Genomic DNA, 57671 nt, shown 5'->3' on the forward strand with positions numbered 1-57671 from the left:
TAGAGAGACGATATTCGAGCTCGAAACTAGAGAAAAGGCTCTCGGGGCCAAAGTCCAAACTCACCTTGCCGCTATGGGGATTCCTTCATGACATTACCTACCACACAAAAAATTCGAGACGTTAGTGACATTGTCACAAAAGGGACGACACCTACTACTGTTGGGCGGAACTACACCTCAAGCGGCATCAATTTCTTGAAGGTGGAGACATTCACAAGTGACGGTATCTTCATTCCTGGAAAGCAAGGCCACATTGATGAATCTACCCATCAACTACTTAAACGTTCCCAACTTGCTGAAGGTGATATTCTTTTCTCGATCGCTGGTGCTTTAGGACGATCCACGATTGTAGATAAGTCGTGGCTTCCCGCAAATACGAATCAGGCGTTTGCAATCATTCGCCCCTCATCCCGCAATCAGGCAATCAATCCACGATATCTGCTTTGGCAGCTTCGCAGCCCGGCAATTGCAAAACGGATCGCAGAAATCAATGTCCAAGCGGCCCAGGCTAACCTCTCTTTAGAGCAGGTGCGCGAGTTTGATTTACTTTCTTTACCAAGGGCCGAACAAAACGTTATCGCTGCAGCGCTTGATGATGTCGATCAATTAGTTGCCGTTCTTGAACGCCTCGTCTCAAAGAAGCAGGCAATCAAGCAGGGCTTGATGCAGGAGCTCCTCACCGGACGGACGAGACTGCCTGGATTTAACAGGCCTTGGCACGAGAAACTTCTGGGAGATTTGACAAGAATCAAAACGGGAAGCAGAAACAACCAGGACAAGGTCTCTTCTGGAGCTTACCCTTTCTTTGTAAGATCTCAGACTGTCGAAAGAATTGACACCTATTCCTATTCGGGCGAAGCTGTTTTGATTCCTGGGGAAGGTGGAATCGGAGAGATATTCCACTATATAAACGGTCGCCATGAAGTGCATCAAAGGGTCTATAGGATAAGCGATTTCTCAGGAATTTCGGGTAAGTTTGCTTTTTACTACCTCCAGCATTTTTTCAAAGATCACGCATTGCGCAATACCGTAAAAGCCACAGTGGACTCTATCCGGTTGCCGATCATTCAGTCATTTAAGATGGCCATTCCGGGTAGTATTGACGAGCAAACTGCTATCGCGGCGCTGCTCGACGATACCTCGTCCGAAATTGACGCCCTCGAACGTCGTCTCGAGTCCGCCCGTAACATCAAGCAAGGCATGATGCAGGAACTTCTTACTGGACGCACTCGTCTGCCAGTTGAGGAGGTTTCGTAATGAGTCTGGTCGGCCAGCGTGAGCGCTTCACGCAGGATCGGGTTATAGATATCCTCTCCAGTCAGCTCGGGTATGAGTACGCCGGAGACTGGAAAGACCGAGCTAACTCGAACGTTGAGGAGGATCTACTCCGCCAGAATCTTCTCGCCCGTGGTTATGACGAGGAGTTGGTTCGTCGCGCTATCCAGCAGTTCGTTACCGCTGCGTCCTTACCTGCGGGTGGATCACTCTACGACGCCAACCGCCGGGTGTATGGCTTGCTCCGTTACGGGGTGAAGGTCAAGCGCAGCGTCTCGGAGAACTTCGAGACAATTTGGCTTATTGACTGGGACAACCCGGAAGCTAACCACTTTGTGGTGGCTGAAGAAGTCTCGATCAAGGGCAAGCACACCAAACGTCCTGATGTCGTGCTCTACGTCAACGGTATTGCTCTCGGCGTTATTGAGCTCAAGCGCTCCAAGGTCAGCGTTGGGGATGGTATCCGTCAGCACCTGGGCAACCAGAAGGCCGACTTCGTTCGTCCGTTTTTCACCACCGTCCAGCTGCTGTTTGCCGGCAATGATGTCGAGGGGCTGCGTTACGGCGTGATCGAAACCCCGGAAAAGTACTGGCTGGAGTGGAAGGAGCCTAGTGAGGTTAAGAATCATGTTGACCGTGGGTTGCTTCAAATGGCGAACAAGCAGCGCTTCCTCGAGCTGATCCATGACTTCATCGTCTTTGACTCTGGGGTGAAGAAGACGGCTCGACACAACCAGTATTTCGGGGTCAAAGCTGCCCAGGAGCGCATCGCTCGGCGTGAGGGCGGCATTATCTGGCATACCCAAGGATCAGGCAAAAGCCTGACGATGGTGTGGCTGGCGAAGTGGATCCGGGAGAACCAGCGCGAAGCCCGCGTCTTGGTGATCACTGACCGCACGGAGTTGGATGAGCAGATCGAGAAGGTCTTCGCTGGCGTTGATGAGACCATTGAGCGATCAACGTCTGGAGCTGGCATGATTGGCATGCTGAACCGGAACCAGCCGTGGCTAATGTGCTCACTGGTACATAAGTTCCGGGGTGATGACGAGAAAGACCAGGGCGCGACCGAAGACTTCGTCCGTCAGCTCAAGAAGCCCCTGCTTGAGGGGTTCAGCCCGAAGGGTAATCTCTTCGTTTTCGTCGATGAGGCTCACCGCACCCAGAGCGGCAAGCTCCACAGGGCGATGAAGGAACTGCTGCCGAACGCGATGTTCATCGGCTTCACCGGCACACCCCTTCTCAAGAAGGACAAGGCCTCCAGCATTGAGACCTTCGGCTCCTACATCCACACCTACAAATTCGATGAAGCTGTTGAAGATGGCGTGGTTCTGGACCTTCGGTACGAGGCTCGAGACATCGAGCAGAAACTCACGAGTCCGGAGCGGGTCGATGAGTGGTTCCAAATCCACACCCAGGGCATGACCGATCTGACAAAGCACCAGCTGAAGAAACGGTGGGCAACGATCAAGGAGGTCGAGTCCGCTGAGCCGCGCGCTCGGCAGATCGCGGCAGACATTCTGATGGATATGGCTAGGATGCCTCGCCTGATGGATGGCCGAGGCAACGCTATGCTGGTGTGTTCGAGTGTTTACCAGGCCTGCAAGTTCTACGACATCTTCAGCCGCAGCGAACTCGCCGGCAAGGTCGCCATCGTCACGAGCTATGAGCCGAACGCATCCAAGATCTCCAAGGAAGACTCCGGGGCCGGCAAGAATGAGGAGATCGTCAAGTACGACATCTACCGTCGGATGCTCGCCGACTACTTCCAGACCAACCCCGATGATGCTGTCAAGCGGATTGACGAGTTTGAGAAGAGCGTCAAGGAGACGTTTATCAAGAATCCCGGCCAGATGCGGCTACTTATCGTGGTCGATAAACTCCTGACCGGCTTTGATGCACCGAGTGCGACCTATCTTTACATCGATAAGAACATGCAGGATCACGGCCTCTTCCAGGCTATCTGTCGCGTGAACCGGCTCGATGGTGACGATAAAGAGTACGGCTATATCGTCGACTACCGAGATCTGTTCAAGTCCCTGGAGGATGCGGTTTCTGACTACACCTCTGAAGCCTTCGCGGACTACGACGAAGAAGATGTAGAAGGCCTGCTCAAGGATCGTATTGAGCAGGAGCGCCAAGACCTGGATGAAGCTCTGGAGATGGTGCGAGCGCTGTGCGAGCCAGTGTCTCCGCCGAAGGGCACGCTGCAGTACCAGCACTATTTTTGCGCGATGGAGAGCGGCAATGCTGAGCAGCTCAAGGCCAACGAACCTAAGCGTGTCGACCTATACAAGGGTGTGGCGAGCCTGGTTCGGGCCTACGCCAACTTGGCTAACCGGATGAGTGAGGCTGGGTACTCCCAGAGCGAAGCGGAATCTATCAAGCAGCAGGTCAAGCACTTCGTCGATGTCCGCGGCGAGGTGAAGCTCGGCGCTGGCGAGAACGTTGACCTCAAGCAGTTCGAAGCCGGCATGCGCGCGTTGCTCGATACCTACATCCAGGCGGACGCCTCACGAAACCTGGCGACTTTTGACCAGGGCCTCGTCCACCTCATCGTCGAGCACGGGGTCGGAGTCATCGAGAAACTCCCCGAGAGCATCCGCAAGGATCCAGGAGCGGCTGCCGAGACCATTGTCAACAACGTCCGTAAGACGATTGTTGATGAGCAGGCGATGAATCCGAAGTACTACGAGTCGATGTCTAGTCTGCTCGACGCCCTGATTGAGCAGCGCCGGGAGGCTGTTATCGACTACGAGGAGTATCTCCTCAAGCTCGTCGAGTTTACTCAGCGACTGGCCACGGGAGAGTCTGAGCAGAAGTACCCGAAGTGGGCAGATAGTTCTGCCCGCCGCGCCCTGATCGACTTCGCGTGGCCGGAGGGCATCGAAGTCGATGTCGAGCGGGTCTACCGCACGATCCAGCGCAACAAAGACCATGGTTGGACTGGAGATAAGACCAAGCAGAAATCTTTGATGCGTACTCTCGCGCTCAACTTCCCTGGGCTCCTGCAACCTGCTGACATGAAGGAGCTTCTTAACCTATTGGCGATGCATGATGAATTCCGCTAGTTCCTACCTCACTGTCTCCGGGCTTGATGTAGAGCTGGTTTTCAAGGACATCAAGAACATGCACCTGTCGGTCTATCCTCCGATGGGTCGAGTACGGGTGGCAGCGCCGGCTCGCCTAGACGAGGACACGATTCGTCGGGCGATCATCCAGCGTTTACCGTGGATCCGGCGGGAGCGGGAACGGCTGCAGAAGGCGAACCGTCAATCGGAGCGGCAGATGATTTCGGGCGAGAGCCACTATGTGTGGGGTAAGCGCTACCGCCTCGATGTCTCAAAGCACAGCGGAAACCCGAAGGTACTCGTCTCGGGCGACACTCTCTGGCTCTACTCGCCGGAGGGATCGACCCGTGATGATCGGTTCGGCATCCTTGACCGCTGGTACCGGCGGGAGCTCAAGGCAGCACTTCCGTCTCTGGTAGAGAAGTGGGAGTCTGCGATGGGTGTGGAAGCTAACCAGATCACGGTCAAGCGGATGAAGACTAAGTGGGGTTCATGCAACCCTGATAGCCGTAATATCTGGTTTAACCCGGAGCTGGCGAAGAAGAATCCTCGGAGTCTGGAGTACCTAGTGGTTCATGAGCTGGCACACCTGATCGAGCGGAGTCATAACGAGAAGTTCGTAGCCATCATGGATCGGTACCTACCGGACTGGACTGCTCGGCGAGATGAACTGAATGAAGCGCCATTAGCGGCGGAAGACTGGAATGAAACTAGCTGTGATTAAGGAACGAAAAAAATGACCAATTTGGAATTGAAATTGGCGGGGTGGACCGGTCCATCCAGTCCGACTGAACAAGAAAAGCAAGATCGCACCGAAAGGATGATTCGGGAAGCCATTGAAGCTCATCCAGCATTTGATGGAATGTCTTGTAAGATTTATGCGAAGGGATCTTATGCAAATAATACAAATGTAAAAGCCGACAGCGACGTTGATATCGCGTTCGAATGCCAAGATCTCTTCTACTGGGATGAACACACCTCGGGGGCTCATCCAGCAAGTAACGGTATCTACGAAGGAATTTGGACGCCCGAAAAGCTCCGTCACGAACTGACAATTGCCTTGAGAGCTAGGTTCAGCACCACAGTGGATACAAGCGGATCAACCGCCATTCAAATTAATTCCAATTCTGCCCGCGTTGAGGCGGACGTCGTGCCTTGTTTTTCTTATCGATATTATTTTTCGCCGACTTCCTACCGCGAGGGCGCCAAAATATTTAAAACTGATGGTAATTCAATTGTAAACTACTCAGCTTTGCAGCTGGAAAACGGACGAAATAAAAACAACAGGACCAATTACAGATTCAAAAAATCAGTCCGCATTATCAAGCGTCTAGAAAATGCAATGGCCGAGGAAGGGTATCATCAGGCGGTCCCGTCATTCTTTATCGAATGTCTTGTCTATAACTGTCCGGATACGGTGTTTCAGCGCCTAACCTGGATCGAGACTGTAAAAGGCATTCTCGCGCATATTTATACATCCCTCGAAGGTGCGGAACCCACCGATTCAGAGAATCGCTGGTTGGAGGTTAATGGTGCGAAGTATCTCTTTCATGGATCGCAAAAATGGAGTCGCGAGGATGGACGAAATTTTGCCTACGCGGGGTGGAACTACCTTGGTCTGGGAGGGGCTTAAATGGCGCGGCCAATTGGTTTAGTTCGAGCCGTCGTTATCATTGTCTCCAGTGCGTATGCCGTTCTGATTTTCGTCTTGGGATTCGACCTACCACCGTGGTGGAGGGTCTTGGTATCCATGTTTCCGATCTTGGCTGCGGGATTTGTAATGGCCTGGGATCTATGGATTTGGCGTTGGCCAGGGATAATAAGGCTCTTGCGACGACCTGATCTCCGTGGGTTATGGAGAGTTACGCTCACTCCTCATGAGGATTCTGCGATTCCAGAAGGCGGCAACTGGGGCCCAGTGGTGGCCTATTTAGAGGTCAGGCAAACTTTCTGGTCTATTCACCTTAAGCTGTATACATTGCAGAGCTCCAGTAGAAGTACTGCATTCAGCTGGATAAACACACCCGAGAATGAGGTCGATTGCCTGAGCTACATTTATGATGGCATGCCAAAAATCTCTGAGACGTCTTTCATTACGAGGAACGTTGGCGTCGGTACGCTAGCGCCGACATCACTTAAGCCAACTCAAATTGAAGGGCGATACTTTACTGATAGGCCAACGAAGGGAGATCTGGTTATGGAATTTGTGGACCGTACGAGCGGCTATCCGTCCTTCAACGCAGCGGACCATTACGCAGACTCAATCCGTGCCAGTCAGGGAGCCGTACAAGAATCAACGAGCAGTCATTGATTTCTCAAATCCAGATTGAGAATTGTCGTCGATGGCTCAATCTGACACTAAGCTTAAGCAGGACCTGAATGCTCTCGTTGGAGACGATGAGGCTGAAAAGGTACTCTACCAGGGAAGATTGCGCTGGCCATCACTTAGAGTGTATCGAGAGAGCTGGAGACTACTCCCGAAATTGCCGCGAGTAATAGGGAAATTTTCGGCACTAGCTAGAAACTCCGGATGAACTAACAGAGCCAATGGAGTACCCATTCGTAAGCGGATTTAGGCGATGGGTTGATCGGCAAACTCAGCTCATTAAACAAAGTACTATAAGTTATACTTATTTTAAGAGTAAAACTATTTAGGAGCTTAGATGGCAAAGAAAAAGCAGGAGCAACGATCGATCGTTAAAGTAGTCTATTTTGACCAGGATACAGCGTCTGACTACTTAGATATCGTTGCAGGAGGCAGTCTCGAATCAACCAAAGAGAACATTGGCACGAGGACTGTCGAAACCCATGCCAGCGTAGAAGCTAAACTCAGTGCAAAGCTTAGTTGGCTTCCCTTTATCGGCGGTGCAGGCGAACTGGGAGCCGGGGCTGAAGCCTCTCTAGCCGGCGGAAGTATTTTAAGCAAGACGCTGACAAACACGATCTTGACTGACTACCTGGAATCTTCTAGTGGCGATCTAAGAATTTCAAAACTGAATGGGTTTCGGGTTTATGCCGCCGAGAATTCCATGGCTTTCATGAAGATGTTTACGCCATACATGATCGCAGCTCGCGCAGAAGACGCTGACTTCAATATGGCATTGATGGATGAAGCGCTGGAGAAGGCGAAGGGTTATTACGAGCTAATCGGCGAAGATGCGACTCAACGCAAGATTGTCTTGCGCTTCAACATCCGCGCCTTCCGGAACAGTTACGGACTCTCGGATCTATCACGAATGAACTTAGTTTTTCATGGCATTGAAGTCGGTCATACTACGGAACTGAGTTTGAATATTGAGTCAGAACTAGCTCAAAACTCTCCCCAAGATCTTAAACTTGCTAGCTTCATCGAAGAATCTCACTCTGATTCATCCGGAGCCTCCGGCGATAACAAGCTGCCGGTTTACGACATCATCCTGGCCGGTGTAGAGAGCGGTGCGTAATGGCGACCCATGACATGAAGGCCTATATTTACTATGGACCTTCATCCTGGTTTAAAGCAGAGACAGCAGGGCTGGAGGCGGAATCGTTACTAGATATCGTTTACGAGCGCGACAACCTCAATAGACAGTTCAGCATCGTGGATAAACGCGCCTCCAGCCCTTCGGAGACAGAGCCTGAAAATGTCGAGGAAGGCCCGGAGCATGTTTTGGCAGAATCTGGAGACTACGCCAGTCTGACAGAAGCAACGATCTCAAATTTTGCAGGGTTAGTGCGGTCAATTGGTCCGAAGAATATCTATTTGAATAATCCTCCTGAGCTCGTTAGATCGCACCTTGAACGAGTGGCCGAGGTTGAGGAAGTTTCTTACGAGCTAGGCAGTTTTGATGCGCAAGTGCTGCAAGAGTTCAACGCTGATTTCCAAGACCACCTCGTAGGCCAAGACTCGGTTAAGAGCGAACTTCTTGCGGCGATGTATCAGTTGACGCGTCAGAATGTAGATGGACCCGTTGTCGTGATGTTTTATGGGCCATCAGGGGTAGGTAAAACCGAGACTGCGAAGTTTATCAGTCGCCTCACGGGAGGATTGCTTTTCCGAAAGCAATTTTCAATGCTGCACAGCGAAAAGTTTGCCTCTTATGTTTTCGGAGGAAGTCACCAAGAACCCTCGCTCGCACTGGACCTGATGGAGAGAGAATCAAGTGTAATTCTCTTCGATGAGTTTGATAAAGCAAGTTCAGTTTTCCATAGCGCCTTCTATGAGCTGTTTGACGAGGGTGTGTTGGAAGACAAGAACTATAGAGTCGAGGTTGGCAGGCCGCTAATTATTTGTACGTCGAATTACGGTTCAGAGAGTGCAGTGAAAAAGGCGCTAGGCGAAGCGCTTTACTCAAGGTTCGATGCCTTTATCGAGTTCCATCCGTTAAGCGGTTTCGAGGTGGAGAAAATTATCGACCGGTTGGTCGATGTGAAGTTTAAAGAGCTGACTCATAAAGAGGCATCCATCCTCAATGCTGATGAACTCAAAATTAATCTTAAGAGCCACTCGAAGCAGCTCGGTAATATTCGAAAACTGAGTAGCGTGATTGATCAGATTATTGGTCATAAATTAGCAATGGCTCTTCTGGAGACAGCGGAAAGTATGAATCCATAGTCGCCGTAGCTCTGGGCATTCTTGTTACGCCCATTTAATCTAAAACCGCCTCATTGCGTCCGCCAGTTGTGACTTAATGGGCCCGGCGTTGGCCAATTTTCAAGCATGACGGTATCAGGAACTTTACAGAGGTAGGCTGCCGTCCTGGAGCATCTCGCGTCCGCTTGACAACACCTCGTATATGTTGCGTGATGCTTGGCGTACCACCAAGTGCTTACACATACGAGTACGAAAGTTATTAGAGAAAGCCAGGTTTTCAGACCTGGCTTATTCTGTTTCTTGAGATATTTCCACCCCTATAGCTAGGTTCTGGCTTATAGGCCATTTTTCTGCCCTAGTTTCAGGCGTTTATGAGCTAGGGTTGAGTTATGCCGAACGAGTTGCTGGGGATTGAGTTTTATCAAGCGATAGAGATTCGAAAGCTCGTTGATGATCTATTTTACGAGTACCACACCCAGTTAGCTGAGGGTCCAGCCCGGCGCCACATCGCTCGCTTTAAGGAAGATCATGCCGCAGCGCTCGCGGTTTATGTTGCAGGCGAAGTGTGTGAGGTTGTAGCGGAATCCGCGGATTCTGATGCTACATATATTTACAACGAGAATTGGGGCGATGTGGATGAGGATCTTAAAACGCTCGACCCAGTGGAGCTTCGGAACCACCTCATGCAACCGAACGGTGAGACACATTTGCACAAGGGTAGGTCGACGGCGTGGATCTGCTCGGAGTACGCTTTAACGACCGTGCTACACCGGTTATTCCCGTCGGATAGTATATCGAGCCCTAGTGGAAACTTACTGAGAGGTGATTCTGGGCGGACGTGGGTCATAAACCCCTGCAGTGGTTATGACAATTTCGTTATTGGAAGCCCTAGGTGGGCCACCGCCGCATCATTAATTGAGGGAGAGCCATCCATCCAATCGGAGCCAATTGCGACGGCGATCTCCGCGCCGTATGTAGATGAGATTTGGGTGTTTGAAGGTTTCAGAGGTTTTACCTCGGTGTTTGTGGGCAAAGGCAGTAAATCCTCTCGCCCCGGTCGAGGATTTTGCAGGAATGATGGTGAACACTCCTTGGGGCAAAGTGTTGTCTCTACAAGTTTCCCGTCGGAAGATCGGTGTGCTTGGCTGCGAATCCTCGCCGAGGCGCGTCAGGTGAGGATTAGTGGGTGTACCGTGCTCGATGCAGTTGACTTCCTACAGGGGCGCGTGCACTTGCTGTGTGATCATAAGGTTCCGCTGTGGGATTGGCTCTCTATCAAAGGACTACTCAGGAAAGTGGAGCCCGAGTGGGATGTTCAAGTCTTTGAAAATTGGCATCTGGCTGGTTCCAAAAGGGCCCTGGAAGATGCTTTACGTATTATCAGAGACTCCCTGTGAGAAAACTCTGAACACTTGGTCTTTCACCCGGTAGTTACTTGCCTTGACTGGGTACTGTAAACGCTGCCCATTTTATGGAGCGTAAAGTTCGAGACACGGGGTTTTCTCGGAGTTTTGATCAGGGTCTTTTCGCCTTTTTGGGTGCCGAGGTAGGCCTACAGTTTTGTGTCGGCGATTTTCCGGCCTCTCAGAAACAAAGCACTTTGGCGTTCATGAGCAAACCGGGCGTGATTCCCACTTATGGGCACACGGGTTTGACCGTGAAATGCTCAGTTCCCGCTCGCTTCTGTCACGTCCTAATCCTTTGATTCCCTGCATGACAGAAAACGACCACGTACTCAGCCACGGTGATCGGCGGTCGGCCTCGCGAAGCGATGTCATGGTGCTACGCGCACAGCGGTTGGCGATCAATTCATCCGACGACCTGGAAAAGTTTGCATCAGAAATTGGGCGGGTTAGCGCGGTCCTCCGCGAGCCCACAGGCTCCGCCGGGGGAGTGATTGCGTTGGCGGTTGGCGTGGGGATCATCGGCGGGGCCGTGAAGCACATCAAAGAACTCTGGGAGGTCGAGCAGATGGGTGAGTCAGTTGCTCTCATTGCCGCTGAGACCGAACGCGACCTGATTGAGGCCCTCGTCGACCTTGATGAGGTCATCCGCACTCGTGGCGTCGGCACGGCCTATGAGCAGAAAACTGTTCGCAAACCCAGCGTCCTTAAGGCCTCTGAGAAGGCATCTTGAGGCCATGATTACCAAGCTTTCTGTCGTACCGGATGCCAGAAGCAGACTCGCCGAGATCGATGAGGCGGAGGCGCTACGCTTCGACGTGCGACGGAAGTTGGGCGAGGACACGTAAAACCCCTCGCTTGCGCCGTCAGCTAGACTCTTAAACCGTGTTGCGAACCATGTTGAAATCCAAGATCCACCGAGCCACCGTCACTCAGGCCGATCTGCACTACGTCGGCTCTTGCACGATCGACGCTGACCTCATGGAGGCTGCTGACATTTTAGAGGGGGAGCAGATCGACGTCGTTGACATCAACAACGGCAACAGACTGACCACCTACGCCATCACGGGCGACCGGGGCACGGGCGTGATTGGCATCAACGGCGCCGCCGCCCGCCTGATCAGCCCCGGCGACCTCGTCATCATCATCGGGTATGCGCATTACGAGGAGCAGGAGCTTAAGGACTACAGCCCGCGGGTCATCTTCGTCGATGAGAACAACAAGCAGGTTGAGCTCGGCGAGGACCCAGCCCACGCGCCGGCGGGTTCCGGTCTCATCAACCCGCGCCACCCGGACTAAGCTCGCGAACCCGGCGGTACGCCGCGAAATGTGAGACGCTATCTCACGATGTCTACACAGCAGGTTAAAGGTAACGTCGCCGAAGTCTTCTCCCTCTTCCTCCGCCTCGGGCTGATCTCCTTCGGAGGGCCGACGGCGCACCTCGGCTGCTTCCGCGACTAGTTCGTGTTCAGGCACAAGTGGATGAGCGGGAAGACCTACGCCGACTTGGTCGCCCTTTGCCAATTCCTGCCCTGGCCCGCCTCAAGCCAGGTAGGCATGGCGGTCGGGCTACAATGCGCTGGCTACCTCGGCATGTTCGCGGTGTGGTTCGCGTTCACCATGCCGTCGGTAATCGCGCTTGTACTCTTCGCCCTTGGGGTCGCGGTCATGGGGGACATCTCCGACGCTGGGTTGCTGGCGGGCCTGAAAACCGCGGCGGTCGCCGTCGTTGCGCACGCGGTTCTCGGCATGACACAGTCGCTGATCACCGACAAGATCCGCGCGGGGCTCGCAGGGCTTCGGGCGACTCCCGATGCAGACGATGACGTTGGGTTTAGCTCGCGGGTGCCGAAGAGCGTGGCGTTCGCCTCGTTCCTCGGCGCGTCCGCCCAAGGGGTGCACTGGGCTATCGGGGCCGTGGTGGGCATCCTCGCCGCCGCGCTGTACGACTCTGTCTTCATCGCCGGTGTGACCCCGCGGCCACGATGGCTGTGGCTGCGGCATCGTTTACCGCGCTGCAGGCGTGGAAACTGCCGGCGTGGGCGGTCGTGATCGCCGCCGTCATCGGTTTGATCGCGCTGTAGCTCAATAGAGCAACCTAGCACTTTCCCGGAAGCGGTGTATCCTAGGTCACGTACAGTTAAAATTTTCATTAAGGCAAAGGAAGTGTCATGACTGACATTAAGAACGTTTCCGTCATCGGTGCAGGCGTCCTGGGCGCCCAGATCGCATTCGTCATCGCCCACGCTGGGTTTAAGGTCACCGCATGGGACATCAATGACGACGCGGTTGAGGCCGCCAAGGGACGTTTTAACTCCATTGGCAAGTCCATGATCGCTGACCTCGACACCGCTAGCGAGGAAAGCGTTGCCAAGGCTCACGAGAACCTCTCGCTGACCACGGACATGGAAGCAGCCGTCGCTGAGGCGGACATTATTATTGAGGCAGTTCCGGAGAAGCTCGACCTGAAGCGCTCCACTTGGGAGAAATTGGGCAAGGCAGCACCGTCGCACACCATCTTCTGCACCAACACCTCGTCGCTGCTCGGCAGCGAGATTGCGGACGCCACCGGCGACCCGAAGCGCTTCATCAACACCCACTTCGCCAACCGCGTATGGCTCAAGAACATCGTTGAGATCATGCCGAACCCGGAGACGGACCTGAAGTACCGCGACATTGTCGAGGAGTTCGCCCACGAGGCTGACCTCGCACCCGTCGTGCTGAAGAAGGAGCAGCGCGCTTACCTCCTCAACACCATGATGGTTCCGTTCCTGCAGGGAGCGCAGTACCTCTACGTCAACGATGTCGCTGACGTCGACCAGATTGATAAGGACTGGCGCATCGCCATGGGCACCGATATGGGCCCGTTCGAGATCATGGACATAATCGGCATGCGCTCCATCGTTAACGTTGCTGAGGGTTCCGGCGAGGACCAGCCGGAGTGGAAGAAGAAGTTCACCGAGATCGGCAAGCAGATGATCGAGGAAGGTCGCTCCGGCCAGGGCGACGGCGAGGGCTTCTACAAGTACGACGACAACGGCAACAAGATCGAGAAGTAACCAGCCCGCGGTAGGGGCGCCGACATGCTGATTTGTCGGATAGCGGGGGCGTGTTCTATCTTTTAGGAGTCGCAAACGACAGAAAGAACGCGCCCCGTTCGTCTAGCGGCCTAGGACGTCGGCCTCTCACGCCGGTAACACGGGTTCAAATCCCGTACGGGGTACAATTAGCGCTCGGGAAACCGCACGCTGTTAAACGAGGTAGTTAGTGATTGCTCACTGACTACCTCGTTTGCGTTTTCCCACTCGATGTCCACTTTGGGCTTAAAGGCCATAAGGGGATGCGGAAAATCCTCCAGGATTTCGTCCGCATCCCCTTTTGACCCTTACGCCTCAATATCAGGGAAATCCCCGATGCGGGAAACCTGATATCTGGGCAAGATGGTAATCACACAAGCACACGAGAGGACAACAATGAACAACGGCAACAATGACTACAAGGCACAGTTTGATCACTACCTGAACAAGACCCACGAGTTAGTGGGCCGTCGCCTTACCCGCTCGAGCACTGACTCCATGGTGGCAGGTGTGCTCGGCGGCATCGGTCAGACCTACGGCATCAACCCATCACTCCTTCGCGTACTGTTCGTACTGTCCATGTTCCTACCCGGACCGCAGTTCATTGCGTACCTCGCAGCGTGGCTGATTATTCCTAAGCGCTAACGCGGCTCATTCTGAATAGTTAAAGCATCTTCAGGGGTCTGATTCCGATTTTGGATCGGGGTTAGGCCCTTGAGTTTTTTGGTCTGTCCCAGGACATGGGTGGAATTGTGTGATTTGTGCACATCGTGCCGGATTTTCCGGCGTACCCCCGACTGTTGCCGCGGACTACATGTGGTCGAAACCCTGTACGGAAACATCAGGTGCCCCGTGGCGTCTTTTGAAATGTGATCTGGAGTTAGGGCTGTGGCTAGTTTCTGGGTGGGGAAGCCCTGGTTAAGGGTTTCATTCAGGGGCGCTGCCGCGATCTATTGGGAGTAGTACACTCGTGGCATGCCCTAGCACAGAGAAGCAGGCAAGCGGAATGAGCAGGGAAGATGAGAAGGTCCCTGACATTCTGCGAACGTGTTTCGTTCTGCTTAGGACGCACTGTCAATTTTCCCCATAACTTTGGCCCTTTTATGCGCTTCAAAGTGGGAGCCTGACGTGGCCTGGCGCGGGGATACAAATGGGTTGACGCCCAGAGAGGTTGTAACGTGAAGCAATTCAGCAATTTCGATCATGTGACCGTCATGGGGGCTGGTGTCCTCGGTTCCCAGATTGCGATGCAGGCAGCATTTCACGGCAAGGAAGTGATCGTCTACGATGCCTTCCCTGAGGCCCTCGAAAAGTTGCCCGAGCGGTGGGAGTGGATGCACGTTCACTACAAGCAGGACTTAGGCTCTGCCTACAGTAACCGTAGGTTCGAAGATGCGGTCGCGAGAATCTCTACCTCCAGTGACCTAGAGGAAGCACTCCAGGATGCAGACATCGTTATCGAGGCTGTGCCTGAAAACCTTGAGCTGAAGAAGAAGGTGTGGAAGCAGATCGGAGAAGTTGCTCCGGAAAAGACGCTGTTCGCTACTAACACGTCGTCCTTGCTTCCTTCTTCCTTTGCTGAGGCTAGTGGTCATCCGGAGAAGCTGGTGGCCATTCACTATGCGAATATGATTTGGAAGAACAATCTCGCAGAGATCATGGGCTCCGATCAGACATCCAAGGAAGCTATTGATGGCGCACGCAAGTACGCCTATGAGACGGGAATGGTTGTGAGCCTGATTCACAAGGAGCAACCAGGTTACTTCATCAACTCCCTGTTGATCCCATTCCTGCATGCCGCCGGCAAGCTCTACATCAATGAGGTCGGTGACCCTGAAGATATCGATCGTAGCTGGGTCCTTGGAACTAGCCAGCAAACTGGCCCATTCGCTGCCTTCGATACTGTCGGATTCCGCGTTGCTGCAAACATTGCTTCTGCTGACGAGGATCCAGATGTCCGCCGATTCGGCGAGTTCCTTCAGAAGGCAATTGATGAAGGATACACGGGCCGCGAGAGCCGACAGGGCTTCTACTACTACGACGAGAATGGCAACAAACTCGATGCAGTAAAGAAGTGGAATCGCTACTCTTAAAGCCACATAACTACCGCCCAGCTGAAACAGGGGACGCCCTCAGCGTTGTGGTCCACGGCTCTAGGTGATGACCAGTTGTTCAGCGAGGACTGAGCAGCTCCATCACGGAACTTCCGTGGAAGGTGGTGCTCTACACCGCAATAAAGCTACCGCGCGGATCGGGTATCCCCGCTTGGAGAGCAGTCTTTGACGGCCTGCGTTGTGGTTACTTGCGTAGAGCCACGGCTAGAGTGAGGCGTCCGCTTTTCAGCTCAGGCGTTGTGCCTGTCCGTGGGGCTGGAGACGTACTTCTGCTTTCATTCCGAAGAGCTCGTACGGTAGGTGAGAAGCCCTCACCGCGAACTTTGAGGGCTATGGTGACCGCGTCTAGGTTAGCCCTTACTTGGGTGTGTTTTTTGCTGCGGCTATTGCTGCGTCGATCTGTTCCGCGAATGCGTCCTTGACCTCTTGGTTGTCCTCCGGTACTGGAAGCGTGAGATCGTTGAAGTTCCGGTAGTTCATCAGCGCGGCCGCGTACGTGAGCCATTGATGGTCCTTCTCCGGCCACACGCTGAACACTGTGTCCCAGACCGTCATCGGAATCTCGCCGGCGAGTGGGTCCTTCTTCCAGTAGTCCGGGTCCGTCACTGCGAGTGCGTCGGGATTGGTCGCGATGTCCTCTTCCGTATCGAGCTCGCCCGCTATCTGCGTGTACTCCGCTAGGTATGTTTGACGCATCTCGTTCCACGCCTGCTGATTCGCCGATTCGTTCATCTGACCCCACGTCAGACCGTCCACGACCGGAGTCTTGTTCTCGGCTATCCACCGATCGCGGAAGTGATTCGCCAGCTCCTGCTGACGAACCTCGAAGTGTGCCAGAATCCGCTGGTGAAATTCCTCGATCTGCTGCTCGCTTGCCTGCTGCCTGGCTGCTTCTAGTGTCTGCTTGACCTCTGCCAGCGTGATCATCATAAGTACCAAACTCCTCTACAGCTGCGTTCTTGCTAAACGAGAATAGTGAAAACTGGGTGACAGTGCGGAGGAACGAGGGTTTTATATCCAAGCATTTTCCAGAGTTTCACGCGTCTTGCTCGAGTTGTGATCGCGCATCTACTGCTCAACGCTGAGTTGAGGGAAAAATACGCCTTTGGATCGTGAACGCCAGATCGTCGGTCCCTCACTGATATGAGGCTGGACCGAGAGGACCGTGCAGAATACCCGTTAAGGCTGACGCTATGGTAGCTGAAGCACCATGACTCTTCCATTTGTGAGCTGCGCGGGGTTGTTGGGTTTTGCCCTAGGTGGTGAGCGCGTGTGTCGGATATGGGGTTTGGATTGATGCTGCCTAAGCGCGCCCAACGCCCTCGCTAGCAAAACTTTTGCAGCTGACGAGGGCGTTTTCGGTTGAGGATTTTTCGAAGGCGGCTGGGAGCCTAATGATCCTTCTGTGCTGTGCCATCATGGCCCGCCAAGAGGGTGGCAAAGTCAGTGACGTTGGTGTTGACAGTGGTATTGGTGCTCTCGCGCCTTGGTGTTGCGGAATCATCCGATTCTCCAAAGTCGGGACCGAATCCCACCACAGCATCCGATACGTCCACAATTTGCTGGGCTAGCTCGCGTGCAGCGCGGGTGATGCGTGAGTCTATGTCAGATTTTTGGCCAAAGTCGTCGGTGGCGGCGAATATTGCCGTAGGCATGGTGATGGCTCGGAGGTAGTTGAACAGTGGGCGCAGTGCATAGTCCAGAACCAATGAATGCCGTGCCGTGCCGGCCGTGGCAGCTATGAGTACCGGCACGCCGGTGAGTGCGTGATTGTCTAATGCGTCGAAGAACATTTTGAAAATGCCTGAATAGGAGGCTTTAAATACGGGTGTTGCGGCAATCAGCGCATCCGCCTCCGCCACCTGCTCGAGGTCAGCCCTAAGGCGTTCGTTGTAGATCCCCGTGGACATTGCGGTGGCTAAATCCATGACGATGTCAGCTACGTCGACGTAGGAGATGTCGAGTCCCTCGCCGCGCTTGGACACTTGGGCGCTCACTGCCTCAGCAATGCGCTCTGCAAGCATGCGGGTGGTTGAGGGGTTGGACATACCGCCATTGACAACTACAAGTTTCTTCACCGTTTAGCTCCGTTCCTCTTGTGTAGATGGTGTCCCTGAATCCTGTGCTGGGCGAATCTTGAGATGTGGTGAGTCCGCACCTTCGGCCACGAGGGAGCCATGTGTAGGAGGATCTGATGGCACGTGCGATGGGCGGCGAAGCTCGAATTCCTTCCGTAGTACAGGCACGATCTCTGTTCCCAAGATTTCTACCTGCTCGAGCGCCATCTCCAGTGGTAAGCCGGCATGGTCAACAAGGAAGAGCTGGCGCTGGTAGTCGCCCACTGCGTCCGCGTAGCTTAAGTATCGTTCAATGATCTGTTCTGGGGTGCCTACGGTCAGCGGAGTGATGCGCTCGAATTCTTCGAGTGATGGACCATGGCCGTACACTGGCGCGTTATCGAAGTAGGGGCGGAAGGTCTCCTTCGCTTTCTTCTCCGTCTCCGCGGCGAAGAACTGTCCGCCAAGGCCAACGATCGCTTGGTCGGCAGAACCATGGCCGTAGTGCTCAAAGCGTTGGCGGTAGAGGTTGACCATGGCGGTGGTGTGTTCGATGTTCCAGAAGATGTGGTTGTGGAAGAAACCATCACCGTAGAACGCTGCTTGTTCTGCGATCTCGGTAGAGCGGATGGAACCGTGCCACACGAATGGCGCTACGCCGTCGAGGGGTCGGGGAGTGGAGGTGAATTGCTGCAGCGGGGTGCGGAATTGGCCTGACCATGTAACGTTTTCTTCTCGCCACAGCGTACGTAGCAGGTGGTAATTTTCGATTGCTAGAGGGATGCCTTGGCGTATGTCTTTGCCAAACCATGGGTAGACGGGGCCGGTGTTTCCGCGACCCAGGATGAGGTCCACGCGCCCATCAGCTAGGTGTTGCAGGTAGGCGTAATCCTCCGCAATGCGCACAGGGTCAGTAGTGGTAATGAGCGTAGTGGACGTTGACAGCTGAATGTTTTCTGTCTGCGCAGCAACATGTGCCAGTAGAACTGGTGGGTTAGCTGGAGCAGCAAAAGGCGGGTTGTGGTGTTGACCTGTTGCAAAGACGTCTAAGCCAACCTCTTCAGCCTTGTTGGCTAGGGCTACGGTAGCTTTAATCCGCTCATGTTCTGTTGGGGATTTGCCGTTAGTTGGGTTGGTAGTGACGTCGCCGATTGTAAAGATTCCGAATTGCATTTTCTTGATCCTAATCACTTGTTGTTGATACGTCAACAATAAGTGGTGTTTAATGGAGTTAGCTGATAGCAGCGGAAATCCGTATCGCTCAGCCGGCGGATCACACCACCATGGTGACGATAAGCGCTGGGTAAGGGACTGGAAGCAGCCTAGGTCTCGGGAAAAATCGAATGCTGCACGGCGCATGACTCGTTGGTAGTGGCAGCACCACCGTGCGCACGAAGTCACCAAGGGCAGCGGTGATCTCAAAAGCTGTGCGTCTTAGAGATTCGATTGCTCCACCGTTGCAGTGCAGCCTGTTGGAAAATTAGAGCCAAGAAATGAAGGTGGTAGACAGTGGCTGAGTCACGGAGTTCATCGAAGGCTGGCAAGCGCCCGGAGCATGGCCCGTACCTTGATAAGTTTTTCCCTGAGGTCTACAAAGCCATGCTCGCGCCGGGGCAATTATTGGAGAAAATTTACCCAGAAGTGGACCTTGAGCCCGAACTGATCGAGTTGGTTCTGACCCGTGTGAGCCAGATGAACCGATGTGCAACATGTCTTTCTATTCATGTTCCAGCTGCACGAAAAGCAGGCGTACCACAGCGAAAGCTGGATCTTTTGCCGGCATGGCGAGAGGCTCGCGGGGTGTTTGATGACCGGGAGCAAGCAGCATTAGAGCTAGCGGAGACGTTAACGGAGCTTCCTCAAGGTGAAAGAAATTCACAGGCGGCTATCACAGCGTGCGAGGTTTTTGCAGAAGAGCAGGTAGCGGCGCTGGAATGGGCGATCGTCAGCATTAATGCATTTAATAGGCTTTCGGTAGCTTCGGGCCACCCGCCTCTGAATTATTAAATGTGGGGGCCCTTGAGCGGCAGGGGCAGATGGTCAAGGGCAACTCAAAGACTTCCGTACATAAGAAGGCAACGTTAATTCTCAAGAAGTGCTAGAGGCGAAAATATGAGCAATCAAGAAAAAGATCCGCAGGAAATTCTGTGTCAGTCAGGGCGGTCACCCGAACACGAAGAAGAGGGCACAGCCGTAGAAATCATCTCCTCGCGCGATGTCCCCCTAGGTGGTCCTCGTGCGATGACCGTGCACCGCACATTACCGCAGAAAAAACGCTCTTTGATTGGTGCTTGGTGCTTTGTCGATCACTATGGGCCAGACGATGTGTCATTGACGGGCGGAATGGATGTCGCTCCGCATCCCCACACTGGTTTGCAAACTGTGAGCTGGCTGTTTCAGGGTGAGATTGAGCATATTGATTCCGGTGACAACCGAGGACTCGTTCGCCCGGCAGAACTCAACGTCATGACATCTGGTGCAGGTATTTGCCACTCAGAAGTCTCCACCCCAGACACCAGAGTCTTGCACGGTGTGCAGTTGTGGTTGGCGCTTCCCAGCGGTGCTCGTTACACGGCACCGCGCCAGTTCGAGCACTATGAACCTGAGATTCACCGGATTCCGGGCGGCGAAATCATAGTTTTCCTAGGGGACCTAGCTGGGCAGAGTTCTCCAGTGACAACGTTCACTCCAGTAGTAGGGGCTGAGATTCGGATCGATGCGCATCGTACGATCGAACTGGAAGTAAATGAATCCTTCGAACACGGCGTGCTCGTTGATTCCGGCACCGTCTCTGTCGCAGGTGTCACGGTTGCACCTACGTACCTCGCTTACACAGGTGTTGGTGAGCACACACTCACGTTGAGCAACGAAGGTGACACCCCGGCGCGCCTCTTACTCATCGGGGGGACCCCCTTTGGGGAGGAAATTGTGATGTGGTGGAATTTCGTTGGACGTAACGATGATGAGATCCGGCAGTTTCGCCAGTCATGGGAAAATCGCACCGAGCAGTTCGGGCACGTCCGTGGCTATGTAGGCCACGGAGGCCCTGGCAAGAATGTTGACGGTATGAGTTGGCTTCCTGCGCCACGCTTGCCAAACGCCAGGATTAAACCTCGGCGTAACCCGGATTCTGTGGCCAATTCGCGCTGACGTCCCGTGCTCATTTCGCGATCTTTCCCGTTTCGCTCCCTCATGGTTTAGGTCGAGGTAGCTGGGTGAGGGGACGTGTACGTCTGGCTATTCTTTGACGTCGGAAGGCGTTTGCTTTAGCGAACGGGAGCGTTGGACAAGATCATCGATCATGCGGTTGTAGTCATCTATGGCCCGAGCGGAGCGCGGAGGTACGCGCACAATCTTTTCTGAATCGAGGCCGGCTTGGAGTTCGCGCACTCGTGCCACTTCCACGTTGAGTGCTATGCCCAGCAGCATGAAGGCATTGGCGAGCCAGATGCCGATCAAGGCTGTGACGAGGCCGCCGAGCGCGCCGTACAAGCCTACTTGTCCAAAGGATGAGGCATAGATCTGGGTGAGTACGCCAACAATGAAGACACCGCTAAGCGCGAATACGCTACCTGGGGTGATCCAGCGGAACTTGCCGTAGTTGGCATTTGGGGCAACGTGGTACAGTACCGCAACTAGCGTTAGTGCCACCACAATGATGACTGGCCAGCGCAGGTATCCCCAAACGGGAAGGATGCGGTCCACAAAGAAGTACGCGGCTTCCTCTAGCTCCAGTGGTTCCGCAAAACGGTCGACGAGGGGAGTGACAATGTCACCGCGGAGGAAGTATGCCCCGGCCAGGATCACTAGTCCCACAAGGAGCATGAACGTCAATCCCCACATTGTGCCCCAGGTGCGCAGCAAGGTGCGCCCCTCGATTCGGCCGTAGAGCTCGTTGGAGGTTCGAGAAAACGCGCGTACATAGGCGGAGGACGAGAACAGAGCAAAGAGGATGGACAGGATCAACATGATCGCTGATTGCTGCGTTGAGCCGATGACAATGTTGACTACGCTGCGTGCTGTGTCGCCGTACTGCTCGGGGATGTAGGAGGTAATGAACTCGTCAGTGAGGGTGGTGACCTGGTCCCGATTTTGATCCAGCAACAGGGATGAGATCGCGTAGAAGGACAACAGGGTCGGTAGTGCGGTAAGGAGAGTAAAGAAACTCAAGATCGCAGCCTTGTCTAGAAGGCCGTTGAAAAAGAATTCCCAGTACAACCGGCGAGCGATAAACGGGGTTGCTCCTTTGGGGAGCTGTTTGTGCCTCCTCATCACACTCCGGCGGTAATCAAGCCAGCTTAGGGTGTTAATCGGCTCACCGCCGCCGAGCGGGACAATGGGGCGAATCTTGCGGAAATTAATGAACTTCCGATTTTTGGCCGTAGTGGAGGCTTTGTCGCTCACGTCGTGGTTACTGTTTTCCCTAGTCACTGGTAAAAAATTACCTTTTAGTTCAAGGAAAAACATATTGACATGCCCAAAGTTGGCCGTCAACGGTTCAGATAGGTGTATTTCTAAGCTTGTTTACTGCCTGGTCTTGTGCTGTCCGGTGTGACCGTGCCCAGCATGACACCACCCTCACGGTGTTCAGCGTAGGAGCGACTGCGGCCGGGGTAGCCCATGCTTAGGCGCAGCAGGTTTTGAATCAATCGGGGTCGGGTGCCGTCTCAACGGGCTCTGAAGTTTTAAATTCAGAAGGTTAGTTTCTCTAGATGTTTGAGGCTTTATTCCTAGGTGATCGGTGACCCTTATAGTATGGGGGCGTGTTATAACCGAGGTGGCCAACGTGGTTTTCAGGACTATTTATTTGGCAGTTTTGCGCCAGTTTTGGTGCAAGCGTTATCTGAGCGCTTGACGCGGAAGTTTGTCTGCGCTGCGCGTCGCCTCCATCGAAAGGATCTCCATGGTTGGAAATACTGAGTTTCTGAGCCCGCGTCTGATGGCGGCTATCAATACTGCGTCGGTGGCGCACCGTGACCATTTCCGCAAAGGGTCGGGTATCCCGTATGTTGCCCACCTGTACGGTGTCATGTACCTGCTCTCGCAGGTTACGGATGATGAGGACGTCCTGATTGCTGGTCTTTTACATGACGTGCTCGAGGATGTCCCGCAGGTCTACTCCCGCGAACAGATGGAGAAAGATTTTGGCTCCAGGGTGGTGGAAATTGTATTAGGTGTGACCAAAGATGATTCCTTAAGCCAGTGGCAGCAGCGTGCCGACGCCTACATCGCGCGTCTGCGCGACGCAGCCTCGGATGAATCGGTCATGGTCAGTTGTGCAGACAAGCTGCACAACCTGAAATCCATTGTGGATGACTACTCACGTATTGGAGATCAACTGTGGGAGAGGTTTAACTCTGGCAAGGAGGGGCAGCAGTGGTGGTACCGCCAGATTCATGAGGTGGTAGCGCAGCGCCTACCTGGCTTCCCGCTTAACCAGGAGCTGGGAAAGCTCATCCAACAGCTGGAGAGTTACTGATGCACGCAGTTAAAGGCTGTCACTGAGAATCTGGGCGGATTCGCACAGCTGCTTCGCCCACAGCTGGCCAGGCGAGGGCTTCAGTCGTTCAGCAGGTCCGGAGATGGATAACACGGCGGTGAACAGCCCATCAGCATCAAATACGGGTGCGGAAACAGACGCTAAGCCAACCTCGCGTTCAGAGACGGACTCAGCCCATCCTTTGTCGCGTACTTGGGCTAAGTCGTTTTCGGTAATTTTGTCTGTGTTAGATAACACGGACTCGCGCAATTGCGGGGATGAGTAAGCGAGGAAGACTTTAGCTGCTGAACCGGCGGTAAGCGGTAGGCGGGTGCCCACGGGCACGGTGTTCTGCAGGCCAATAGCAGGTTCTTGGGCTGCAATGCACACACGGGTGGAACCCGCGAGCTGATAGAGCTGTACGGATTCGTTCGTAGCGTCCATGAGGGCAATCATGATGGGAGAAGAGACATCAATCAGCTTGGTTGAGCTGTTCGCGCCCAGCGATGTGAGAACCGCACCGATGGTCCATCGGCCGTCTGACGTGCGCGTCAGGATGTGATGGGTCTCTAGTGCGGTGGCTAGTCGGTGTGCGGTTGCGCGGGGGAGTCCAGTTTCTTCGCTGAGCTCTGACAGTGAGCGCGGCCTATCGGCTACGGTCAGCATGATGTTGACGGCGCGGTCTAGTACTTTAATTCCGCTTGTAGCAGTTGGATCTGTGCTAATCTGTCCCATGAGACGATATTATCATTCCAAAGAGTGAGATTCACGTATCGAAACAAGTTCGTGAATACATCTTGAAAAATAACGAGGTGAATAATCCATGAGCAGCTCCGTGGACAACCAGGGTAAGAAGCTGACCTTGGCGGAAAAAGTATGGCGTGACCACGTGGTATCCAAGGGAGAAAATGGTGAGCCAGACCTGATCTTCATTGACCTCCAGCTCCTCCATGAGGTTACCAGCCCGCAAGCGTTTGACGGCCTCCGCCTCTCCGGCCGCACGTTGCGCCACCCAGAACTGCACTTGGCTACAGAAGACCACAACGTGCCAACTGAGGGTATTTTCGCAGGCAATTTGCTCGAGATCAAGGACCAAACGTCCCGCACCCAGGTGGAAACCCTGCGTAAAAACTGTGAAGAGTTCGGTGTTCGTCTGCACCCAATGGGTGACATCAATCAGGGCATTGTTCACCAGGTTGGACCTCAATTGGGTGTCACACAGCCCGGCATGACCATCGTGTGCGGTGACTCCCACACCTCCACCCACGGCGCTTTCGGCGCCATGGCGTTCGGTATCGGCACCTCTGAGGTTGAGCACGTTATGGCTACCCAGACACTTTCGCTGAAGCCGTTCAAGACCATGGCTATCAACGTATCCGGAGAGCTTCAGCCAGGAGTGTCCGCAAAGGACCTGATTCTCGCGATCATCGCCAAGATCGGCACCGGCGGTGGTCAGGGCCACGTGATCGAGTACCGTGGTGAAGCGATCGAAAAGCTCTCCATGGAAGCTCGCATGACCATTTGCAACATGTCCATTGAGGCGGGCGCGCGCGCCGGCATGATTGCCCCAGACCAAACCACTTTCGATTACATCAAGGGCCGTGAGATGGCCCCAACCGGTGCTGATTGGGATGCGGCTGTTGAATACTGGAAGACGTTACCTACTGACGAGGGCGCTGAGTTCGACACCGTTGTTGAGATCGATGGTTCCGCACTGACCCCATTCGTCACGTGGGGTACCAACCCAGGTCAAGGCCTTCCACTGTCCGCGTCCGTTCCGTCCCCTGAGGATTTCACAAACGATAATGACAAGGCTGCGGCAGAGAAGGCTCTCAAGTACATGGACTTGAAGCCAGGAACCCCGTTGCGTGACATCAAGATCGACACCGTCTTCTTGGGCTCCTGCACCAATGCCCGAATTGAGGACCTGCGCACGGCTGCAGAAGTGATCAAGGGTAGGAAGGTTGCTGATTCTGTGCGGATGATGGTTGTTCCATCCACCGCGATGGTCAAGAAGCAGGCGGAAGAAGAAGGCTTGGACCAGATCTTCATTGAGGCTGGCGCTGATTGGCGCACCGCCGGTTGCTCAATGTGCTTGGGAATGAACCCAGACCAGCTCAAGCCAGGTGAGCGCTCCGCATCCACCTCCAACCGAAACTTCGAAGGCCGTCAGGGGCCAGGCGGCCGCACCCACCTGGTCTCCCCAGAGGTAGCGGCAGCTACTGCAGTCAAGGGCACCCTCGCGTCTCCTGCGGATCTGTAAGAGACAGCAACGCTAAGTAAAGGATTTAGGAGTAGAAAAATGGAAAAGTTTGTCACTCACACCGGCGTTGGTGTCCCTCTGACTCGGTCCAATGTAGACACTGACCAGATCATCCCAGCTGTTTACCTGAAGCGCGTTACCCGCACGGGCTTTGAGGATGGTTTGTTCTCCAACTGGCGCAACAATGAGGAGGACTTCGTCCTCAACCAGGAGGCATACGCCTCCGGTTCTGTGCTGGTGGCTGGCCCAGACTTTGGCACCGGCTCATCCCGTGAGCACGCTGTATGGGCGCTGATGGACTACGGCTTCCGCGTAGTGCTGGCGTCTCGCTTTGCGGATATCTTCCGCGGTAACTCCGGCAAGGCCGGTCTGCTGGCTGCCCAGATGGAGCAGTCTGATATCGAGCTGCTGTGGAAGCAGCTGGAGCAGGAGCCAGGCAAGGAAGTTACCGTTGATCTGGCGAATCGTACTGTCACGTGTGGCGAGGCGGTCTACAGCTTCGACGTAGATGACTACACACGCTGGCGCCTGATGGAGGGCCTCGATGACATCGGACTGACCCTCCGCAAGGAAGACGCTATTGAGGAGTACGAAGCTCATCGCCCAAGCTTTAAGCCACAGGTCAAGATTTAGGAGATCTACCTGATGCGGTACGTAGTACGTGAAGTACTGCGTACCGCTTTTCTCATCCCAACCTGAAGTGTTCTAGGGGGTGTATTGGAGGCGAAAGGGCAAGGTGGAGCGGTAACTGTGGAGATGACAACGTAGACGCGGACTTCCTGTGTCTCATCCGTGGTGATTTACGGCCGCATGCTTAGAGCTCGCCGTATTGGATGTGTAGTGCGCACATCTCTTTGGGGGTAGCTCACTAAGCAGAGATCAGCGCACTCTGATATATATGGCTGCAAATGTTTGTTGCGGTCCCCACAGGAGTTCACTCCCGCGTACCCGTCTTTCGGTGTACGTGTGCACCTAGTGCCGGTTAGGGCGTGGGGATGGATCGTTGTTTATAAAGGGACGTGCTTGATGAAACATGTGGGTGGAAGTCGGTCTGAACCCGCCATGGCGCCTCCTCCATGGCTCTATCTAATAATTCCATTTGTTGTGGCTGCAATCGCAGCTGTTGTCGTAATCGCCTTCTATGACCTCCTGCCAGACCCTTTGCCGACTCACTGGAATGCTCAGGGGGTTGCTGATGGCTTTGCCGACAAGACAATTGCTACAGCACTTGGTGCCAACGTCGGTCTGCCGATCTTCTTGGGACTTGTGTCTTTGGGATGCATCGGGCTCATGCGAGTTCAGGCGGGGGATAAGCCGATCCGTCCATCCAAGGAAGATATTGAAAACCGCAACGGGATGATTGCTACCCTGTCCAAGACTCAATACACCTTAGCTAAATTCATGGCGTTGCTGGCTACCCTCATAACTGCTGATTTAATGCTTTCAATGTTCGGGATCCTCAGGTCAAAGCTCGCCGTAGTGAGCATCATTGCAGGATTCGTCTTAGCCATGGTCTGGCTAGCAGTCGAACTGAAGCGAAACAATGATGAGGTTTCGCGCTCGTACCCCAATGAAATTTCGAACCATATGAAGTGGGGCATGTTCTATTTCAACCCAGAGGATGACCGTACGATGATTCATCACATGGGTGGGAGCACGGTGAATTTCGCGCGCCCTGGCGGCTGGGCCGTTATCGGTGGGCTAACGCTCCCGATCGTGATGATTGCTATCCTTGCCGCCGTGGCGGGCTGACCGGTGTAATTGCAGCCCCGGTCGAGCTCAGGATCCCCGCGGGAGTGATTATCGTGTGATGGGGCATACAGCTCGCTCATTGTAGTGCTGCATGAAAAGTGGCCACGCTGATAGTAATCAGCGTGGCCACTAGTGGGTGAAATTTTTACTTCACTGGCAGCGGGCTAGCTAAGTAATCCGCGCCGGTGAGCTGTCCTTCGTGGAAGGTGAGAACCCACACGCTCGCCTTCTTGGCTGGGATTTCTTCCAGTGGGAGAGTGCCCTCGGTGGACAGGTGGGCGATCATGTCTGGAATGGCGATGCCCTGGCTGCACACCACGTGGGTGCCTGGGGTGTTCACCAGCTCCTTGAAGGCGGCCTTGGCGCCTTTCATGTTCTGGATCCAGGCGTCGTCGCCAAGTTTCGGGTTCACCTGAATGTCGAGCCCAAGTGCCTCAGAAAGTGGCTTCACAGTTTGCTGACAGCGGGCGGGCTCAGCGGAGTGAATGGACGTGGGGTGGAAGGCTTTGAGGAGAGGTACCAGGTAGTCCGCTTGGCGGCGTCCCTTGCTGTCTAGTGGACGCAGGTTGTCATTGCCGGCCCAGTTCTGGCGGCGGTAAGCGCGGCCGTGGCGAACGTAAAGAATGCGGGTGGTGGTTGGCCAGTGGAAACGCTTCTCTGCCTTTTCCAGGACGCTGCGGTCAACGTCGTAGGATAGCTTCTCTTTCGCTTGGGCCAGGGGCATCCACTCGATTGAGTCCACTTCTTTATTTGGAACGAATTCGCCACCTAGCACTTCTGCGGTCCAGTAGTACACCACCTTGGTGCGGTCGCCCACTGGGTAGTTCACGCGGCCGAGGAGCTTGCCTAGACGGACGTCGTAGCCGGTTTCCTCTTTAATTTCTCGAACGGCGGTGGTCACGAGTGACTCGCCCGCATCAATCTTTCCCTTTGCTAGGGAGTAGTCATCGTAGTGAGGGCGGTGAATGACCGCTACCTCAAGGGACTGAGGATCCGTGGCGTCTCCGCGGTACAGTACTGCTCCCGCCGCGAGGGTAGAGCGCTTAAATTCTTTGGTGGGCTGGCTCATGACCACTTGGTGACGGCCAGTGATGTTCAGTGCCGACTGCTCGTCCTTGTCCACTTCGTGTGGCTTAGAGCCCATAGTGATCTCGCTTTCCATTGGAATTGCTTACAGCGTCGCACGAATCAGTGCGCCCCTACGTCGATGTACCAGTGTAGTACGTCTTTTCCACCCTGCTGGGCTAGCCGGTGGGTGAGTCTTAAGCGATAAGGCGGTGATTGCGACATGAGGGCACGGTGCTGCCACCTCATCGTTGTGGCTTCTGGGTTTGCTATTTTCCCGTTGCTGGCGAGCGAACTATACTTGTTTAATTACGGAATTGATAGGACATTCGGCGGGTTTGCGTGGAATGTGACGGTAGTTGTGGCCTGGAGGGATCTTTAGTGAAAGTAAGCGTGATGGGTGCTGGTTCATGGGGCACCACACTCGCTAAAGTCTTCGCGGACGCAGGCTGCAATGTTTCTCTGTGGGCACGCCGTGAGGAAGTGGCGGAGGCCATCAACTCCACACGCCATAATCCGGATTACTTGTCCGATATTGAGTTGCCTATCAACATTGAGTCTTCTCACGATCACGCCGCAGTACTGGAAGGCTCTGAGATCGTGGTGCTGGCGGTGCCGTCCCAAACTCTGCGACGAAACTTGCAGCAGTGGAAACCGCACATTCACCCCTCTGCAACGTTGCTCAGCCTAGCTAAGGGCATTGAGGCTGATACTTACCTGCGGATGAGTCAGGTCATCGATGACGTTACTGGTGCTGGTGACCGCATTGCGGTGCTGTCTGGGCCTAACCTAGCCCGCGAGATTGCAGAGGAGCAGCCAGCTGCCACGGTCATCGCCTGTGAGAACGAGAACCGTGCCAAGACTGTGCAGGCGGCTCTCGCAACCAGCTACTTGCGCCCTTACACCAACACGGATGTGATTGGGTGTGAGATCGGCGGGGCGTGTAAGAACGTGATTGCACTCGCTACCGGTATGAGTTTCGGTGTGGGCCTGGGTGAGAACACTAACGCTATGGTGATTACTCGCGGTCTCGCAGAGATCATCCGCTTGGGTGAAGCACTAGGTGCAGATGCTAGGACGTTCGCAGGTCTCGCCGGCCTGGGGGACTTGGTTGCAACCTGCTCATCGCCACTGTCGCGTAACCGTTCCTTCGGCGCCCGCCTCGGGCAGGGAGGCACCATCGAGCAGGCTAAGGCCGCTACCAATGGTCAGGTGGCAGAGGGCGTGATGAGTTCAAAGTCCGTTTTCGCCCTCGCCCAGAAACATGGGGTGGAAATGCCCATCACTCAAGCGGTCTTTGCTGTGTGCCACAAGGGTATGAGTGTGCAGGATATGATTTCACGGCTCATGGGCCGTTCTAAGAAAGCTGAGTGGCCGAGTTTGTAGCCACATTTTTAGGTGGTAGCCGCGGAAGCCGTGATGAGTTTCCGCGGTTTTTCGTTCTGTCGCTGAAACCAAAGGGGCAAAAAGGGTAAGGTTTTGGGCGTGACTGAACCAAATTCCCGCATCAAGATTGCTGTTGTATACGGTGGCCGTAGCTCTGAGCACGGTGTTTCCTGCGTTTCGGCTGGCGCTATTATGTCCCACTTGGCCCCAGAGTGCTATGAGGTTTTCCCAATTGGCATTACCCAGCAGGGAGTGTGGACCGTGGGTGAGTCTGATACTGAGAAGTTGAAGACCCGCGACCGCAAGATGCCCGAGGTGGAGCTGACGAGGGAAGTGGCGCTTTCTCTCAACCCTGCATCCCAGGGCGAGTTCCGTTTCGTAGAAGACGGCACGGTTCACGCTGTGGTGGACGTGGTGTTCCCGGTTCTTCATGGTCGTTTTGGTGAGGACGGAACCATCCAAGGCATGTTCGAACTCTCTGGTGTTCCCTACGTGGGAACCGGTGTTTTGAGCTCAGCATGTGGCATGGATAAGGAGTACACCAAGAAGCTACTCGCGGCTGAAGGCCTGCCGGTGGGTAAGGAAGTTATCCTGCGTGGATCTGAATCCCTGACAGACGCAGATAAGGAACTGCTAGGTCTCCCGGTCTATGTCAAGCCTGCACGTGGTGGTTCATCCATTGGTATTTCTCGTGTGGCTGATTGGGCTGACCTGGATGATGCTCTCCACGTGGCGCGCCAGGAAGACACCAAGGTGATTGTGGAGTCTGAGATCGTAGGCCCTGAGGTGGAGTGTGGCGTACTGCAGAAGGAAGACGGCACTTTGATCGCCTCGTGGCCAGCACAGTTGAAGGACACCGATGAAGGCGATGAGGGCTTTTACGGTTTTGACACCAAGTACCTCGATGACGTGGTCTCCGCCGAAATTCCGGCACCGCTCGATGATGAGACTTTGGAGCTTGTCCGCTCTTTGTCCCTTGAGGCGTTCCAAGCACTCAACTGTGAAGGCTTGTCGCGAGTGGACTTCTTCATTACCGCCAACGGTCCAGTGATCAATGAGATCAACACCATGCCAGGTTTCACCCCCATTTCCATGTACCCACAGGTGCTGGAAGCAACCGGCGTACCGTATGGGCAGCTTCTCGACGAGCTCATCGCCCGCGCGCTCAAGGTGAGGCAATCAGCTACTCAGTAACGAGTCTCAAATACCGTAAATGGCCCCCTCACGGGGGCCATTGTGCTTATCAAGTGCCTATTACTTCGACGACGAGTCTTCGTCCGTACGCTCCTTGATCACGTTAGTTAAGGTTGTCAACGCTGCCTGCGCCGGCTCCTGCGGGGTGCTCACCGCAATGTTTGCGCTACGCCCCAGCGCAAACCACGTGCTGGCAGTAGTTCCGTTTCCCAAGGTGGTGTCTTCAAACCACGGAACGTCATTGATGGACTGCAACTGCGCGCCGGGCTGGTAGTTACTAGGGAAGCCAACGCCGCACCGGATCACGATCGGCTCGTAACCATCTGCTACCCAGGCGGCCATGGAGTTGTCTGCCAATTGCTTGCTACGTGCGCCATCGTAGCGGGTATACGTTGGCTGAGTAGACAACTCATTGGGCAGGTGAGCCATGAGATCCGAACAGCGACGATCCTCGCCTTTGGCGAGGCCTACAAGTGGGGTCTCGAAGGTGTCGGCTTCCTTGTTGTCTAGGGTGCTCAGGGCGTCGGAAAGCTCCGCAGCGGGAAACTCATCGCCGCCTAGGCCCTCCTCATCAGTGGTTACAGCCACAACAGGGAAACGGTTGACCACATACCACGTCTGCATAGTGGACTGTGGCGTGGTGTCCATAACCTTAAGCCACGAGGTGCCGTCAACGTCATTGACTATGGATAGATCACTGTACTGCAGCGGCAGATGCACGCCGCACCGCAGAGTGAATCGTTGGGTGGAACTGGATTGCCACGCGGCGACACCCGGCGGAACAGGATCAGCTATCTCAGCACGGGGCTTTCCCCCAAGTTCCTCCGGAAGATTCTCGATCAGCTCCGCGCACTCAGGCGACTGCGCGTCAGGGGAATCAATCGCACCCATGGCCACCGGCTGATGCGCAGCGTTGCTAAAGGTAGCCTTGGCCCCAATCAGCACACCCACCACCAAGATGAGTCCAAGCACCAGTGCAATCAGAATGGGAGTATGACGAAACTCGCCGTTACTACCCGGCACAGGGGCAGAAGAGGCGGCATCGGAATACGACTGAGTATGAGCATTGGCGTGGTTTCGCATAAACACTCAGTCTACTGGGTTCTCAAGTACCTTCTCAGCGCCACATGCCCGTGGCGCAGGCTTTCTCCACGCATGCCGATTGTCAATCGGGGGAGGGGACCCACTTTGTCGCGCGTTTATGTGCGCGAGTTGTGCGCTCAATACTAGGCTTTCAAAACGATGAGAACCCCAAAGAACCCAACTCTTGCAGAAGTAGGCGAAAAAGCCGCCATCAACGTCATCACCTCACACGCACCCAGCGCGTTCAATGGTGACGACGCGGCAGTACTCAGGCACCCCGCACCCAACACGCGCACGGTAGTGTCCACGGACCTCCTTGTCCAAGAACGCCACTTCAAACTCGATTGGTCCACTCCAGCAGAGATCGGCCGAAAAGCCATAACCCAGAACTTTGCGGACATAGAGGCAATGGGAGCGCGTCCCATCGCAGCACTCCTTGGGCTATCCGCCCCCAGCTACACCCGCTTGGACTTCGTTAGCGAACTAGCCAAAGGCATCGCTCAGCGAGTATCCGACTACGGAGCTGAATTGGTAGGCGGCGACATCACTGATGGCGAGTCGATCGTCATCTCCATCACCGCCATTGGAAAGCTCGGCGGATCCATTCCCGCGCTCACACTTGACCGAGCCAAACCCGGCCAGAAAGTAGTCGCATCGGGTGAAATCGGCGCGTCCGCCGCAGGTCTAGCACTCCTCACACGCTTCGGCCGCGACGCAGTACCACAGGAATTCCATCCCCTGATGCAATCCCACTGCCAAGCCACTAAGCCCGAAGGCCGCGGCTTTGTCGCCCGCTCCGCAGGAGTAACCGCCATGACGGATAACTCAGACGGCCTCATTACTGACCTCACAACATTGGCTAACAGGTCCAACGTCAGCATCGACCTCGACCCACAGCTGATAGCCCCTACACCCCTGATGATCCGCGCCGCACAATCACTGGAAGCCGATCCATGGGAATGGGTGCTCTCCGGCGGTGAAGACCACACCTTAGTAGGCACTACCAACGGGGAACCACCAACCGGATTCCGCGTAATCGGCACCGTAGGCAAGCCAACCGCACACCAACCGGTCACCGTAGGACATCAACCACCACGCTACGTGCGCGGGTGGGACAGCTACTAAACAAGCAGAAAGACACACCATGGACTACCACGGCTCACCTCTCCCAGTGCACCACTCCTGGGAGAAGCCCCTAGCGCCCGTAGCTGAAGAAATCCACGCGATGGGAGACTTCCTTCGCGCCGAAACCCGCGCTGGCCGCGGATACCTCCCCGCCGGAAGCGACATCCTACGCGCCTTCACCTACCCCTTTGACGAGGTCCGCGTCCTCATCATCGGCCAAGACCCGTACCCAACACCCGGACACGCAATGGGCCTCTCCTTTTCCACCCAACCTGGCGTACGCCCATTGCCACGCAGTCTCGCAAACATCTTCCAAGAACTAGCAGATGACCTATCAATCCCACAGCCAACCGATGGCGACCTCACCCCATGGTCACGTCAAGGCGTAGCCCTATTCAACCGCGTCCTATCGGTCCAACCTGGCAACGCTGGATCCCACCGCGGAAAAGGCTGGGAACATATCACCGAAGTAGCCATCCGTGCCCTTGCTGAACGAGACCAGCCATTAGTAGCCATCCTCTGGGGAAAAGACGCCCAAAGCACCTCCGCCTTTCTAGGCGATACCCCAATCATCGCCTCACCTCATCCATCTCCACTATCCGCCCGCCGCGGATTCTTCGGCTCTAAACCCTTTAGCCGCGCTAACGAAATCCTTACCACCCTCGGCTCACAGGAAATTGACTGGCGGTTGTAAGATCTAAAGCTATGCCACACGCGACGACCCTCACCGGCGCCGACCTGCTCAGCTGGGCAGAGTCGGCTACTAAGGAAATTGTGGCGCGCCGGGCTGAAATCAACGCGCTTAACGTGTTCCCTGTGCCGGATGCTGACACAGGTTCCAACATGGCGCACACTATGGAAGCAGCGCTCGCGCAGGCGCGTTCTCAGGCTACAAAGCAGCTCAGCGTGGAATCGCTAGCCGACGCCAGCGAGGATGACATGGCATCTCTGCGCGCCCGTGATGTTGCCACTGCACTCTCTGTGGGGGCCGTACGCGGTGCTCGCGGAAATTCCGGTGTTGTGCTCAGCCAGGTGCTGCGCGGGCTCGCGCAGGCGGCCCATGACGGTACGATCACCGGAAAGAGTGTTACTACGGCTCTTAGCGCAGCGTTAGCTTTTGTCACCCGAGCTATCAGCGACCCCGTTGAGGGAACAGTGATTACCGTGCTCCGTGCTGCAAGCATAGCTGCAGCACAAAGCGGCACGGAGGATTTAGCAACTGTCACTAGGAATGCTACCCACGCAGCGCGCATCGCTTTGGCTAAGACTCCATCGCAGTTGCCTGCTCTCCGAGAGGCTGGAGTAGTAGACGCCGGTGGCCAGGGTCTCGTTATCCTGCTGGAGACCTTGCTGGCAGAAATTACGGGGGAAGATGCAAAAATTCCGTCCATGAGGATGGAAGACCACTCAGCGCATAAAGCCGCCGAGCAGGCTTTCCCTCAGACCGCTAAAGAAACCGGTAGTGCAGCGGACAGTGAGCAGAGCTCTACGACGTCAGTGACCGTGTCCAGCACGGCTCCGGATCATGTTGATCAAACGAGCTTTGCTTCCAATGAGTTTTCCATCCCCGGTGTGGGCGACTTTGCTCTGGGTAAGCCCAAGACTGCCGTGCTAGAGAAGGCGGAAAACTTCCCAACATCTGAGTGCGACGTCCCCGATGAGCAGGTAGCCGAAGGTGATGGCCCCTACCTAGAAGTCATGTACTACATCGAGGACGCGGATATAGATGCCCTAGAACGGGCTATTTCGCCCCTGGGGGATTGCCTGGTGATAGCTAGGCTTAGTGATACTAACGCCACCGTGCATATTCATTCCTGCCAATCAGGTGCAGTGATTGAGAAGTCCTTTGGATTTGGCACCGTGACAGACCTCCGAATCGAGGTACTACCAGATTCCAGTGGGGCGAAAGCTCCCCACAGTGGTCAGAAGAGACTGGTTATCGCGGTAACACCGCCGGGGAATCTAGCGGAACTGTACAGAGAAGCTGGTGCCGTAGTTATTACCCGTGCCAGTGAAGCAGAAGATGTCGTGCAACAGATTGTATCTGAAGCCCGACAATCGGGAGCGCAGGAGATTATTCTTCTTCCCAATGGGTTACTGGACAAAGAGGAATTGGCCAGTGCGGAAAGGCTATCACTCGCTTTCGAACAGTCCATCACGCTATTACCCACAATGAATCTGGTGCGCGGACTTGCAGCTATAGCCATGCATGATCCATCACAACCTCTGGCTGTGGATACGTACGCTATGGCAGAGGCCGTCGCTGCGATGCGAGTGGCGCAAATTGTCTACGCCAAGAAGGCGAGGCTGACTCAAGCCGGCCCTTGTTCCAAGGACGATTTCCTCGCCCAGTCAGGTGAAGAGACCATCGTGGTGGGCGAGGACATCATGGCAACTGTCATTGCTGCGTGCCGTCGGCTGCTGGACTCCACGGGGGAGCGCGTAACTCTGCTCGTAGATGCTGACCTCATATCAGAGATCACACAGGAGAAGGTTCGCGCTGGAATGCCTCCGCATCGCGATGTCGACGTGGTTGTGTATCCTGCAGACAACCTTCGTTGTCTTGTGGAAATTGGAGTGGAATAGTCCATGTTGGGTTGGCATGATCACCGCAAACTCTCATCCATCCTGCCCAGCAAAGAAGCCAGCGCTATCAAACGAGCCTTTGGCTTTACGGAGGTGGAGCAGCTACTAGGCTTCTATCCCCGCAAATATGCAGCGCATGGTGTGGGGATATCCTTTTCCGGTGTGATGGAAGATGAGATGGTCACCATTATTGGAGAGGTGGTCTATTGCAACTCCAGCTACACCAAAAACGGCATTTTGCTTCACAAAGTGGGCATCAGGTCACAGCAAGGTACCATTCAGGCGTCTTTCTTCCGTGCACGTCATATTCCTAACGTGCTGAGAGAAGGAACTCTGGCAATGTTCACCGGCAAGTTGCAGTCTTTCAACGGAAGTTGGCAGCTCCAACATCCGGACTTCATCGTGCTACCACGCGCTGCCGCCGTTCCGGGCAAGCGGGCCAAGGGGACCATGGGCACTCTGAGCGCTTACGGTGATGCGGACGCTATCGTGGAGATCCTGGCTCAGATGGCCTTTATTCCCATTTACCCTGCCAAGAAAGGAATGCCCACGTGGCGCACTCTTGGGGCAGTACATGAGGTATTGCGCAAGACTCCAGAAATACCTGACCCACTGGGGCCGTATGCGCCGGAAGATTTGCCTTCTTTTGATCAGGCTATGAGGGGGATTCACCAACCGGAGGCCTGTGGCCCAGATCCTTACATCGACCGCATGCGCTACAACGAGGCTATTGAGATTGCCTCCGTCATGGCGCTGCGTCGTAGTGATGCAGAAACAAATAAAGCGTATGCGATAGAGCCACGAACTGGCGGCATGCGGCAGCAGTTGTTGGAGAACCTTCCTTTCGCACTCACCTCAGGCCAGGAAGAGGTGCTCGCAGAAATTGCTCATGACATTGCTCAACCGCGGCCAATGTCACGGCTGCTTCAGGGTGAAGTTGGCTCCGGCAAAACTATCGTGAGCGTTCTAGCTATGATGCAAGTAGTAGATGCCGACAAACAGTGTGCCTTGCTTGCACCTACTGAGGTTTTGGCGACACAGCACGCGCGCAGCATTCAAGACACCTTAGAAGCCGCGGGCGTTGAGGCAACAGTTGTGCTGCTCACTGGGTCGCTGAATACCCAACAGCGACAGCACGCCCTGCTGAGCATCGTCTCTGGGGAAGCAGACATCGTGGTAGGAACCCACGCCATCATTCAGGAGGGCGTGGAATTCTACGATCTTGGTTTATCGATCGTGGATGAGCAACACCGCTTTGGAGTAGAGCAGCGAAACTACTTGCGATCAATGGGCAAGGAAGGCACCACTCCACACCTGTTGGTGATGACCGCTACCCCAATTCCTCGTACTATCGCAATGACGGCCTTTGGCGATCTTTCGCAGTCGACTCTGAAACAACTCCCCGGAGGACGTAAACCAATTCAAAGCTTTGTAGTCAGTGAGCTCAAGCCGGAATGGTTGATGCGCTGCTTCGCTCGAATCAATGAAGAAATCGATCAAGGCAGGCAAGCCTACATTGTCTGTCACAATATTCACGGGGCTGGTGGCGTTGAGGAGACTTACGAAGCCTTAAGCCACGGTGTGTTTGCCCATCAGCGGGTAGCTATGCTGCACGGTAAGATGAGGCCAGAAGAAAAAGATCACATCATGCGAGAATTTGGTGATGGGAACATCAACATTCTGATATCAACCACTGTGATCGAAGTGGGAATTGACGTGCCCAACGCCACCGTGATGATGATCCGCAACTCGGAGAATTTTGGCGTATCCCAGCTCCACCAGCTTCGTGGACGAGTGGGCCGTGGCGGTAACGCCTCGATTTGTTTCTTCCACGTAGCACCCGATGCGAGCGAACAGTCGGTCCAAAGGATCCAAGCGGTAGCAGACACTAACGACGGGTTCGAACTGGCCGAAATTGATTTGGAGTACCGTCAGGAAGGCGACGTGCTTGGCGCTGCTCAGTCCGGTGTTTCCAAGAGAATCAAGCTTTTAAGCTTGTCTCGTGATAGGGATGTTATTACGCGGGCGCACCAGGACGCCCGAACTATAGCTTCCCACGATCGTGAGTTGGCGCGTAGTGTGGTCGCTGACATAGACGAAGCCTCCCAAGATTACCTAGACAAAAGCTAGCGCTCATTAAATGAATCCAGCGATCGAACAACTAGAATGTGAATCTATGAGAATATGTGCGCCATTTGCGGGTACCGTTCGCTACCACGTTCCTAACGGTTCCACCGTAGGTAAAGGGCAACGAGTGGCAAGCATCGAGGCCACAAAAGTGGAAACAAACATCACGGCCCCAATTGGTGGCACGGTGACACTGATTACTGAAGACTTCTCTCACGTTGTCGGTGGAGATTCCATTTTCGCCATTAACAAGTAAAACACCTTCGAAATTAAAGGAAATACACTACATGGGCCTAACTCGCATCATTTCCGGTGACGCACGAGGACGGAAGATCAAGGTCCCGCCAGAGGGGACCCGTCCCACTAGCGACCGAGCGCGTGAGGGACTCTTTTCCTCTCTCCAGGTTCGTTTTGGTTTTCAGGATGCCCACGTGCTCGATCTCTTCGCTGGATCCGGAGCCCTTGGCCTCGAGGCCGCCTCGCGCGGAGCTGAAACCGTAGTCTTGGTGGAGTCCAATCCACAGGCGGTTGAGATCATTCGCCACAATGCGGGTGTAGTCAAGCATCCCGACGTGCGCATTGAGTCGATGAAGGCATCCACCTACGTGGCAAACGCTCCACGAGAGTTTTTTGACATAGTTTTGGCCGACCCACCCTACGAACTGGAAACCGAGGCAGTGGAGGAGATGCTGGAAAAGCTCAAGCCATGCCTGGTTGATGGTGCGGCGGTAGTGGTGGAACGCCACCGTGATACCCCAGAAGCGCAGTGGCCCAAGGGATATGTCCCCACTACCCAAAAACTAAAGAAGCGCACCTTCGGTATCGCTCGCATGGACATGGCTGTATTCCACCGCGACGAAGCCGAATAAACGATACGCTTAAAGCAAATAAGCCACAATCAGAAAGTACTTGAAGGCAATGTCAAAGGTAGTAGTACCAGGTTCTTTTGACCCAATCACCATGGGCCATATGGATATCATCACGCGTGCATCCGCACTCTACGACGATGTGATTGTGTTAGTAACCGGCAACCCGCAGAAGAAGTCCGGCTGGTTCACGATTGATGAGCGCATGGAGCTTATTAAGGAGGCTGTCGCTCACCTAGAAAACGTTGTTGTGGACTCGTGGGCCGGGCTGTTGGTGGATTACACCACACAGCATAATGTGGATCTCTTGGTTAAAGGCCTGCGTACATCCTTGGACTACGAGTACGAATTGCCTATGGCACAGATGAACCGGAAACTTACTGGCATTGACACTGCTTTCTTCATGACAGACCCTAAGTACGGTTACATTTCCTCCACCCTGAGTAAGGAAGTAACCCGATTTGGTGGGCACGTGGGGGACATGCTCCCACCTAACGTCACCAAGGCTATGCAGGAACGTCGCCACGAGGTATAGCCCACCCCGTTCAGCAGCTGACTCCTCTGAGGATCCACTTACCCTCAGAGGAGTTTTCCTCTTTCTGGACCTCAACGGCAGCAATAAGGAGTACGTTAAGATACGGTTAGTCGAAAAATCGAATGGAAAGAATACCCAGTGGGACTTGCACTTATCGTACTTGTCATCGTTTTAATTGGTTCATTCTTGCAGCGCGTCTCAGGAATGGGGCTCGGACTGGTAGCCGGACCAATACTTAGCCTCATGCTTGGGCCGGTCGAAGGAATCTTGGTAGTTAACGTACTGGCGCTTATCAACGCCGTACTCACTACGTACAGCGTCCGCGAAAATGTGGACTGGAAAAAATTCGCTACCATCTCCTCCGTCATGGTTATTGGCGCTATCCCTGGTGCGATGCTTATCAAGGTGGTCTCCGGCTCGCTCCTGATGGTTATCGTCGGGGTACTTTTGCTCCTGGCTTTGGCGGTAGTAACTTTCGGTCAAAATCGCATTCCACGGGTGGACGGTACAGGACCAGCAGTGGCCTCCGGCATCATTGGTGGTTTCATGAATACCTTGGCGGGAATCGCTGGACCTGCCATTACGGTTTACGCGCAAGCTTCTCGTTGGGACCAGCGCGTTTACGCCGCAACACTGCAACCGATGTTTATCGTTTCCGCCAGCGTGTCAATTTTGGTCAAGATGGTTGGTGGAGTTGGCGATCTAGGATCCCTGTCCCCGTGGGTGTGGGTATTCGGAGTGCTTGCGATGATCGTAGGCATCTATCTTGGCGCTCGCGTTGGTGACCGTGTATCCAAGCCACAGGCGCGCAAACTAGCGCTCTTCCTAGCTACCGCCGGCGGCGTCTCAGCCCTTGTACGCGGTCTCATAGGCATGATCGGCTAAGTAAAGATTTAAATTCCCGCTCTCCTGAGGGAGTGCGGGACTTTTGCGTTGGCCACGTATTCGTTCCGCTAGCGCAGTACCCAGGTGCCTTCGGAATTGAGTTCGAACGTCATTGGTTGCGCTGCTGAATGCAAAGCTAGGTAATCTTGTGACGCCGAGCTTTGGCAAAAGTCGACTGACTTCCGTGGGAATTGCACCCAGCTAGTAGCGCCGTCTTCGCTTTTGAGGAAAATCATATTGTCAGAGTCCGCCATGGGGCGATTGCCCATCGGGGAAGAATCAACACCCAATTGAGCATGTACGTCGTCTGCAGCAGCGTTGGGGCATATCAGCGCAGTTTTGGACCACTTGTTGCCAAAGACATCTTGGATGGTGAGCTCTGCGGTGTGCGCGTCAGACGCTCGTTGCTCGAGTTCGTCAATGAAATCTGATCTGCCACCAACAGAACATGAACTCAATACGCCAGCGCTGAGTACACCGAGCATACCTAGTGTTGTACACCTGATAAGACGCATAAGAGCAATTTTACAAGCAAAAAGGCTCGGTCACTTCGGTGAAGTGGCCGAGCCTTAACAATGACCCTTGTGGTTTTTACAACAAGCTTGAAAGGAATGCCTGAGTTCGAGGCTCCTGCGGGTTATCGATGACCTGCTTACCCGTTCCTCGTTCGACGACAACGCCGTCAGCCATGAAGCAGACCTGATCCGCTACTTCGCGAGCGAAGCCCATTTCGTGTGTCACGACCATCATGGTCATGCCTTGCTCAGCTAGATCTCGCATGACTCGTAGAACTTCACCAACAAGCTCTGGATCCAATGCGGAAGTTGGCTCGTCAAAAAGCATGAGCTTCGGCTTCATGGCAACCGCACGTGCGATTGCTACTCGTTGCTGCTGCCCGCCAGAAAGCTGCGCTGGATAAGCATCCGCCTTGTGTGCCAGACCAACCTGTTCCAGAAGTTCCATTGCTTCCGCTTTAGCGGTATCCGGATTGACGCCTTTAACGTGAATAGGAGCTTCAATAATGTTTTCTAAGGCAGTGCGATGGGGGAAAAGGTTGAAGTTTTGGAAAACCATGCCGATATCGGAACGCTGCTTAGCTGCATCCTTTTCAGAAATCTCGTACAGCGTACCGTTCTTTTCCCTGTAACCGATCAGGTCACCGTCGACGTAAAGACGACCAGCGGTTACCTTCTCCAGGTGGTTTACACAGCGCAGGAAGGTGGATTTGCCGGAGCCTGAAGGTCCAATCAAACACGTCACCGTGCCCTTAGGAACCTGGATATCGATGCCCTTAAGAACCTGCAGGGATCCAAAAGACTTGCACACTTGCTGCGCGTCAATCATTGGTAGTTCGCTCATTGTGAATCCTTACTTTCCCTTCGGCGCACGGCCACGAGGCTTCTTTGGCGGCGTATGTGGCTCAACTACCTCGACATTGTGAGGAAGCGAGCCTTCGGCATCAGCTAGTGCAGCAAGCTGTCGTGCGGTCAGCTCACGCTTTGCACCCTTGTCGAAGTACTTTTCCAGATAGTGCTGTCCGATCATCAGGATAGTGGTGATGACCAAGTACCAGAATGCGGCAACCAGCAGCATAGGAACCGGCTGGAACAAGGCGTTAGCGATGTCCATGGAACGGCCATAGAGCTCACCGGTGTACGGAATAGCAACGACCAAGGAAGTAGTCTTGAGCAAAGAGATGAACTCGTTGCCTGTTGGCGGGATAATGATGCGCATTGCCTGGGGAAGAATCGTGCGACGAATGGTCTGCCACCAGCTCATGCCGAGTGCCTTGGAAGCTTCAGTTTGTCCCTCAGGCACGGCCTGGATACCGGAGCGGACGATTTCCGCCATATAGGCTGCTTCATTGAGGCCCAAGCCGACAACGGCAAGCATGAAAGTGTTACGCAGGAGAGTTTGCAGGTCGATTTCGTAGAAACCGAGATCCAACGACTGGAAGATCGTGCCAGCCAAACCCCAGAATACGAGCTGAACATACACTGGAGTGCCACGGAAAATCCAGAGGTAGGTCCATGCCAGTCCCCGGAGAACAGGGTTAGGGGACATGCGCAGAACTGCGACAGCAGAGCCCAAGACCACACCGATCAGCATTGCGCCAATAGTGATCAGGATAGTTTTGAAAGCTGCATCGCCTACGCGCTTATCAAAGAGGTATTGCCAGAACGTTTCCCAGCGGAATGCGGGATTTTGGCTTGCTGAATAAATGAACCATGCGGCGAGCGCAAGCAGAATCACTGCAGTAGCCCAACGCCATGGGTGAGGCAACGGTTTAGCCTCAATAGGCTTGAGAGTTTGGGTGTTACTCATAAGTAGAGGATTCTTTCAAATTCCAAAGAGCTTTCCCTCACGACACTCGGAAAGAATCCAGAGGAGGGAGGAAAAGCTCTTAGCGCGGAGTGTTTAATCGATGGCCTGGCCATTGATCTTGGATTCGGTCACGGCACCGTCAGTCAGGCCCCACATGTCCAAGATCTTCTCGTAATCACCGGAATCGATGAGAGCTTGCAGTGCGGCAGCCGCTGCATCCGCGAGCTCAGAATCCTTCTTTACGGCCCAACCGTACTGGGCAACGTCAGTGATTTCACCGGTCAGCTCGATCTGCCCATTGGAACGCTCAACAGCCCAAGCAGCAACTGGGGAGTCGGCAGAGTAGGCATCTGCTCGGCCCAGAATTGCCGCGTTAGCAGCCTCGTCGGAGGTGTCGAAGGCGAGAACCTTGATGGCTTCCTTACCTTCCTCTTCACACTGCGCGGAGCGGGAAGTGACATCTTCGGTTTCAGAAACGGTGGTTCGCTGAACTGCGACAGTTAGGCCACAAGCATCATCAGGGTTGACGGACTTTCCAGTTTGCTGGGCCCACTGGATACCGGCGCCAAAGTAGTTGACGAAGTCAAAGCTCTTACGACGTTCCTCATTGTCGGTGAAACCAGACGCTCCCATGTCAATGGTGCCACCCTCAACGTTAGGAAGGATCAGTGCAAAGTCCTGTTCACGAACTTCAAGCTCCAAACCCATCACTGCTGCCGCTGCGCGAGCTAGGTCGATATCGAAGCCGATGATATTGCCTTCAGCATCCTTGAACTCAGCTGGAGCGAACGGAGGGTTGGTGCCAATAACCAAGGTGCCCTTTTCCGCGATGTCAGCAGGGACCATAGCTGCGATTTCCTCGTTCTTTTCTGGAAGAACTTCCTCCCAGTTTTCTGGGAGTCCACCCTCGCCGGAGAGGGCTGCGCCCTCTGCATTGGTGGAGCCAGCAGATGCAGGATCAGCGGTTTCAGTGTTTTCCACACAGCCGGTAAGGAGGGCTGCAGATGCCAGGATCGCGATGAAACCTGCGCGACGTGGCTTTGAGAAAGTCTTCTTAAGGGTCATGTGCATAAACTTAGCATGAATTCTGTTTTTTAGGATTTCTGTACAGCGTAAAAAGCAGTATTTCTTTTAAGCCTTAACCTCGAGTGATTCGAAAATTTCGAGGATGAGTAAAAATGAGGCGAGCGAAAATAATATGCGGGTGTGTGCAAATTCACCTGGAGGGCGAAGTCGTGCATAAACAAAGCCACTCAGCGCACGTTGGCCGAGTGGCAGTAGTTAACGTGAGTAGTTAGGCGGGGTTGTGGAGGTTATTCTCTCGGTGATGATCATCGTGATCCTCAATCTCGCCTGAATCGGTGAACCGCTCTAGGATCATTACTCCTCCCGCAATAACGCCGCCGATCGCCATGACTAGCAGAAGCCAGGAAAGGTTGTTGCCAGGGGCGAGGAGATTGGCCTCGTCATCCTGCCATGGCCACAACGCCCGGAGGGATCCGAGCATGAAACCTGCCATGGCCATCATGGTCAACGTGTGGTGATTGCTCAGCAAGTAATCCAAGCCGCGGATGAATAGGGTGAGCCCCGTCAGTGCGCCGAGGATAAACACGCCCATGACGGCAGGATCGCGATCAGATACCGCTCCCATGATGGGCCCGTACAGGCCCATAGCCAGCAGCATGAATGAACCTGAGATGCCTGGCAGCACCAAGGCGCATACCGCGATAGCAGCGGCACCAAATACGATCAGGAGTGACGGATCCTGCTTCTCTACCGACGTGACGCCAGTGAGCAAGAAGACCAGTACGGCAGCAACAAGGAAAATGGCGATTGCTGGAATCTTCTTGGTGGAGAAATCCTTCTTATCCACCATCTTTAGTGGGACGATGAGCGAAATTGCGACCATTCCCAGGAAGAGTGCGCGGGCAGTTTCGGGTGAGTTCTCCACGAAATTGTGCATCAAGCCGGAGAGAGTGAGAACTGCTGCAACCATGCCGATTCCAACGGTGGCGATGAATACCCATTCAACCTTTGAGGCGTGCTGCTTAAGATTCTTTCTATCGCTGAAAACAGCCTTTACGGTTCGGATGAGATTGGTGCCGTTGCGCAAGGCACGTCCGTAAATTCCGGTGACGAGTGCGACGGTGCCGCCGGAGACGCCCGGAACGAGCTCCGCCATACCAATAAGCCAACCAACGATGAGATTAACGATATGGTTTAACGGGCTTCTCTTAGCTGGTTTCTGGCTGTTAGTGGAAGCAGTCATAAGTTTGAGGAGGATCCTTCTTACTGTGTGGATTCTTTTAAAAGCCTGCAGAAAGGGTATTCGTGCAGGTGGTCGGGTGACACTTTACAGATATTAAGGGCATCCGAAGTCTCGACTCTCGGCTTAACCGCAGGAAACGATGGTTTTTGTGAGCAAGACCATGGCGCCACGTGGTCAGCCCGACGTGTCAACGGGTTACCTTCGGCCAAAAAATGCCCAACTATCTGCAGATTAGGAGTTTAAGATTCTGGTGAGCTACTATTTAGCCCTAGCGCCCCTGTAGCCCAATTGGCAGAGGCAACGGATTCAAAACCCGTCCAGTGTGAGTTCGAGTCTCACCAGGGGCACAAAATAGCCGGTTTACAGCAAATATGTTGTGAACCGGCTTTTTCATACTCTTGGAAAGCTAGTTTCTAGGCTCATGACTGATGTCTGTGGAGTCCGGTAAAGTGGTGCGGGTGACTGAAGCTACTCAAACCAAACGTCTCATGCTCGTTGATGGCCACTCAATGGCCTTTCGTGCTTTCTATGCGCTTCCGGCGGAGAACTTCTCCACCTCCGGTGGGCAGGCTACTAACGCTGTGTATGGATTCTTGTCCATGCTGTCTACGCTGCTCAATGATGAGCAGCCGGACCATGTGGCAGTAGCTTTTGACGTAGGCCGCACCACCTTCCGCACCGAGATGTTCCCGGAGTACAAAGCACAACGTGAAGCGGCGCCACCGGAGTTCAAAGGGCAGATTCCGCTTATTAAAGAAGTGGTCAAGGCCCTAGGCATTGAAACTTTAGAGGCAGAGAATTACGAAGCGGACGACATCATCGCCACGCTGGCGGTAGCGGCGAAACCCCTAGGGTTTGAAACGCTGATCGTTACCGGTGACCGAGATTCCTTCCAGTTGGTTAATGACACCACAACGGTTCTGTATCCGATGCGTGGTGTTTCCGTGCTTCACCGCTTTACTCCAGAAGCAGTATTTGAGAAATACGGTCTTACTCCTCAGCAATATCCAGACTTTGCGGCTCTGCGAGGAGACCCTTCGGACAACCTTCCGTCGGTTCCTAAAGTGGGAGAGAAGACGGCCACTAAGTGGATAGTAGAGTACGGCAGTCTGGATGAACTGATTGCGAACGCTGACAAGATCAAGGGCAAAGTTGGCGAAAGCTTCCGAGAGCGTATTGATCAGGTGAAAATGAACCGTACCTTGACTGAGATGGTTAAGGACATGGCGCTGCCTCTTGGGCCTGACCAATTGGATCTCAAGCCCGTGGATGCGAATGAGATCACGGCTAAGTTTGACGATCTTGAATTCGGTGTGCAGCTACGTGAGAAGGTGCTCAAGGCTGTCCATGCCGATACCAACGCTGTAGTCGAAGAACGCGAGGAAGTCACAGTAGTGACGGACGGCGTTGCTACGTGGCTAAAGTCCCATGGTGATGAACCACTGGCTCTTTATGTTGAAGGGCGCGGAACGCCTGCAACTGGGGACGCAACCGCCATTGCTTTGGTGAATATGGATCGCGATGCGATTGCGGTGGATCTGGCCGATATCTCCGCTTCCGAGGAGCAGGTCCTAGCGGAATGGCTATCTAGCGAATCGCCTAAGTTCCTTCATGAAGCCAAGGCTGCTTACCACATGCTGGCAGGCCGAGGATTCGAGCTCAACGGTGTCGTTCATGACACCGCCATCGCCGCCTACCTCCTGCGCCCAGGTCAGCGCACCTACGATCTCAAGGACGTCTACCAGCGTCATCTTCAACGCCAGCTCCATGCTGAGCCTACTGGGCAGCTGTCCTTGCTGGATGTAGAGGACTCATCCCATCTAATAGAGAATGCGGTTGCGATCCTAGAACTTTCTGAAGCTCTCACAGCGCAGCTGCAGGAGATTAACGCTTACGAACTGTATGTGGACATGGAAATCCCGCTCCTAAGTGTGCTCGCGCGCATGGAGGCAGTAGGCATTGCAGTAGACGTTGATACTCTCAATGATCAGTTGGAAACTTTCAAGGCGCAGGTGGAAGAGCAGGTAGCGGAAGCCCGCAAGCTCGCCGGCGATGATTCCCTCAACTTGTCCTCGCCAAAGCAACTGCAAGTAGTTTTGTTTGAAACACTGGGCCTTCCAAAGACGAAGAAGACAAAGACTGGTTACTCCACAGCGGCGAAAGAGATCGAGGCTCTTGCCGTTAATCATCCTCATCCGTTCCTAGATCGTTTGCTGGCTCACCGTGAGTACCAGAAGATGAAGACAACGCTTGAGGGGCTCATCAAAGCAGTTGGTGACGACGGGAGAATTCACACCACGTTTAATCAGACCGTGGCATCTACCGGCCGTCTTTCCTCGACTGAGCCTAATCTTCAGAACATTCCGGTGCGCACTCCAGCAGGACGAAAGATTCGCTCGGCCTTCGTGGTGGGCGAGGGATATGAGACGTTGCTTACTGCGGACTACTCGCAGATTGAAATGCGCGTGATGGCACACCTATCTGAGGATCCTGGCCTTATCGAGGCTTACCAACAAGGAGAGGACCTCCACAATTACGTTGGTTCAAGAGTCTTTGAGGTTCCTGTGGATCAGGTGACGCCCGAGCTGCGTCGTCGAGTCAAGGCTATGTCCTACGGTTTGGTTTACGGCTTATCGGCGTTCGGTTTGTCTCAGCAGCTGAATATTCCACCAGGGGAAGCGAAGCAGATCATGGAGAGCTATTTCGAACGTTTTGGTGGAGTAAAGAACTATCTATCTGATGTGGTAGATCAAGCCCGCAAGGACGGCTACACTGCAACGCTGTTTGGTCGTCGCCGCTACCTTCCTGAGCTCACTAGCGACAATCGCGTGGCTCGCGAGAACGCAGAACGTGCAGCATTGAATGCTCCTATCCAAGGTACTGCTGCCGACATTATTAAAGTGGCTATGCTTCGCGTGGATCGTGAGCTGAAGATGGCGGGGGTCAAGTCTAGAGTCCTGCTTCAGGTACACGATGAACTTGTGGTGGAAGTCGCACGAGGTGAACTTGATCAAGTCCGCGCGATTGTGGAAAAGGAAATGGACTCCGCCATCACGCTGCGTGTGCCGCTCGAAGTCTCCGCTGGCGAAGGAGCTAATTGGGACGACGCCGCGCACTAGTTCCGCGTGTGAATAACTGATTTCCCCGGCCATCCCAACAGATGTTGCACCAGCAGGTCTAGGCCATCTTGGGGTGTTTGCTGGGGAATGTCGAAACTGCGGATGCTCACCCATGCGGTGCCGAGTAAGTTCCACGCTCGGCACTGCAGTCGAGATGAAGGCGGAAACCGCTTCGCCATTCCAAGCTGAGTTTTTTGAACGTCTAATTCTTGTGGGTGCTGAAAATGATGGTGCCTGGGAAGATATTTCCCCGGAGAGGGGACCACTGGCCCCAATTCTGGGTTAGTTGCTCTGGCCACTCTGGTTCAAGGCATCCCGTGACTACCAATCCTGCACGACTAATGGCGTTTAGGTGATCAGCAATAGTGTGCTGGAATTCTGCGTACGTAATGGTGCCATCTTCATCCTTCTCTACGTAGTCCCGTTCAAAGTAGGGGATTGACGCCTGGAGTCCTGCTTCGCCTGGATCATCGGGAAATACCCATCGCATGGGGTGGTTGGTGGAGTAGATGAAACGGCCACCGGGCTTGAGTACCCGCGTCACTTCGGTGAATAGGGCGGTGAGGTCTTTTACGAAAGGGATGGCCCCGAAGGCTGAAAATACGGTATCGAAGGCTTCTGATGCATAGGGGAGCTGCAGAGCATTGGCTTGTGCTAAGGAAACAGCGCGAGAGGATTGCTCCAACATGCCACGTGATATGTCCATAGCAGTGATGAAGGCGGTCGGAAACTCTTGTGCTAGCCAATCGGAGCATGGTGCACTTCCACAGCCCACCTCGAGGACTGCGGTGTCGGAGATGTCGCCCAGAAGCTGGGCATCTTGCTCACTCAGCATCTCTGGGCACCAATAGAATCCTTTCAAATAGGACTGGTGGCGCTCGTGGTAGTCATGGGCGTCAGCATCCCAATGGGTTCGATTGGCCAGTGTGGAGGCTGAATCTAGTAGTTGGTTGCGAACAGCCTCGGGGGCCTGGCCTGAATGAGAGTTTTCTTTATGCGACACGCGGTCGATTCTATTTGCTCTACCAGCGTTTTTAGCGTATTGTATGTCGAGCGTGTCTATGCAGCTACCACATCATGCCTTCTGTAGGAGAGGTGAGAGGTGGTAGACGCGGGATCAAATAAGGCTCATGAGCAGTGATAATGCTGCTCGGTACCTGTTTGAGAGAGGCGCTCAAAGATATCCAACTACTATTCCTACTTATTCGGAGCATTTAATGCCAACCAATAACGTCCCTCAGGTAGCCATCAACGACATCGGCTCCAAAGAGGAAATCCTCGCAGCTGTTGAAGCTTCCATCAAGTACTTCAACGACGGCGACATCGTCGAGGGCACCGTGGTTAAGGTTGACCACGACGAGGTTCTGCTCGACATCGGTTACAAGACCGAGGGTGTAATCCCATCCCGCGAGCTCTCCATCAAGCACGACATCGACCCAGACGAGGTCGTAGAGGTCGGCGACAAGGTTGACGCACTCGTTCTCACCAAGGAGGACAAGGAAGGCCGTCTAATCCTGTCCAAGAAGCGTGCTCAGTACGAGCGTGCTTGGGGCGCTATCGAGGAGCTCAAGGAGAAGGACGAGGCTGTCACCGGCACCGTCATCGAGGTTGTCAAGGGTGGTCTCATCCTGGACATCGGTCTCCGTGGCTTCCTGCCAGCATCCCTCGTTGAGATGCGTCGCGTTCGTGACCTTGACCCATACATCGGTCAGGAGATCGAGGCTAAGATCATCGAGCTGGACAAGCAGCGCAACAACGTTGTTCTGTCCCGTCGCGCATGGCTCGAGCAGACCCAGTCTGAGGTTCGCTCCGAGTTCCTGCACCAGCTCCAGAAGGGCCAGGTCCGCAAGGGCGTTGTATCCTCCATCGTTAACTTCGGCGCATTCGTCGATCTCGGCGGTGTTGACGGCCTGGTTCACGTTTCCGAGCTGTCTTGGAAGCACATCGACCACCCATCTGAGGTTGTCACCGTTGGCGACGAAGTCACCGTTGAGGTTCTCGACGTTGATCTCGACCGCGAGCGCGTTTCCCTGTCCCTGAAGGCTACCCAGGAAGACCCATGGCGCGTATTTGCACGCACCCACGCTGTTGGTCAGATCGTTCCTGGCAAGGTCACCAAGCTTGTTCCATTCGGCGCATTCGTCCGCGTTGAAGAGGGCATTGAGGGCCTGGTTCACATCTCTGAGCTGGCACAGCGCCACGTTGAGGTCCCAGACCAGGTTGTCAACGTTGGTTCTGAGGTAATGGTCAAGGTTATTGACATCGACCTCGAGCGCCGTCGTATCTCCCTGTCCCTGAAGCAGGCTGACGAGGACTACACCGAAGAGTTCGACCCATCCAAGTACGGCATGGCTGACTCCTACGACGAGCAGGGCAACTACATCTTCCCTGAGGGCTTCGACCCAGAGACCAACGAGTGGCTCGAGGGCTTCGACGAGCAGCGTCAGGAGTGGGAGGCACGCTACGCAGAGTCCGAGCGTCGCTTCCAGCTCCACACCGCTCAGATCGAGCGCAACCGCGCAGCTGCTGCTGAGGCAGCAGCGGCAGGTGAAGAGTCCGCTTCTAACTACTCCTCCGAGTCCGCTGAGGCAGCTCCGGCCGCAGCATCCGAAGAGGCAGAGGCTGGTTCCCTGGCTTCCGACGAGCAGCTCGCTGCTCTTCGTGAGAAGCTTGCTGGCAACTAATTCTTAGTGGGGCTTAAACCCCGAATGAATTAAGCTAGAAAAGAATCGCTAGCACGGCGCATTAAGCGCGGTGCTAGCGATTCTTCACGTTTATACCCACTAAGCGGGCAGCCATTCCGCTTTTAAGTTGCTACCCTTGACCGTATGAAACGTATCGGACTCACAGGTGGCATTGGTTCCGGGAAATCAACAGTAGCTGCGATTCTGGCAGAACACGGCTTTCCCATTATCGACGCAGACAAGATCGCACGTGAGGTTGTCGAGCCCGGTCAACCGGCGCTCGCAGAGCTCGCCCTCACATTCGGTGAAGACATTCTCAATGAAGACGGTTCGTTGAACCGTCAAGCTCTTGCGAACGTCGCTTTTGTCAACGAGGAAAACCGCCAAGCACTCAATAACATTACGCACCCACGAATCAACGCGCGCACTGAGGAGTTGTTCGCGGAAGCAGAATCCGCGGGTAAGGAAGCCGCCGTGTGGGACATGCCGCTGCTGGTCGATCAGGGATACCAAGACCGTGTAGACATCGTCATCGTTGTGGACGTCGACGCCGAAACTCGGTTAAAGCGGTTGGTAGAATCCCGTGGCCTAGATGAGGCCGATGCGCGCAGGCGCATCGCCAGCCAAATTGATGATGAGACGCGTCGGAAAGCAGCGGACTTTATCGTGGACAACAACGGCGAACGCGCCGCACTCGAACCCCAAGTCAAAGAGATCATTAAGAATCTTCGCGGGATGTAGAAGCGTATGGTCCGTGGCTGCGGGGCTGTAGTTACTCTGCATCCCGTTCGCTGTGGGCGTCCACTATAGTGGCGCGAGTTCGAATACAATGGCGAACATGGCTTTTGCTGCTGAACATCCAGAACTCCCAGAATCAGAATTCCGCCCAGTAGGTGAGATTGAGCGCACCACTGGTGTCTTCGAAGTTATATCGGAATACCAGCCGGCGGGTGACCAGCCTGCCGCTATCGCGGAATTGGATGAGAGACTCAACAGGGGAGAACAAGACATCGTTCTCATGGGTGCCACCGGTACTGGTAAGTCAGCCACTGCCGCGTGGCTGATTGAGAAACAGCAGCGACCAACGCTGGTGATGGCGCCCAATAAGACGCTAGCTGCGCAGCTGGCCAATGAGCTTAGGCAGCTGTTGCCCAACAACGCGGTCGAGTACTTCGTTTCTTATTACGACTACTACCAGCCAGAGGCCTACATAGCGCAGACGGATACGTACATTGAGAAAGACTCATCCATTAATGATGACGTCGAGCGCCTGCGCCACCGTGCTACCTCCTCGTTGCTTTCTAGGCGCGATGTGGTGGTAGTTTCGTCCGTTTCGTGCATCTACGGCCTTGGTACGCCACAGTCTTACCTGGACCGTTCTGTCGTCCTACGCGTGAACGAAGAGGTAGAGCGCGACCGCTTCCTGCGTCTGCTAGTGGATATCCAATACGATCGCAATGATGTGGGCTTCACACGCGGCGCATTCCGCGTAAAAGGCGATGTGGTGGACATTATCCCCGCTTACGAAGAGCTTGCTGTGCGAGTTGAGTTCTTTGGTGATGAAATTGACGCTCTGTACTACATACATCCGCTCACGGGTGATGTGGTTAAGCAAGTAGACGAGATCCGAATCTTCCCTGCAACGCACTATGTTGCAGGGCCGGAACGAATGGAAAAAGCAGTCCGAGACATCAAGGCAGAACTCGCAGAGCGCTTGGATGATCTGGAGAATCGTGGCAAACTGCTTGAAGCTCAGCGTCTTCGTATGCGCACGGAATATGACCTGGAAATGATTGAACAGGTTGGTTTCTGTTCAGGTATTGAGAACTACTCGAGGCATCTGGATGGTCGACCAGCGGGCTCTGCACCAGCTACGCTGTTGGACTATTTTCCAGAGGACTTCCTCACCATCATCGACGAGTCCCACGTCACCGTGCCGCAGATTGGTGGCATGTTCGAAGGCGATATGTCGCGTAAACGCAACCTCGTGGAATTTGGATTCCGCTTGCCTTCGGCGTTGGATAACCGTCCGCTGACGTGGGAAGAATTTGAGCAGCGCGTGGGGCAGACGGTGTACCTTTCCGCAACACCTGGCAAATTTGAGCTGGCGGCCTCTGAAGGAGAATTCGTTGAACAGGTGATTCGACCTACTGGCTTGGTTGACCCTAAGGTCACCGTCAAGCCAACGAAGGGGCAGATTGATGACCTGATCCATGAAATTAAGGAGCGTACGAACAAGCAAGAGCGCATCTTGGTGACTACTCTGACCAAGAAGATGGCAGAGGACCTAACGGACTATCTCCTCGAAAACGGGATCAAGGTTCGATACCTGCACTCAGACATTGATACCCTGCAGCGCGTCGAACTCCTGCGACAGCTGCGTTTAGGCGAATTCGACGTACTGGTAGGCATTAACCTCCTGCGAGAGGGCTTGGACCTGCCTGAAGTGTCCTTGGTTGCCATCCTTGATGCGGATAAGGAAGGCTTCCTGCGTTCTACTACCTCCCTGATCCAAACCATAGGCCGTGCTGCCCGTAACGTCTCGGGCGAGGTCATCATGTACGCGGACAAGATTACTGACTCAATGGCGTACGCCATTGAGGAGACAGAGCGTCGACGTGAGAAGCAAATCGCCTATAACACTGAGCATGGTATCGATCCGCAACCGTTACGTAAGAAGATTGCTGACATCCTTGACCAAGTCAATGAAGGCAAGGAGGATGAATCGTCTTCTGGCGCAGGAGATGCGGCAGTGGCTTCCAGAACTGACACCTCGAATTTGGATGTCAAGGGTGTGGAGAAGCTTATTGACGACCTTACGAAACAAATGGGCGAGGCAGCTCGCGCACTGGAATTCGAGCTTGCTGGTCGCTTACGCGACGAGATTCAGGATTTGAAGAAGGAATTGCGTGGTATGAAAGAAATAGGACTCTAGACTGCAAGGCTACTAAAAATGGCAATGAGCTTGAACAACGCTTCGGAGCTAGCAGCCAACACCAACTTATAAGTTGAGTCAGTGGTTTAGATCACCATTAATCAGGCTCTCGAAGAAATAAATTGTTAAACTTGTGAAACAGAAGCAACCATTTCTGCGGACTTTCGAGAAGAACTCTTGGCAGCTTCAAGAAGTGGTTATGATTATCAACGAAGCAAAACGTAAATACCAACGTGGAAGGTACACATGAGCAGTTACACCAAGATTGTTGTCGGCACCGATGGTTCCAAGTCCTCCATGCTCGCAGTTGAGCGTGCGGCACGAATCGCGGCAGCTTTCGACGCAGCCCTGATCGTTGGTTGCGCCTACTACGAGTCCGAAGAAGACGCGTCAAAGACCCTGCGTCAGGATTCCAACGCTGTTCTAGGCACCGATCCAGCTCAGCAGAATCTAGACAAGGCTGCAGACCATGCGCGCAGCGTTGGTGCAGTTAATGTTGAAACAGCTATCCGTCCGGGTACCCCAGCAGAGGCCCTGATGGAGATAGTTAACGAGAACGACGCTGATCTGCTCGTGGTGGGTAACCGTGGCCTGAACTCCCTGACCGGCCGCCTGTTGGGTTCCGTTCCAGCTGACGTTGCTCGTCAGTCTGATTGTGACGTCATGATCGTTCACACTGTGGACTAATTAAAACTAAAGGAAAAAGGGCAGTTCATTGTGAACTGCCCTTTTCCCTTATGCGCGCCAGAACACCGGAGCTAAAAGCGTATGGGGGCTATGGACGTAAGGGACCACAGCCAGTGATCACCCATTCCAACGGTGAGCACGGGGCAAGGATGAGACTAGGGCTAGTAGCTGCGTTGAATCAGTCAACCCAGAACCGGTTGGATTGGTGATCTAAAATCCTGGTGTCGAGGTTTCGGTTGCGTATTCCTGCTCCCGCATAAAAGATCACGGTGTTCCTACGAGTGTGGATCGCAGGAACACCGAGGATAGGTAATGGTTTATTGGTTACGGCCAGCGTCCCGATCTGGGGTGAACGGCTTCTCGCGGTACTTTTCAAGCAGCTTAAAACCATTCTGGCCTTGAATGAACGGAACTTCAGCCCGCTTTCCAGTCTCCGCAGTGACCAGCGGTGCCGTAGTACCGTGGGACAAGACGTGCTCTTGCGGGGTCAAGTTACGGATAGCGATGCCAGAAACGTGGAGAGGATGATCAACTACAAGGTGTCCGTAGGTGAGTGGATCGTGCTGTCCATCATCACCGACTAGGATCCACTTGATGTCAGGGAAATCGATGATCAAGTTTCGAAGCTGGATTTTCTTGTGTTCGCTACCGGATCGGAACAACTTGGTTTGGGTTGGACCCCAGTCCGTGAGAAGCATAGGCGCCTTGGGGAAGCCGTGCTCCTGCATGAAGTTCTGGAGAGTGTCGTAAGTATTCCAAGCACCGGTGGACAGGTAGAAGACTGGGGCTTTGGGGTTATCGGCCAAAATTTGCTTGTAGAGTTCGGCCATCCCTTCTACCGGCTGGCGATTATTCGTGCGCTTGAACCATGAGTTGTAGGCAGCTAGGAATGCGCGAGGGAGCATAGTGACCATGGTTGTGTCATCAATGTCGCTGATGAGACCGATCTTGGCGTCGGGATCAACAATGCACACTTCCGCCGTTACTGTTTCAGCCCCTTCAGCCTCAATGGTGACTTCATGCCAGCCAGGCTCCAAGCCGTGGTCGAAGACGATGATATCGATGTATCCATTATCATCGGTCACACCTTCTACAGAATTATTGCCGGCAGTGACCTTAACCTTAAGGCCACCGACCTGGATGGTGAAAAACTGCTTGTATCCGCGCTGAGCCCAGTTATCGCTGCGGTCCTTTTCCGGGTTCGCCATCAAAACACGGCCAAGGATATGCACCCGTTTTGCACTGCCATATCCGGCGTATCCCTGAATGACGGGAACCCAGCCTTTTTCCTCAGCGCGCTGACGAGAAACCTTATTTATAACCGCTTCAGATTTACGGACTACATCTACTAATGCCATGCGCACTAGCTTACGGAAATCCTGTTCGAGCTGCAGGGAAGCGAGGAGCAGGGCGCTTAAACGTGTGGCATTTCACCAACCACTGTGAGCGTTTGAGTAGCCCTGGATAGAGCCACGAACAGGTCCTGCCACCCTTGGGGGGAATCTGAAGCTATGTCTGTTGGGTTGAGCACAATTACATGGTCAAATTCAAGCCCCTTGATGTCACTCACCCCACGGAAATCCGGATCACTAAGAGCGTGGCTGTCACTAGCAATAATGGCTACTGAGCGTTCCGGCTCCTTAGCACGCAGCCTGTTGGAGATCTCTTTCGGATCTGTATCTTCATCGAAGTAGGAAACTTCGTGCCCACTGTTGCGGAGCGAAATACTAGGCTTCACATGTGGTGCGAACATCTCTTGGACATGGTTAGCTACCTCCATTATCTCCGCCGGAGTGCGGTAATTAATGGTGAGCTGATGGGTCCTGAATCTCGAACCGGCGTAGGGTTTGAGAGTTTCTGCCCAAGAATCCACACCAGCAGGGGAACTAGTTTGAGAAGTATCACCAACGATGGTCATCCACCTCGACGGACAGCGCCGCATAACCATTCGCCACTCCATGGGTGTTAGTTCCTGGGCTTCGTCGATGATCACATGACCATACGCCCATCGGTGGTCACCTCGTGCACGCTCGGCAGTTGAACGCGCATCAGTCTCTTGCTGGCGAAGCGCGAGGGTCTCAGCATCGACGACATCGAAAGCAGACAGGATTTCAGCGTCTGTTTCGTCATCGTTATCCGTGGCTTCCGACGAACTCAGGACGTCCAGGGCATCCTGGGCTTCTTCGAGTTGCTCGCGCCATCGCTTGCGCTCGGCTTCCCGTTCTTCCTCAGGATCAGGTAGCCCAACAAGCTGAGCGAGTTCATCAAGCAATGCTGCATCTGAAGACGCAAACCCTGTGGCGTTAGTTCTCAGGAGTGCGGATTGAGTTTCCTCGTCGTAGTCATAGGCGATGTTGGCTATGGCCTCCTTGCTGGTGAGGAATTCCTGCAAAATTAAAACTGGGTCCAGTGCAGGCCAAAATTCATCAACAAGGTCATCAATTTGTGGCTCTTGGAGGAGGTCGTCATGCAATTGCGCTACGTCTGCGGCGCTGAGCAAGTTCCCACCAAGTGGATCCTTACCGATGATGTCGGCCAGTTGGAAGGAGAGCTGCTCAACAAGCGATTCCTTAAACAGGGGACTGGCCGCATTGTGAGGTCGCCGGCTTCTTCTGGCGCGAGTCCTCGCTCTTTTTACAATCGCCTCGGTGACCGTCAACTCAATGTTGTCTACGGTGATGGATACGTCAGACTCGGGTAGAGACTGGTAGCTTTTGACCAAACGGTCGAGGATTGTGACCATCTCTTCGCTGCCCTTAATCTCCCGAGTGACAAGAGATTCTGAATGCGTTGGAGCTACGCCCGGATACAGTTCGCCTACCGTGGAAAGCACCACGCCGGTCTCACCGAGTTCTGGTAGGACGTGGGAGATGTAATCGAGGAAAGTGCGGTTGGGGCCCAAAATGAGCACACCAGTTTTCGCCAACTGTTCACGCCACGTGTAGAGCAAGTACGCCACGCGGTGAAGCGCTACGGCGGTCTTTCCAGTACCTGGGCCGCCCTCAACCACCATCACTCCACGGGTTGAATCGCGAATGATCTCATCCTGTTCACGCTGGATGGTCTCAACGATTGATGACATGCGATCGGTGCGAGCTGCCTGCAAAGCCGTCAGCAGTGCTCCTTCTCCGACAACAGTGTTCGCCGTCTGTTCATTGTGGTCATCGGTGTGATTGCCCGACAGACGTTCGTCATCAATACCCGTGACCGTCCGGCCTTTTGTTCGTATGTGTCGGCGCGTCAGCACGCCTTCAGGCGCGGCGGTGGTTGCTAAATAGAAAGGTCGAGCGAGCGGAGCGCGCCAGTCGAGAAGGAGGGTGCGGTAGTTGTCGTCTTTGTCATCCAACCCCATTCGCCCGATGTAGCGCCGATCAACATTGGGATGGCCGTCCACAGGATTATCATTGAGCTCAGAATCCGAAGTCTCAACATCAATGCGACCGAAAACTAAACCGAGCTGGGCAATGTTCAGGCGGTCAATCTTCTCATTGAGCGAATGGTATTCCGTCTCACGCCGAACCAGGGCTTCAGCATCGGGGTTCGCTGGGTCGACATCAGCCTCTACAGCGCGCAAGCGAGAATTCGCAGCAGTTACCTCATCATCGAGTTTTCTGAATAGTCCATCAACATATCTTTGCTCTACCGCGATGAGTCGATCGAGTGATGGCTTAGCGCTTTCAGTGGAAGACAAAAACTAGATACCTCGTTGCTATGGAATAAGATTCAGGTTGTTCCAATC

The 57671-nt window shown here is 54.2% G+C and carries 51 protein-coding genes and 2 tRNA genes (1 of these 53 only partly in view); 38 read left to right on the plus strand and 15 right to left on the minus strand.

Features of this window, described 5'->3' with window-relative positions; all coding sequences use genetic code 11:
- The 16 genes from ACXM2N_RS05345 to ACXM2N_RS05420 form a co-directional block, all read left to right on the plus strand.
- Positions 1-91 carry the 3' portion of an N-6 DNA methylase gene (locus ACXM2N_RS05345; RefSeq protein ID WP_458490737.1) on the plus strand. It extends 2369 nt beyond the left edge of the window, so 91 of the gene's 2460 nt are visible here — the last part of the coding sequence; its start codon lies off the left edge, out of view; it ends in the stop codon at positions 89-91.
- Positions 88-1257, plus strand: a complete 1170-nt coding sequence (locus tag ACXM2N_RS05350) for a restriction endonuclease subunit S (protein WP_458490739.1) — start codon at positions 88-90, stop codon at positions 1255-1257. Before ACXM2N_RS05345 ends, ACXM2N_RS05350 begins: the two co-directional genes overlap by 4 nt.
- The gene (locus ACXM2N_RS05355) at positions 1257-4343 is read left to right on the plus strand and encodes a type I restriction endonuclease subunit R (RefSeq protein WP_458490741.1); all 3087 of its coding nucleotides are present in this window, start codon (positions 1257-1259) and stop codon (positions 4341-4343) included. Before ACXM2N_RS05350 ends, ACXM2N_RS05355 begins: the two co-directional genes overlap by 1 nt.
- Entirely contained in the window at positions 4327-5067 is a 741-nt protein-coding gene (locus ACXM2N_RS05360) for a M48 family metallopeptidase (protein WP_458490743.1), read from the plus strand. The genes ACXM2N_RS05355 and ACXM2N_RS05360 overlap by 17 nt, the downstream gene beginning before the upstream one ends.
- Before the next feature lie 12 nt (positions 5068-5079).
- Positions 5080-5976, plus strand: a complete 897-nt coding sequence (locus ACXM2N_RS05365) for a nucleotidyltransferase domain-containing protein (protein ID WP_458490745.1) — start codon at positions 5080-5082, stop codon at positions 5974-5976.
- Positions 5977-6123: 147 nt separating this feature from the next.
- Positions 6124-6654 (plus strand): Cap15 family cyclic dinucleotide receptor domain-containing protein, encoded by a 531-nt coding sequence (locus tag ACXM2N_RS05370; RefSeq protein WP_458491022.1) that lies wholly within the window; start codon positions 6124-6126, stop codon positions 6652-6654.
- A 352-nt stretch (positions 6655-7006) separates the two neighbouring features.
- Complete coding sequence (locus ACXM2N_RS05375) at positions 7007-7786, plus strand: DUF6414 family protein (RefSeq protein WP_458490747.1); 780 nt, start codon at positions 7007-7009, stop codon at positions 7784-7786.
- Positions 7786-8937: an AAA family ATPase gene (locus ACXM2N_RS05380; RefSeq protein ID WP_443402200.1), complete on the plus strand. Its 1152-nt coding sequence runs from the start codon at positions 7786-7788 to the stop codon at positions 8935-8937. The genes ACXM2N_RS05375 and ACXM2N_RS05380 overlap by 1 nt, the downstream gene beginning before the upstream one ends.
- 368 nt (positions 8938-9305) lie before the next feature.
- A complete protein-coding gene (locus ACXM2N_RS05385; RefSeq protein ID WP_458490749.1) occupies positions 9306-10313 on the plus strand; it encodes an inositol monophosphatase family protein in 1008 nt (335 codons plus the stop codon).
- Between the two features lie 316 nt (positions 10314-10629).
- A complete protein-coding gene (locus ACXM2N_RS05390; RefSeq protein ID WP_458490751.1) occupies positions 10630-11052 on the plus strand; it encodes a hypothetical protein in 423 nt (140 codons plus the stop codon).
- A 152-nt stretch (positions 11053-11204) separates the two neighbouring features.
- A complete protein-coding gene (panD, locus tag ACXM2N_RS05395; RefSeq protein WP_259801276.1) occupies positions 11205-11618 on the plus strand; it encodes an aspartate 1-decarboxylase in 414 nt (137 codons plus the stop codon).
- A gap of 183 nt (positions 11619-11801) precedes the next feature.
- The gene (locus ACXM2N_RS05400) at positions 11802-12371 is read left to right on the plus strand and encodes a chromate transporter (RefSeq protein WP_458490753.1); all 570 of its coding nucleotides are present in this window, start codon (positions 11802-11804) and stop codon (positions 12369-12371) included.
- Positions 12372-12490: 119 nt separating this feature from the next.
- The gene (locus tag ACXM2N_RS05405; RefSeq protein WP_458490755.1) at positions 12491-13378 is read left to right on the plus strand and encodes a 3-hydroxyacyl-CoA dehydrogenase; all 888 of its coding nucleotides are present in this window, start codon (positions 12491-12493) and stop codon (positions 13376-13378) included.
- A gap of 91 nt (positions 13379-13469) precedes the next feature.
- A tRNA-Glu gene (locus ACXM2N_RS05410) sits at positions 13470-13542 on the plus strand.
- 250 nt (positions 13543-13792) lie between these two features.
- Complete coding sequence (locus ACXM2N_RS05415) at positions 13793-14041, plus strand: PspC domain-containing protein (protein WP_458490757.1); 249 nt, start codon at positions 13793-13795, stop codon at positions 14039-14041.
- A 533-nt stretch (positions 14042-14574) separates the two neighbouring features.
- Positions 14575-15489, plus strand: a complete 915-nt coding sequence (locus ACXM2N_RS05420) for a 3-hydroxyacyl-CoA dehydrogenase (RefSeq protein WP_458490759.1) — start codon at positions 14575-14577, stop codon at positions 15487-15489.
- Between the two features lie 378 nt (positions 15490-15867).
- Here the strand turns inward: ACXM2N_RS05420 and ACXM2N_RS05425 are convergent, their stop codons facing one another.
- The 3 genes from ACXM2N_RS05425 to ACXM2N_RS05435 form a co-directional block, all read right to left on the minus strand.
- Positions 15868-16440, minus strand: a complete 573-nt coding sequence (locus tag ACXM2N_RS05425; protein ID WP_458490763.1) for a hypothetical protein — start codon at positions 16438-16440, stop codon at positions 15868-15870.
- Positions 16441-16901: 461 nt separating this feature from the next.
- Positions 16902-17588 carry an FMN reductase gene (locus ACXM2N_RS05430; RefSeq protein ID WP_458490765.1) on the minus strand — a complete coding sequence of 229 codons (687 nt, stop codon included), beginning with the start codon at positions 17586-17588 and terminating at the stop codon, positions 16902-16904.
- 3 nt (positions 17589-17591) lie between these two features.
- The gene (locus ACXM2N_RS05435; protein WP_458490767.1) at positions 17592-18740 is read right to left on the minus strand and encodes a CE1758 family FMN-dependent luciferase-like monooxygenase; all 1149 of its coding nucleotides are present in this window, start codon (positions 18738-18740) and stop codon (positions 17592-17594) included.
- A 426-nt stretch (positions 18741-19166) separates the two neighbouring features.
- On the opposite strand from ACXM2N_RS05435, the gene ACXM2N_RS05440 reads away from it, so the two are divergent.
- Together ACXM2N_RS05440 and ACXM2N_RS05445 are read left to right on the plus strand one after the other, a co-directional pair.
- A complete protein-coding gene (locus tag ACXM2N_RS05440) occupies positions 19167-19574 on the plus strand; it encodes a carboxymuconolactone decarboxylase family protein (protein WP_458491024.1) in 408 nt (135 codons plus the stop codon).
- 105 nt (positions 19575-19679) lie between these two features.
- Entirely contained in the window at positions 19680-20717 is a 1038-nt protein-coding gene (locus ACXM2N_RS05445) for a pirin family protein (protein ID WP_458490769.1), read from the plus strand.
- Between the two features lie 87 nt (positions 20718-20804).
- Here ACXM2N_RS05445 and ACXM2N_RS05450 read toward each other — a convergent pair whose 3' ends face one another.
- Positions 20805-21998 carry a YihY/virulence factor BrkB family protein gene (locus ACXM2N_RS05450; protein WP_458490771.1) on the minus strand — a complete coding sequence of 398 codons (1194 nt, stop codon included), beginning with the start codon at positions 21996-21998 and terminating at the stop codon, positions 20805-20807.
- A gap of 472 nt (positions 21999-22470) precedes the next feature.
- Here ACXM2N_RS05450 and ACXM2N_RS05455 point away from each other — a divergent pair, with 472 nt between their 5' ends.
- The gene (locus ACXM2N_RS05455; RefSeq protein WP_458490773.1) at positions 22471-23046 is read left to right on the plus strand and encodes an HD domain-containing protein; all 576 of its coding nucleotides are present in this window, start codon (positions 22471-22473) and stop codon (positions 23044-23046) included.
- 9 nt (positions 23047-23055) lie between these two features.
- Here ACXM2N_RS05455 and ACXM2N_RS05460 read toward each other — a convergent pair whose 3' ends face one another.
- A complete protein-coding gene (locus ACXM2N_RS05460) occupies positions 23056-23781 on the minus strand; it encodes an IclR family transcriptional regulator (RefSeq protein ID WP_458490775.1) in 726 nt (241 codons plus the stop codon).
- Positions 23782-23869: 88 nt separating this feature from the next.
- Between ACXM2N_RS05460 and leuC the strand changes: the two genes are divergently transcribed.
- From leuC to ACXM2N_RS05475, 3 genes are all read left to right on the plus strand, one after another.
- The gene (gene leuC, locus ACXM2N_RS05465) at positions 23870-25309 is read left to right on the plus strand and encodes a 3-isopropylmalate dehydratase large subunit (RefSeq protein WP_458490777.1); all 1440 of its coding nucleotides are present in this window, start codon (positions 23870-23872) and stop codon (positions 25307-25309) included.
- Between the two features lie 39 nt (positions 25310-25348).
- Positions 25349-25942, plus strand: coding sequence for a 3-isopropylmalate dehydratase small subunit (leuD, locus tag ACXM2N_RS05470; protein WP_458490779.1), 594 nt, complete (start codon positions 25349-25351; stop codon positions 25940-25942).
- 471 nt (positions 25943-26413) lie between these two features.
- A complete protein-coding gene (locus tag ACXM2N_RS05475; RefSeq protein ID WP_458490781.1) occupies positions 26414-27061 on the plus strand; it encodes a DUF1648 domain-containing protein in 648 nt (215 codons plus the stop codon).
- Positions 27062-27206: 145 nt separating this feature from the next.
- Here ACXM2N_RS05475 and ACXM2N_RS05480 read toward each other — a convergent pair whose 3' ends face one another.
- The gene (locus ACXM2N_RS05480; protein ID WP_458490783.1) at positions 27207-28205 is read right to left on the minus strand and encodes an NUDIX hydrolase; all 999 of its coding nucleotides are present in this window, start codon (positions 28203-28205) and stop codon (positions 27207-27209) included.
- A gap of 287 nt (positions 28206-28492) precedes the next feature.
- Between ACXM2N_RS05480 and ACXM2N_RS05485 the strand changes: the two genes are divergently transcribed.
- Positions 28493-29512 (plus strand): NAD(P)H-dependent glycerol-3-phosphate dehydrogenase, encoded by a 1020-nt coding sequence (locus ACXM2N_RS05485; RefSeq protein ID WP_458491026.1) that lies wholly within the window; start codon positions 28493-28495, stop codon positions 29510-29512.
- Positions 29513-29611: 99 nt separating this feature from the next.
- Positions 29612-30706, plus strand: coding sequence for a D-alanine--D-alanine ligase family protein (locus tag ACXM2N_RS05490; RefSeq protein ID WP_458490785.1), 1095 nt, complete (start codon positions 29612-29614; stop codon positions 30704-30706).
- A 60-nt stretch (positions 30707-30766) separates the two neighbouring features.
- Here the strand turns inward: ACXM2N_RS05490 and ACXM2N_RS05495 are convergent, their stop codons facing one another.
- Positions 30767-31789 carry a DUF3515 domain-containing protein gene (locus tag ACXM2N_RS05495; RefSeq protein ID WP_458490787.1) on the minus strand — a complete coding sequence of 341 codons (1023 nt, stop codon included), beginning with the start codon at positions 31787-31789 and terminating at the stop codon, positions 30767-30769.
- A gap of 159 nt (positions 31790-31948) precedes the next feature.
- Here ACXM2N_RS05495 and ACXM2N_RS05500 point away from each other — a divergent pair, with 159 nt between their 5' ends.
- The 8 genes from ACXM2N_RS05500 to ACXM2N_RS05535 all read left to right on the plus strand — a co-directional run bounded on the left by ACXM2N_RS05500 (position 31949) and on the right by ACXM2N_RS05535 (position 39913).
- The gene (locus ACXM2N_RS05500; protein WP_458490789.1) at positions 31949-32914 is read left to right on the plus strand and encodes a thiamine-phosphate kinase; all 966 of its coding nucleotides are present in this window, start codon (positions 31949-31951) and stop codon (positions 32912-32914) included.
- Between the two features lie 19 nt (positions 32915-32933).
- Positions 32934-33608: a uracil-DNA glycosylase gene (locus tag ACXM2N_RS05505; protein WP_458490791.1), complete on the plus strand. Its 675-nt coding sequence runs from the start codon at positions 32934-32936 to the stop codon at positions 33606-33608.
- 11 nt (positions 33609-33619) lie between these two features.
- The gene (locus ACXM2N_RS05510) at positions 33620-35500 is read left to right on the plus strand and encodes a DAK2 domain-containing protein (RefSeq protein WP_458490793.1); all 1881 of its coding nucleotides are present in this window, start codon (positions 33620-33622) and stop codon (positions 35498-35500) included.
- Positions 35501-35503: 3 nt separating this feature from the next.
- A complete protein-coding gene (locus ACXM2N_RS05515; RefSeq protein ID WP_458490795.1) occupies positions 35504-37630 on the plus strand; it encodes an ATP-dependent DNA helicase RecG in 2127 nt (708 codons plus the stop codon).
- 46 nt (positions 37631-37676) lie between these two features.
- A complete protein-coding gene (locus ACXM2N_RS05520) occupies positions 37677-37883 on the plus strand; it encodes a biotin/lipoyl-containing protein (protein WP_458490797.1) in 207 nt (68 codons plus the stop codon).
- A gap of 31 nt (positions 37884-37914) precedes the next feature.
- A complete protein-coding gene (gene rsmD / locus ACXM2N_RS05525) occupies positions 37915-38496 on the plus strand; it encodes a 16S rRNA (guanine(966)-N(2))-methyltransferase RsmD (protein WP_458490799.1) in 582 nt (193 codons plus the stop codon).
- Between the two features lie 49 nt (positions 38497-38545).
- Positions 38546-39028 (plus strand): pantetheine-phosphate adenylyltransferase, encoded by a 483-nt coding sequence (coaD, locus tag ACXM2N_RS05530; protein WP_458490801.1) that lies wholly within the window; start codon positions 38546-38548, stop codon positions 39026-39028.
- A 138-nt stretch (positions 39029-39166) separates the two neighbouring features.
- Positions 39167-39913 (plus strand): TSUP family transporter, encoded by a 747-nt coding sequence (locus tag ACXM2N_RS05535; protein ID WP_458490803.1) that lies wholly within the window; start codon positions 39167-39169, stop codon positions 39911-39913.
- Positions 39914-39981: 68 nt separating this feature from the next.
- Here the strand turns inward: ACXM2N_RS05535 and ACXM2N_RS05540 are convergent, their stop codons facing one another.
- From ACXM2N_RS05540 to ACXM2N_RS05560, 5 genes are all read right to left on the minus strand, one after another.
- Positions 39982-40398, minus strand: coding sequence for a hypothetical protein (locus ACXM2N_RS05540; protein ID WP_458490805.1), 417 nt, complete (start codon positions 40396-40398; stop codon positions 39982-39984).
- 106 nt (positions 40399-40504) lie between these two features.
- Positions 40505-41272 (minus strand): amino acid ABC transporter ATP-binding protein, encoded by a 768-nt coding sequence (locus ACXM2N_RS05545; protein WP_458490807.1) that lies wholly within the window; start codon positions 41270-41272, stop codon positions 40505-40507.
- Between the two features lie 9 nt (positions 41273-41281).
- Entirely contained in the window at positions 41282-42238 is a 957-nt protein-coding gene (locus tag ACXM2N_RS05550) for an amino acid ABC transporter permease (protein WP_458490809.1), read from the minus strand.
- Between the two features lie 93 nt (positions 42239-42331).
- Positions 42332-43303, minus strand: coding sequence for an ABC transporter substrate-binding protein (locus ACXM2N_RS05555; protein ID WP_458490811.1), 972 nt, complete (start codon positions 43301-43303; stop codon positions 42332-42334).
- Positions 43304-43532: 229 nt separating this feature from the next.
- Entirely contained in the window at positions 43533-44507 is a 975-nt protein-coding gene (locus ACXM2N_RS05560; RefSeq protein WP_458490813.1) for a DUF368 domain-containing protein, read from the minus strand.
- A 273-nt stretch (positions 44508-44780) separates the two neighbouring features.
- Between ACXM2N_RS05560 and ACXM2N_RS05565 the strand changes: the two genes are divergently transcribed.
- Positions 44781-44854 (plus strand) — tRNA-Leu (locus ACXM2N_RS05565).
- Positions 44855-44935: 81 nt separating this feature from the next.
- Positions 44936-47626 (plus strand): DNA polymerase I, encoded by a 2691-nt coding sequence (polA, locus tag ACXM2N_RS05570; RefSeq protein ID WP_458490815.1) that lies wholly within the window; start codon positions 44936-44938, stop codon positions 47624-47626.
- A 202-nt stretch (positions 47627-47828) separates the two neighbouring features.
- Here polA and ACXM2N_RS05575 read toward each other — a convergent pair whose 3' ends face one another.
- A complete protein-coding gene (locus tag ACXM2N_RS05575; RefSeq protein WP_458491028.1) occupies positions 47829-48551 on the minus strand; it encodes a class I SAM-dependent methyltransferase in 723 nt (240 codons plus the stop codon).
- A gap of 292 nt (positions 48552-48843) precedes the next feature.
- Here ACXM2N_RS05575 and rpsA point away from each other — a divergent pair, with 292 nt between their 5' ends.
- From rpsA to ACXM2N_RS05595, 4 genes are all read left to right on the plus strand, one after another.
- The gene (rpsA, locus tag ACXM2N_RS05580) at positions 48844-50310 is read left to right on the plus strand and encodes a 30S ribosomal protein S1 (protein WP_458490817.1); all 1467 of its coding nucleotides are present in this window, start codon (positions 48844-48846) and stop codon (positions 50308-50310) included.
- Positions 50311-50454: 144 nt separating this feature from the next.
- The gene (coaE, locus tag ACXM2N_RS05585) at positions 50455-51051 is read left to right on the plus strand and encodes a dephospho-CoA kinase (protein ID WP_458490819.1); all 597 of its coding nucleotides are present in this window, start codon (positions 50455-50457) and stop codon (positions 51049-51051) included.
- Positions 51052-51148: 97 nt separating this feature from the next.
- Positions 51149-53245 (plus strand): excinuclease ABC subunit UvrB, encoded by a 2097-nt coding sequence (gene uvrB / locus ACXM2N_RS05590; protein ID WP_458490821.1) that lies wholly within the window; start codon positions 51149-51151, stop codon positions 53243-53245.
- A gap of 246 nt (positions 53246-53491) precedes the next feature.
- Positions 53492-53932, plus strand: a complete 441-nt coding sequence (locus tag ACXM2N_RS05595) for a universal stress protein (RefSeq protein ID WP_458490823.1) — start codon at positions 53492-53494, stop codon at positions 53930-53932.
- Positions 53933-54249: 317 nt separating this feature from the next.
- Here the strand turns inward: ACXM2N_RS05595 and ACXM2N_RS05600 are convergent, their stop codons facing one another.
- Both ACXM2N_RS05600 and ACXM2N_RS05605 read right to left on the minus strand, forming a co-directional pair.
- A complete protein-coding gene (locus tag ACXM2N_RS05600; protein WP_458490825.1) occupies positions 54250-55290 on the minus strand; it encodes an App1 family protein in 1041 nt (346 codons plus the stop codon).
- Positions 55291-55346: 56 nt separating this feature from the next.
- Positions 55347-57623 carry a HelD family protein gene (locus ACXM2N_RS05605; protein ID WP_458490827.1) on the minus strand — a complete coding sequence of 759 codons (2277 nt, stop codon included), beginning with the start codon at positions 57621-57623 and terminating at the stop codon, positions 55347-55349.
- Positions 57624-57671 lie beyond the last annotated feature (48 nt).

Source organism: Corynebacterium sp. ZY180755 (assembly GCF_054331495.1).

What these genes read in the sequence shown, in the direction of transcription:
- ACXM2N_RS05350 (WP_458490739.1), top strand. Translation starts at nt 88, where the DNA reads ATGACATTACCTACCACACAAAAAATTCGAGACGTTAGTGACATTGTC.
- ACXM2N_RS05355 (WP_458490741.1), top strand. Translation starts at nt 1,257, where the DNA reads ATGAGTCTGGTCGGCCAGCGTGAGCGCTTCACGCAGGATCGGGTTATA.
- ACXM2N_RS05360 (WP_458490743.1), top strand. Translation starts at nt 4,327, where the DNA reads ATGATGAATTCCGCTAGTTCCTACCTCACTGTCTCCGGGCTTGATGTA.
- ACXM2N_RS05365 (WP_458490745.1), top strand. Translation starts at nt 5,080, where the DNA reads ATGACCAATTTGGAATTGAAATTGGCGGGGTGGACCGGTCCATCCAGT.
- ACXM2N_RS05370 (WP_458491022.1), top strand. Translation starts at nt 6,124, where the DNA reads ATGGCCTGGGATCTATGGATTTGGCGTTGGCCAGGGATAATAAGGCTC.
- ACXM2N_RS05375 (WP_458490747.1), top strand. Translation starts at nt 7,007, where the DNA reads ATGGCAAAGAAAAAGCAGGAGCAACGATCGATCGTTAAAGTAGTCTAT.
- ACXM2N_RS05380 (WP_443402200.1), top strand. Translation starts at nt 7,786, where the DNA reads ATGGCGACCCATGACATGAAGGCCTATATTTACTATGGACCTTCATCC.
- ACXM2N_RS05385 (WP_458490749.1), top strand. Translation starts at nt 9,306, where the DNA reads ATGCCGAACGAGTTGCTGGGGATTGAGTTTTATCAAGCGATAGAGATT.
- ACXM2N_RS05390 (WP_458490751.1), top strand. Translation starts at nt 10,630, where the DNA reads ATGACAGAAAACGACCACGTACTCAGCCACGGTGATCGGCGGTCGGCC.
- ACXM2N_RS05400 (WP_458490753.1), top strand. Translation starts at nt 11,802, where the DNA reads ATGAGCGGGAAGACCTACGCCGACTTGGTCGCCCTTTGCCAATTCCTG.
- ACXM2N_RS05405 (WP_458490755.1), top strand. Translation starts at nt 12,491, where the DNA reads ATGACTGACATTAAGAACGTTTCCGTCATCGGTGCAGGCGTCCTGGGC.
- ACXM2N_RS05415 (WP_458490757.1), top strand. Translation starts at nt 13,793, where the DNA reads ATGAACAACGGCAACAATGACTACAAGGCACAGTTTGATCACTACCTG.
- ACXM2N_RS05425 (WP_458490763.1), bottom strand. Translation starts at nt 16,440, where the DNA reads ATGATGATCACGCTGGCAGAGGTCAAGCAGACACTAGAAGCAGCCAGG.
- ACXM2N_RS05435 (WP_458490767.1), bottom strand. Translation starts at nt 18,740, where the DNA reads ATGCAATTCGGAATCTTTACAATCGGCGACGTCACTACCAACCCAACT.
- ACXM2N_RS05440 (WP_458491024.1), top strand. Translation starts at nt 19,167, where the DNA reads ATGCTCGCGCCGGGGCAATTATTGGAGAAAATTTACCCAGAAGTGGAC.
- ACXM2N_RS05445 (WP_458490769.1), top strand. Translation starts at nt 19,680, where the DNA reads ATGAGCAATCAAGAAAAAGATCCGCAGGAAATTCTGTGTCAGTCAGGG.
- ACXM2N_RS05455 (WP_458490773.1), top strand. Translation starts at nt 22,471, where the DNA reads ATGGTTGGAAATACTGAGTTTCTGAGCCCGCGTCTGATGGCGGCTATC.
- ACXM2N_RS05460 (WP_458490775.1), bottom strand. Translation starts at nt 23,781, where the DNA reads ATGGGACAGATTAGCACAGATCCAACTGCTACAAGCGGAATTAAAGTA.
- leuC (WP_458490777.1), top strand. Translation starts at nt 23,870, where the DNA reads ATGAGCAGCTCCGTGGACAACCAGGGTAAGAAGCTGACCTTGGCGGAA.
- leuD (WP_458490779.1), top strand. Translation starts at nt 25,349, where the DNA reads ATGGAAAAGTTTGTCACTCACACCGGCGTTGGTGTCCCTCTGACTCGG.
- ACXM2N_RS05480 (WP_458490783.1), bottom strand. Translation starts at nt 28,205, where the DNA reads ATGGGCTCTAAGCCACACGAAGTGGACAAGGACGAGCAGTCGGCACTG.
- ACXM2N_RS05495 (WP_458490787.1), bottom strand. Translation starts at nt 31,789, where the DNA reads ATGCGAAACCACGCCAATGCTCATACTCAGTCGTATTCCGATGCCGCC.
- ACXM2N_RS05500 (WP_458490789.1), top strand. Translation starts at nt 31,949, where the DNA reads ATGAGAACCCCAAAGAACCCAACTCTTGCAGAAGTAGGCGAAAAAGCC.
- ACXM2N_RS05505 (WP_458490791.1), top strand. Translation starts at nt 32,934, where the DNA reads ATGGACTACCACGGCTCACCTCTCCCAGTGCACCACTCCTGGGAGAAG.
- ACXM2N_RS05510 (WP_458490793.1), top strand. Translation starts at nt 33,620, where the DNA reads ATGCCACACGCGACGACCCTCACCGGCGCCGACCTGCTCAGCTGGGCA.
- ACXM2N_RS05515 (WP_458490795.1), top strand. Translation starts at nt 35,504, where the DNA reads ATGTTGGGTTGGCATGATCACCGCAAACTCTCATCCATCCTGCCCAGC.
- ACXM2N_RS05520 (WP_458490797.1), top strand. Translation starts at nt 37,677, where the DNA reads ATGAGAATATGTGCGCCATTTGCGGGTACCGTTCGCTACCACGTTCCT.
- rsmD (WP_458490799.1), top strand. Translation starts at nt 37,915, where the DNA reads ATGGGCCTAACTCGCATCATTTCCGGTGACGCACGAGGACGGAAGATC.
- coaD (WP_458490801.1), top strand. Translation starts at nt 38,546, where the DNA reads ATGTCAAAGGTAGTAGTACCAGGTTCTTTTGACCCAATCACCATGGGC.
- ACXM2N_RS05540 (WP_458490805.1), bottom strand. Translation starts at nt 40,398, where the DNA reads ATGCTCGGTGTACTCAGCGCTGGCGTATTGAGTTCATGTTCTGTTGGT.
- ACXM2N_RS05545 (WP_458490807.1), bottom strand. Translation starts at nt 41,272, where the DNA reads ATGAGCGAACTACCAATGATTGACGCGCAGCAAGTGTGCAAGTCTTTT.
- ACXM2N_RS05550 (WP_458490809.1), bottom strand. Translation starts at nt 42,238, where the DNA reads ATGAGTAACACCCAAACTCTCAAGCCTATTGAGGCTAAACCGTTGCCT.
- ACXM2N_RS05555 (WP_458490811.1), bottom strand. Translation starts at nt 43,303, where the DNA reads ATGACCCTTAAGAAGACTTTCTCAAAGCCACGTCGCGCAGGTTTCATC.
- ACXM2N_RS05560 (WP_458490813.1), bottom strand. Translation starts at nt 44,507, where the DNA reads ATGACTGCTTCCACTAACAGCCAGAAACCAGCTAAGAGAAGCCCGTTA.
- polA (WP_458490815.1), top strand. Translation starts at nt 44,936, where the DNA reads ATGTCTGTGGAGTCCGGTAAAGTGGTGCGGGTGACTGAAGCTACTCAA.
- rpsA (WP_458490817.1), top strand. Translation starts at nt 48,844, where the DNA reads ATGCCAACCAATAACGTCCCTCAGGTAGCCATCAACGACATCGGCTCC.
- coaE (WP_458490819.1), top strand. Translation starts at nt 50,455, where the DNA reads ATGAAACGTATCGGACTCACAGGTGGCATTGGTTCCGGGAAATCAACA.
- uvrB (WP_458490821.1), top strand. Translation starts at nt 51,149, where the DNA reads ATGGCTTTTGCTGCTGAACATCCAGAACTCCCAGAATCAGAATTCCGC.
- ACXM2N_RS05595 (WP_458490823.1), top strand. Translation starts at nt 53,492, where the DNA reads ATGAGCAGTTACACCAAGATTGTTGTCGGCACCGATGGTTCCAAGTCC.
- ACXM2N_RS05600 (WP_458490825.1), bottom strand. Translation starts at nt 55,290, where the DNA reads ATGGCATTAGTAGATGTAGTCCGTAAATCTGAAGCGGTTATAAATAAG.